The 56212-nt window shown below is 70.1% G+C and carries 53 protein-coding genes and 1 other RNA gene (2 of these 54 running past the window's edge); 29 read left to right on the plus strand and 25 right to left on the minus strand.

The features are described 5' to 3' along the window. Together ACFOWB_RS07435 and ACFOWB_RS07440 are read left to right on the plus strand one after the other, a co-directional pair. A protein-coding gene (locus ACFOWB_RS07435; protein ID WP_378146528.1) for a lytic transglycosylase domain-containing protein crosses the window boundary here: on the plus strand, window positions 1-529 show its 3' portion. Its footprint begins 635 nt before the window's first position; only the last 529 of its 1164 coding nucleotides appear in the window; its start codon lies off the left edge, out of view; it ends in the stop codon at window positions 527-529. Continuing rightward, window positions 526-1668 (plus strand): DUF2336 domain-containing protein, encoded by a 1143-nt coding sequence (locus ACFOWB_RS07440; protein ID WP_261403923.1) that lies wholly within the window; start codon window positions 526-528, stop codon window positions 1666-1668. Before ACFOWB_RS07435 ends, ACFOWB_RS07440 begins: the two co-directional genes overlap by 4 nt. Before the next feature lie 17 nt (window positions 1669-1685). Here the strand turns inward: ACFOWB_RS07440 and ACFOWB_RS07445 are convergent, their stop codons facing one another. From ACFOWB_RS07445 to ssuC, 10 genes are all read right to left on the minus strand, one after another. Beyond that, window positions 1686-2213 carry an Hpt domain-containing protein gene (locus tag ACFOWB_RS07445; RefSeq protein ID WP_261403922.1) on the minus strand — a complete coding sequence of 176 codons (528 nt, stop codon included), beginning with the start codon at window positions 2211-2213 and terminating at the stop codon, window positions 1686-1688. 13 nt (window positions 2214-2226) lie between these two features. Next, window positions 2227-2769 carry a response regulator gene (locus ACFOWB_RS07450; RefSeq protein WP_261403921.1) on the minus strand — a complete coding sequence of 181 codons (543 nt, stop codon included), beginning with the start codon at window positions 2767-2769 and terminating at the stop codon, window positions 2227-2229. Between the two features lie 67 nt (window positions 2770-2836). Continuing rightward, complete coding sequence (locus ACFOWB_RS07455; RefSeq protein ID WP_261403920.1) at window positions 2837-3616, minus strand: NAD kinase; 780 nt, start codon at window positions 3614-3616, stop codon at window positions 2837-2839. 108 nt (window positions 3617-3724) lie between these two features. Beyond that, complete coding sequence (locus ACFOWB_RS07460) at window positions 3725-4699, minus strand: MBL fold metallo-hydrolase (RefSeq protein WP_378146532.1); 975 nt, start codon at window positions 4697-4699, stop codon at window positions 3725-3727. Between the two features lie 142 nt (window positions 4700-4841). Continuing rightward, the gene (locus ACFOWB_RS07465; protein WP_378146534.1) at window positions 4842-6293 is read right to left on the minus strand and encodes an FAD/NAD(P)-binding protein; all 1452 of its coding nucleotides are present in this window, start codon (window positions 6291-6293) and stop codon (window positions 4842-4844) included. After that, window positions 6290-7465 carry an FMNH2-dependent alkanesulfonate monooxygenase gene (gene ssuD, locus ACFOWB_RS07470; RefSeq protein ID WP_378146536.1) on the minus strand — a complete coding sequence of 392 codons (1176 nt, stop codon included), beginning with the start codon at window positions 7463-7465 and terminating at the stop codon, window positions 6290-6292. Before ssuD ends, ACFOWB_RS07465 begins: the two co-directional genes overlap by 4 nt. Next, window positions 7462-8433 (minus strand): sulfonate ABC transporter substrate-binding protein, encoded by a 972-nt coding sequence (locus tag ACFOWB_RS07475; RefSeq protein WP_261403915.1) that lies wholly within the window; start codon window positions 8431-8433, stop codon window positions 7462-7464. Before ACFOWB_RS07475 ends, ssuD begins: the two co-directional genes overlap by 4 nt. A 40-nt stretch (window positions 8434-8473) precedes the next feature. Then, on the minus strand, window positions 8474-9019 hold the full coding sequence (locus ACFOWB_RS07480; RefSeq protein WP_378146539.1) for an NAD(P)H-dependent oxidoreductase: 546 nt from the start codon (window positions 9017-9019) through the stop codon (window positions 8474-8476). Then, the gene (locus tag ACFOWB_RS07485) at window positions 9016-9903 is read right to left on the minus strand and encodes an ATP-binding cassette domain-containing protein (RefSeq protein ID WP_378146541.1); all 888 of its coding nucleotides are present in this window, start codon (window positions 9901-9903) and stop codon (window positions 9016-9018) included. The genes ACFOWB_RS07480 and ACFOWB_RS07485 overlap by 4 nt, the downstream gene beginning before the upstream one ends. A 15-nt stretch (window positions 9904-9918) precedes the next feature. After that, window positions 9919-10686 carry an aliphatic sulfonate ABC transporter permease SsuC gene (ssuC, locus tag ACFOWB_RS07490; RefSeq protein WP_378146543.1) on the minus strand — a complete coding sequence of 256 codons (768 nt, stop codon included), beginning with the start codon at window positions 10684-10686 and terminating at the stop codon, window positions 9919-9921. A gap of 265 nt (window positions 10687-10951) precedes the next feature. Between ssuC and ACFOWB_RS07495 the strand changes: the two genes are divergently transcribed. From ACFOWB_RS07495 to ACFOWB_RS07505, 3 genes are all read left to right on the plus strand, one after another. Then, a complete protein-coding gene (locus ACFOWB_RS07495; RefSeq protein ID WP_261403912.1) occupies window positions 10952-12226 on the plus strand; it encodes an AmpG family muropeptide MFS transporter in 1275 nt (424 codons plus the stop codon). Window positions 12227-12302: 76 nt separating this feature from the next. Then, a complete protein-coding gene (locus tag ACFOWB_RS07500; protein ID WP_378146546.1) occupies window positions 12303-12545 on the plus strand; it encodes a hypothetical protein in 243 nt (80 codons plus the stop codon). Next, window positions 12542-12940: a hypothetical protein gene (locus ACFOWB_RS07505; protein ID WP_261403910.1), complete on the plus strand. Its 399-nt coding sequence runs from the start codon at window positions 12542-12544 to the stop codon at window positions 12938-12940. The genes ACFOWB_RS07500 and ACFOWB_RS07505 overlap by 4 nt, the downstream gene beginning before the upstream one ends. A 65-nt stretch (window positions 12941-13005) precedes the next feature. Here the strand turns inward: ACFOWB_RS07505 and ACFOWB_RS07510 are convergent, their stop codons facing one another. The 4 genes from ACFOWB_RS07510 to ACFOWB_RS07525 form a co-directional block, all read right to left on the minus strand. Next, a complete protein-coding gene (locus tag ACFOWB_RS07510) occupies window positions 13006-13380 on the minus strand; it encodes a DUF423 domain-containing protein (RefSeq protein WP_378146548.1) in 375 nt (124 codons plus the stop codon). 5 nt (window positions 13381-13385) lie between these two features. Beyond that, on the minus strand, window positions 13386-15206 hold the full coding sequence (locus ACFOWB_RS07515) for an aminopeptidase P family protein (protein WP_378146550.1): 1821 nt from the start codon (window positions 15204-15206) through the stop codon (window positions 13386-13388). A 161-nt stretch (window positions 15207-15367) separates the two neighbouring features. Continuing rightward, entirely contained in the window at window positions 15368-16252 is an 885-nt protein-coding gene (locus ACFOWB_RS07520; protein WP_378146552.1) for a 50S ribosomal protein L11 methyltransferase, read from the minus strand. Between the two features lie 106 nt (window positions 16253-16358). After that, the gene (locus ACFOWB_RS07525) at window positions 16359-17219 is read right to left on the minus strand and encodes an SHOCT domain-containing protein (RefSeq protein WP_378146554.1); all 861 of its coding nucleotides are present in this window, start codon (window positions 17217-17219) and stop codon (window positions 16359-16361) included. Between the two features lie 65 nt (window positions 17220-17284). Here ACFOWB_RS07525 and ACFOWB_RS07530 point away from each other — a divergent pair, with 65 nt between their 5' ends. Further along, a complete protein-coding gene (locus ACFOWB_RS07530; RefSeq protein WP_378146556.1) occupies window positions 17285-17587 on the plus strand; it encodes a hypothetical protein in 303 nt (100 codons plus the stop codon). Window positions 17588-17624: 37 nt separating this feature from the next. On the opposite strand, the gene ACFOWB_RS07535 is transcribed toward ACFOWB_RS07530, so the two are convergent. Then, window positions 17625-19994, minus strand: a complete 2370-nt coding sequence (locus ACFOWB_RS07535) for an ATP-dependent helicase (RefSeq protein ID WP_378146559.1) — start codon at window positions 19992-19994, stop codon at window positions 17625-17627. Window positions 19995-20207: 213 nt separating this feature from the next. Between ACFOWB_RS07535 and ACFOWB_RS07540 the strand changes: the two genes are divergently transcribed. After that, a complete protein-coding gene (locus tag ACFOWB_RS07540; protein ID WP_261403907.1) occupies window positions 20208-20603 on the plus strand; it encodes a DUF1236 domain-containing protein in 396 nt (131 codons plus the stop codon). An 80-nt stretch (window positions 20604-20683) separates the two neighbouring features. Here ACFOWB_RS07540 and ACFOWB_RS07545 read toward each other — a convergent pair whose 3' ends face one another. Further along, on the minus strand, window positions 20684-21160 hold the full coding sequence (locus ACFOWB_RS07545; RefSeq protein WP_261403906.1) for an acyl-CoA thioesterase: 477 nt from the start codon (window positions 21158-21160) through the stop codon (window positions 20684-20686). Window positions 21161-21214: 54 nt separating this feature from the next. Between ACFOWB_RS07545 and ACFOWB_RS07550 the strand changes: the two genes are divergently transcribed. Both ACFOWB_RS07550 and ACFOWB_RS07555 read left to right on the plus strand, forming a co-directional pair. After that, window positions 21215-22630 carry an FAD-binding oxidoreductase gene (locus ACFOWB_RS07550; RefSeq protein WP_261403905.1) on the plus strand — a complete coding sequence of 472 codons (1416 nt, stop codon included), beginning with the start codon at window positions 21215-21217 and terminating at the stop codon, window positions 22628-22630. A 103-nt stretch (window positions 22631-22733) separates the two neighbouring features. Beyond that, window positions 22734-26405, plus strand: coding sequence for an AsmA family protein (locus tag ACFOWB_RS07555; RefSeq protein ID WP_261403904.1), 3672 nt, complete (start codon window positions 22734-22736; stop codon window positions 26403-26405). A 135-nt stretch (window positions 26406-26540) separates the two neighbouring features. On the opposite strand, the gene ACFOWB_RS07560 is transcribed toward ACFOWB_RS07555, so the two are convergent. The 7 genes from ACFOWB_RS07560 to ssrA all read right to left on the minus strand — a co-directional run bounded on the left by ACFOWB_RS07560 (window position 26541) and on the right by ssrA (window position 31526). Further along, window positions 26541-26759 (minus strand): ribbon-helix-helix domain-containing protein, encoded by a 219-nt coding sequence (locus tag ACFOWB_RS07560; protein ID WP_261405626.1) that lies wholly within the window; start codon window positions 26757-26759, stop codon window positions 26541-26543. Window positions 26760-26896: 137 nt separating this feature from the next. Continuing rightward, window positions 26897-27091: a DUF4169 family protein gene (locus ACFOWB_RS07565; RefSeq protein ID WP_261403903.1), complete on the minus strand. Its 195-nt coding sequence runs from the start codon at window positions 27089-27091 to the stop codon at window positions 26897-26899. A gap of 70 nt (window positions 27092-27161) precedes the next feature. Beyond that, a complete protein-coding gene (gene fumC / locus ACFOWB_RS07570; protein ID WP_378146563.1) occupies window positions 27162-28553 on the minus strand; it encodes a class II fumarate hydratase in 1392 nt (463 codons plus the stop codon). Window positions 28554-28679: 126 nt separating this feature from the next. Beyond that, window positions 28680-29207 carry an SspB family protein gene (locus ACFOWB_RS07575; RefSeq protein ID WP_261403902.1) on the minus strand — a complete coding sequence of 176 codons (528 nt, stop codon included), beginning with the start codon at window positions 29205-29207 and terminating at the stop codon, window positions 28680-28682. 85 nt (window positions 29208-29292) lie between these two features. Continuing rightward, complete coding sequence (locus tag ACFOWB_RS07580; RefSeq protein WP_261403901.1) at window positions 29293-29682, minus strand: thioredoxin family protein; 390 nt, start codon at window positions 29680-29682, stop codon at window positions 29293-29295. A gap of 99 nt (window positions 29683-29781) precedes the next feature. Next, on the minus strand, window positions 29782-31023 hold the full coding sequence (locus ACFOWB_RS07585; RefSeq protein WP_378146566.1) for an MFS transporter: 1242 nt from the start codon (window positions 31021-31023) through the stop codon (window positions 29782-29784). A 135-nt stretch (window positions 31024-31158) separates the two neighbouring features. After that, window positions 31159-31526, minus strand: a transfer-messenger RNA (tmRNA) gene (ssrA, locus tag ACFOWB_RS07590). A 97-nt stretch (window positions 31527-31623) separates the two neighbouring features. On the opposite strand from ssrA, the gene ACFOWB_RS07595 reads away from it, so the two are divergent. From ACFOWB_RS07595 to ACFOWB_RS07675, 17 genes are all read left to right on the plus strand, one after another. Continuing rightward, window positions 31624-32415: a thymidylate synthase gene (locus ACFOWB_RS07595; protein ID WP_261403899.1), complete on the plus strand. Its 792-nt coding sequence runs from the start codon at window positions 31624-31626 to the stop codon at window positions 32413-32415. Further along, the gene (locus ACFOWB_RS07600; RefSeq protein WP_261403898.1) at window positions 32412-32927 is read left to right on the plus strand and encodes a GNAT family N-acetyltransferase; all 516 of its coding nucleotides are present in this window, start codon (window positions 32412-32414) and stop codon (window positions 32925-32927) included. Before ACFOWB_RS07595 ends, ACFOWB_RS07600 begins: the two co-directional genes overlap by 4 nt. Further along, entirely contained in the window at window positions 32927-33298 is a 372-nt protein-coding gene (locus tag ACFOWB_RS07605) for a hypothetical protein (protein WP_261403897.1), read from the plus strand. Before ACFOWB_RS07600 ends, ACFOWB_RS07605 begins: the two co-directional genes overlap by 1 nt. After that, window positions 33295-33813, plus strand: a complete 519-nt coding sequence (locus tag ACFOWB_RS07610) for a dihydrofolate reductase (protein WP_261403896.1) — start codon at window positions 33295-33297, stop codon at window positions 33811-33813. The genes ACFOWB_RS07605 and ACFOWB_RS07610 overlap by 4 nt, the downstream gene beginning before the upstream one ends. A gap of 168 nt (window positions 33814-33981) precedes the next feature. Beyond that, entirely contained in the window at window positions 33982-35235 is a 1254-nt protein-coding gene (gene hflK, locus ACFOWB_RS07615) for a protease modulator HflK (RefSeq protein ID WP_261403895.1), read from the plus strand. Window positions 35236-35247: 12 nt separating this feature from the next. Continuing rightward, window positions 35248-36162 (plus strand): protease modulator HflC, encoded by a 915-nt coding sequence (hflC, locus tag ACFOWB_RS07620; RefSeq protein ID WP_378146570.1) that lies wholly within the window; start codon window positions 35248-35250, stop codon window positions 36160-36162. Beyond that, the gene (locus ACFOWB_RS07625; RefSeq protein ID WP_378146572.1) at window positions 36162-36347 is read left to right on the plus strand and encodes a DUF2065 domain-containing protein; all 186 of its coding nucleotides are present in this window, start codon (window positions 36162-36164) and stop codon (window positions 36345-36347) included. The genes hflC and ACFOWB_RS07625 overlap by 1 nt, the downstream gene beginning before the upstream one ends. Window positions 36348-36498: 151 nt before the next feature. Continuing rightward, window positions 36499-36798, plus strand: coding sequence for an aldehyde dehydrogenase family protein (locus ACFOWB_RS07630; protein WP_378146574.1), 300 nt, complete (start codon window positions 36499-36501; stop codon window positions 36796-36798). Window positions 36799-36841: 43 nt separating this feature from the next. Next, complete coding sequence (gene rpiA, locus ACFOWB_RS07635) at window positions 36842-37573, plus strand: ribose-5-phosphate isomerase RpiA (protein ID WP_378146576.1); 732 nt, start codon at window positions 36842-36844, stop codon at window positions 37571-37573. Beyond that, complete coding sequence (locus ACFOWB_RS07640; RefSeq protein ID WP_261403893.1) at window positions 37570-38088, plus strand: DUF2059 domain-containing protein; 519 nt, start codon at window positions 37570-37572, stop codon at window positions 38086-38088. The genes rpiA and ACFOWB_RS07640 overlap by 4 nt, the downstream gene beginning before the upstream one ends. Before the next feature lie 22 nt (window positions 38089-38110). Beyond that, complete coding sequence (gene gor, locus ACFOWB_RS07645; RefSeq protein WP_378146579.1) at window positions 38111-39472, plus strand: glutathione-disulfide reductase; 1362 nt, start codon at window positions 38111-38113, stop codon at window positions 39470-39472. A gap of 28 nt (window positions 39473-39500) precedes the next feature. Next, window positions 39501-40388: a DUF6869 domain-containing protein gene (locus ACFOWB_RS07650; RefSeq protein WP_261403892.1), complete on the plus strand. Its 888-nt coding sequence runs from the start codon at window positions 39501-39503 to the stop codon at window positions 40386-40388. Next, window positions 40388-41848 (plus strand): MDR family MFS transporter, encoded by a 1461-nt coding sequence (locus ACFOWB_RS07655; RefSeq protein WP_378146582.1) that lies wholly within the window; start codon window positions 40388-40390, stop codon window positions 41846-41848. Before ACFOWB_RS07650 ends, ACFOWB_RS07655 begins: the two co-directional genes overlap by 1 nt. 125 nt (window positions 41849-41973) lie before the next feature. After that, window positions 41974-43359, plus strand: coding sequence for a class II 3-deoxy-7-phosphoheptulonate synthase (locus ACFOWB_RS07660; protein ID WP_261403890.1), 1386 nt, complete (start codon window positions 41974-41976; stop codon window positions 43357-43359). Between the two features lie 173 nt (window positions 43360-43532). Further along, window positions 43533-44780: a GGDEF domain-containing protein gene (locus ACFOWB_RS07665; protein ID WP_378146585.1), complete on the plus strand. Its 1248-nt coding sequence runs from the start codon at window positions 43533-43535 to the stop codon at window positions 44778-44780. Between the two features lie 45 nt (window positions 44781-44825). Then, window positions 44826-46502, plus strand: a complete 1677-nt coding sequence (locus tag ACFOWB_RS07670) for an NAD+ synthase (RefSeq protein WP_261403888.1) — start codon at window positions 44826-44828, stop codon at window positions 46500-46502. A gap of 144 nt (window positions 46503-46646) precedes the next feature. Next, window positions 46647-47987 (plus strand): glutamate--tRNA ligase, encoded by a 1341-nt coding sequence (locus ACFOWB_RS07675; RefSeq protein WP_261403887.1) that lies wholly within the window; start codon window positions 46647-46649, stop codon window positions 47985-47987. A 4-nt stretch (window positions 47988-47991) separates the two neighbouring features. Here ACFOWB_RS07675 and ACFOWB_RS07680 read toward each other — a convergent pair whose 3' ends face one another. Beyond that, a complete protein-coding gene (locus ACFOWB_RS07680) occupies window positions 47992-49254 on the minus strand; it encodes a TIGR03862 family flavoprotein (protein WP_261403886.1) in 1263 nt (420 codons plus the stop codon). Window positions 49255-49455: 201 nt separating this feature from the next. On the opposite strand from ACFOWB_RS07680, the gene ACFOWB_RS07685 reads away from it, so the two are divergent. Together ACFOWB_RS07685 and ACFOWB_RS07690 are read left to right on the plus strand one after the other, a co-directional pair. Beyond that, complete coding sequence (locus ACFOWB_RS07685) at window positions 49456-51603, plus strand: GGDEF/EAL domain-containing response regulator (protein ID WP_378146588.1); 2148 nt, start codon at window positions 49456-49458, stop codon at window positions 51601-51603. Next, window positions 51600-54170: a hybrid sensor histidine kinase/response regulator gene (locus ACFOWB_RS07690; RefSeq protein WP_378146590.1), complete on the plus strand. Its 2571-nt coding sequence runs from the start codon at window positions 51600-51602 to the stop codon at window positions 54168-54170. The genes ACFOWB_RS07685 and ACFOWB_RS07690 overlap by 4 nt, the downstream gene beginning before the upstream one ends. A gap of 60 nt (window positions 54171-54230) precedes the next feature. On the opposite strand, the gene ACFOWB_RS07695 is transcribed toward ACFOWB_RS07690, so the two are convergent. Further along, window positions 54231-55250 carry a crotonase/enoyl-CoA hydratase family protein gene (locus tag ACFOWB_RS07695; protein ID WP_315855132.1) on the minus strand — a complete coding sequence of 340 codons (1020 nt, stop codon included), beginning with the start codon at window positions 55248-55250 and terminating at the stop codon, window positions 54231-54233. A 547-nt stretch (window positions 55251-55797) separates the two neighbouring features. Between ACFOWB_RS07695 and ACFOWB_RS07700 the strand changes: the two genes are divergently transcribed. After that, window positions 55798-56212: the beginning of a phytanoyl-CoA dioxygenase family protein gene (locus ACFOWB_RS07700; protein WP_378146592.1), read on the plus strand. Its footprint extends 626 nt past the window's final position; 415 of the gene's 1041 nt are visible here — the first part of the coding sequence; the start codon lies at window positions 55798-55800; its stop codon lies beyond the right edge, outside the window.

A 56212-nucleotide genomic window follows, 5' to 3' on the forward strand; every position in this document is an offset into this window, starting at 1 on the left:
CGCAAAGACCACGCGGCCGATCCTCGCGCTGCAGGCTACGAACGAGGCCTCGGTCGCGCCCTACAATGGCGGGCGCGAGAACGACGGCCAGGCGTTCCATTCGCTGTTCAAGACCGGCCGGCGCACGCCCGTCGCGTCCTACGTCCAACAGGCCTGGGCCGGCTTCGGCTCGGCGGGCCTCGCCGCGGACGGCGCATCGGTGAAGGCCGCGGCGAGCGCGATGGGCTACGCCGCGGCTCCGACCGCCGCGGCCGCGACGCCGCGCGCCGAGGCCGCAGCGGCGGCCGTCGATCTCGCCGGCCGCGCCCGGGCCGCGAAGCCGCGCGCCGCAGCCACGATCACCCCGCGCGCCACGCCTGCCGCGTCCGGAGCTTCGATCACTCAGAGCACGGCCGTCCAGCCTGCGCCCGCCGCCGTCTCTGCGCTGGCGGGCCGCAAGGTCGAACCCGCCACCACCTTCCTCGGGATCCAACTGCCGTCCTGGCTGACCACGGGTTCCGCGTCGTCAACCGCGCGAGGCCGGCCGTGATCGTCGAGCGCTATCTCGATTGGGCGTCGTCCGCGCCTGCGCATATGCGCGCCGAAGCTGCGGGAGCGCTCGCGCGCTCCTATCTCCATGGCGAGCTCGACGCCCATGTGCGCGAAGAGGTCGAGGCGGCGCTGACGCTCGCGCTCGACGACGACCATGTGGCGGTGCGGGCCGCGCTCGCCGACGCGCTCGCCGCCTCTCCGGACGCGCCCCCCGCGCTCATTCTTTCGCTCGCCCAGGACGTGCCCGACGTCGCCGATCCGGTGCTGTCGCGCTCGCCGGTGCTGGGAGATCTCGAGCTCGTCGATCTCGTGGCCCTCGGGGGCTCGCGCGCGCAGCTCGCGATCTCGGGCCGCCGGCAGGTCTCCGGACCGCTCGCCGCGGCCATCGCCGAGGTCGGCGACGCGCGCGCCTGCGAGCGTCTCGCCTCCAACCGCGGCGCTCATCTCACCCGCGCGGCCGCCTCCCGGATCGCCGAGCGCCACGGCGCCGACGGCGCGACGCGCGACGCGCTGCTCACGCGCGAAGAGCTCGGTCCCGAGATCCGCCAGCGGCTGATGCGCTCGGTCGCCGAGGCGCTTTCGGCTTTCGTGTCGAGTCGCGGCTGGCTCGACGCCGGCCGCGCGCGCCGCGCCGCTGACGAGGCCTGCGAGCGCGGACTCGTCGTCATCGCCTCCGACGCGCCGGACCGCCGCGCCTTCGTGCTGCATCTCGCCGAGCGCGACCTGTTCTCGCCGAGCCTTGCGCTGAGGGCGCTCCTGAGCGGCGACCTTGCGCTGTTCGAGGCCGCGCTTTCCGCGCTTTCAGGGCAGGATCCGGTCCGCGTGGCGGGCTTCGTCCGCGACTTCGAGGGGCGCGGCTTCGAGGCGCTCTATCAGCGCGCGGGCTTCCCCCGCTCGGCGCTCGGCGCCTTCCGCGGCGCGCTCGCCGCGGCGCGCGAGGTCGGCTTCGCGGAGATGGGATCGGCCGCGCTTTCGCGCCGGATGGTGGAGCGGGCCCTGACCGCCTGCGAGGGCGCCGATCTCGACGTCTCGTCGCTGCGCGCCATGCTGCGCCGCCTCGCCGCCGAGGCCGCGCGCGAAGACGCCCGGCGCACGCTCGGCGAGCCCGCCCGGCGCGTCGCGGCGGCGGCGGCCTGACGGCTCCGGGAGAGCAGTCAGGCGTCGTTCGAAAGGCCCGGGATCGTCTGGCGCCGCAGTTCCGCAAGGCGGCGCACCAGCGCGACGCCGAGCGGATGGTCGCGGTCCCGCACGTCCTCGCGCACCATGGCGCGGACCGCTTCCACATGACGGTCGACCAGGCTCTGGGGCGAGGCTTCGGCCAGCCGCTCGATCATGGTGCAGAGCCCGTCCGCGACTTCGCCCGCGAGCGGAAAGCCGAGCGTGGCGGCCTGGCCGCGGATGTCGTGCGCGGCGCGATAGAGTTCTTCGAAGTCGCCCGTCGAATGCGTGATCGACGCCCGGCGGCGCGCGTCCTCGAGCGCGTTGATCTCCGAATCCATCCACTGGTCGAATTCGTTCTCGAGCAAGGTGAGCGCATGCTCGGCGCGGCGCACGGGATCGGCGAGCCGTTCGTCCGGATCGACGCGCTGCGCGACGCGCGCCTTCAGCCTGTTGGGCGGACGCAGGATGATGTGGTCCGCATAGGTCTCGGTCGGGACGTCGAGGGGCGGCTGGTCGGCCATCGGAGCCTCGCGATCACTGGTTCACGGTTTCGCGGATCCGGTCGACGCCCGAGTCGATCAGCACCGTCTCGTTGACGCGGCGTTCGGGTCCGCTGTAGGCGGCGGCGCCGCTGCGTCTGCGGTCCGGCCCGAAATAGTCCTTGGTGCGCACGAAGGCGCGCGGATGCAGCACGCAGTTCAGCACGCGCTGGTGCAGGGCCTTGGCGGAGATCGGCTTGCAGAGGAACTCGGTGACGCCGGCGTCTCTCGCGCGCAGCACGCGGCTCTTCTCGGAATGGCCGGTCAGCATGATGATCGGCACGTAGGGGTTCACCCCGCTTTCGGGGCGGCGGATCATCTGCACCAGCTCGATGCCGTCGAAAATCGGCATCGACCAGTCGACGATCAGGATGTCGGGCAGGTGGGAGGTGAAGAGCTCGAGGCCGGCCGCGCCGTCTTCGGCCTCATAGACCTCGCGCGCGCCGAAACCGTGCAGCAGCGTACGCACGATCCGACGCATATGGGCGTTGTCGTCGACGACCAGAATGCGAAGTTTCGTGAAATCGACGCGGATCATCTTGGGCTGCGCACACGCGAGGGCAGCTCATCATGACGAAACGTTGTTAACGCTCCGTTTCAGGTTGTCACCAGCCGAATTGCTCGGCGAGGATGCGCTCGTCGAGGCCGTGGCCGGGGTCGTGGAGCATCACGAGATCGGTCTTCCGGTCGAGCGCGATCTCGACGCGACGGATGTTGCGGAACTCGGTGTTGTCGGCCACCGCCGCCACCGGGCGCTTGTCGTCCTCGATCACGTCGATCGCGACCGCGGCGCGGTCCGGCAGCAGCGCGCCGCGCCAGCGGCGGGGCCGGAAGGGCGAGATCGGCGTCATGGCGAGCAGGGGGCTCGCGAGCGGCAGCAGGGGCCCGTGGGCCGACAGGTTGTAGGCCGTGGAGCCCGCAGGCGTCGCCACCAGCACGCCGTCGCAGATGAGCTCGGCCATGCGGGACTTGCCGTCGACCTCGATGCGGAACTTCGCCGCCTGGTAGCTCTGGCGCCAGAGCGCGACTTCGTTGATGGCCTTGGCGACGTGCACCCGGCCCTCGCGGTCGCGGGCGCGCATGGTCAGCGGATGGATAACCGTCCGTTCGGCGGCCGCGAGGCGCTCGACGAGGCCGTCCTCGATGTATTCGTTCATGAGGAAGCCGACCGAGCCGCGGTTCATGCCGTAGATCGGCATGCGCCGGCCCATGGTCTCGTGCAGCGTCTGCAGCATCATGCCGTCGCCGCCGAGCGCCACCACGACGTCGGCCTCGGCCTGCGGCGCGTCGCCGTAGCGGGCGACGAGCGCCTCGAGCGCGGCGCGGGCGTCGTCGGCGGCGCTCGCCACGAAGGCGATCCGCTCGTAGCGCTTGCGATCGTTCATGGCCGCCGTGACGTCGTCTTCCGAAGCCGCGAAAGGGGAGGGAGCGCGGCGAGAGCGCGCTTTATACGCAAAGCCGCGCGGGCGTCCATTGAACTTAGCGCGTCGTCGTTAAAGCGCGGGGTTCCACTGCTCGGGAACGAAGGCGAATTCGCGCACGCTGCGCTGCGCGATGTGGCCGACGGCGGGGAAAGGGAAGTGATAGCCGGACACGAGCAGCTTGTCGGTCGCCGCCATGTCGAGCATGCGGCGGCGCGTCTCCTCGGCCATTTCGGGATCCATGTCGAAGATCGCGTGCCAGCCGGGATTGCGCACGAACAGCGCCGGATGGTTGGTGACGTCGGACCAGACCAGAAGCTGCTCTTTCTCGGACGCGATCCGGAACGCCATGTGGCCAGGCGTGTGGCCGTAGGCCGGAATGGCGTAGATGCCCGGCGCGGGCTCGGTGTCGCCCTTGTAGCGGCGCACGTCCTTGGCCATCGGGTCGAACACCGCGCGCACGATCTTGAAGGCGTTGACGAGGCCCGCCGGCGCGCGGCTCATCGCGCCTTCGTCCATCCAGAAGTCCCATTCGGCCTCCGGGACCACGACCTCTGCGTTCGGGAAGGCGAGCGTCCCGTCCTTCAGGCGGATGCCGCCGATGTGGTCGGGGTGGAAATGGGAGATCAGCACGGTGTCGACCGCTTTCGGATCGACGCCCGCTGCGGCGAGATTCTCGTAGAGCTGGCCCGCGGTCGGGGCGAGGCGTCCGCCGGTGCCGGCGTCGATCAGCACGAGGCGGCTGCCGGTGTTGACCACGAGCGCCGTGAAGGTGATCGGCAGCGTCTCGGTCGGGATGAAGGCGTCTTCGAGGGCCTTTCGAACGTCCTCGAGCGGGGCGTTCTTCACGAAACCGGCGTCGAGGGGGCGGCGGGCGAGGCCGTCGGTCAGCGCCGTGACCTCGAACGAGCCGACCTTGTAGCGATAGACGCCCGGCGACTGGCGGCCGGCCGCGGGCGCGGCGGCGCGCGCGCCCGATCCCGCGACGGGGATCGTCACGGCGGCGCCGGCGGCGGTCAGCACGGTTCTGCGCGACATGATCGACATGTGGTCCCCTCCAGCGTGAGTGCAACTAGGTCAGGCGGGATCGGGCAGGCAACAGGCGAGCGGGCGGCCGGCGTCACTCTTGCGTGACGCCGGCCGGACTTGCGGTAACACACCGGAATGGAAAGAGGCGAGGCCTCGCGGTTCAGGCGACCGCGCGGACTTCGACCTGAAACGCGGCGTCGGCGGCGCGCAGGGTTTCGCAGGCGACGAACTCGGCGTGCCGCGCGACTTCGGGCAATCCCATGAGCTCTCCGAAGGTCGCCCGCGCCAGCGGACCGGCGATCCAGATCAGACCGGAGGGCGCGCCGTCCGGGCCGAGCGCGCGGCTCAGCTCGTCGGTCGCGACGCCGAGCCGCAGGCGGTCGGACGTCACCAGGCCGGCTGCCGCGAGGCGCCGCATGAGCGGATCGGCGTCGCAGATGCCGCGATGCGCCGGCCCCGTGGCGAGCGCGACGGCGTCGAAGGCGACGGTCTCGGTCGCGCCGCGCCGCCTCCGGATCGCGACCTCCAGCCCCTCGACGCCCGCGCGAGCCGAGACCGGCTCGCCGGCGAAGACCTCGAGCTGGCCCGACGCGCGCAGCCGCGCGATCGCCGCCTCGACCTGGGGCGCGACCCGGAAGCGGTGGACGTCCCAGAATGTGCGCAGCCGTCGCACGACCTTGCGGCGCTCGCTTTCCGGAAGCGCTGTCCAGAGGGCGCGGCCCTGGTTGCGGGCGGCGTCCAGGACGTGCTGCCACGGGATGTCCGAGGCCCCGGCGGCTTCGACGGTGCGGCGGATCCGAACCAGAAGCTCGAGCGCGGTTCTGGCGGGCTGGCGGTCGAAGGCGCCGAACTCGCCGGGTCGGTCGGCGTGGCCGCGCGACAGCAGGCCGCGCCGGGAGACCGCCACGATTGGGCCGCGATGGCCGCGGCGTTCGAGCGAGGCGACGATGTCGGCCATGGTGAGGCCGGTTCCCACGATCAGAAGGCGCGCGTCAGGCGAGAGGGCGTCGAGCGCGGCGCGGTCCTGGGTGTCGGGGATGAGCCGCGGATCGCCGAGGACGGCGTCGAAGGCCGCGGGAGCCGCGGGCGCGGGATGGGTGGCGGCCAGCACGACGAACGACGCCGCGACCGCCTCGCCGCCGGCGAGATGAACCACGCAGCCGCCGTCGGCGCTGCGGTCGACCGAGACGGCCCTGTCGCGACGGTGCTCGATCGCGCCTGCGAGCAAATAGGGCTCCATTGTCTCGGCCGCGTAGCGCCCGAAAACCTGACGGCGCGGAAAGGCGCGGCCGTCAGGCGTCACCGCCTCCGGATCCTCGACCAGCGCGCCGTCGGCCTTCAGCCACCGCTCGAAGTGGCAGGGATCGGACGGCACGAAGCTCATCCGGCTTGCGGGCACGTTGATGCGGTGCGCGGGGTCGGCCGTCGAATAGGCGACGCCGCCGCCGAGCGCCGATCGCGGCTCGACGACGACGATGCGGAAGCGTGCGGGCGCGCGGCGGGCGAGCTGGTGGGCGACGACCGCGCCGGTGAAGCCGCCGCCGATGACGACGACGGTCTGGCGGTCTCCCTCGCCCGGCGCGCCGGGAACGCAGCCCGCCCCGTCGCTCACGACTGGGAGACCCTCAGCGCCGGACGGGCGTCGTTGGCGATGGTCTCGCCGAACGGGCCCATGTTGACGCTGGTGGCCGCCGGCGCCGTCGTGGTCGAGAGCGGCAGCAGCGGGAACACCAGCTCGGCGAAGCGGTAGGCCTCCTCGAGATGCGGGTAGCCGGAGAGAATGAAGGTGTCGACGCCGGCCGCCATGTACTCCTTCATCCGCTCGGCCACGGTCTCCGGATCGCCGACGAGCGCGGTGCCCGCGCCGCCGCGCACGAGCCCGACGCCCGCCCACAGGTTCGGGCTGACCTCGAGCTTGTCGCGCCGGCCGCCATGGAGCGCGGCCATGCGCTGCTGGCCGACCGAATCCATGCGGGCGTAGACCTTCTGGGCGGCCGCGATGGTCTCGTCGTCGAGGTTCTCGATCAGCTTGTCGGCGGCGGCCCATGCCTCTTCGTTGGTCTCGCGGACGATGACGTGGAGGCGGATGCCGAACGACACCTCACGGCCCTCGCGCTTGGCGAGCGCGCGCACCGCCGCGAGCTTCTCGGCGACCTGCGCCGGCGGCTCGCCCCAGGTGAGGTACTTGTCGATGGTCTTGGCGGCGACTTCGGAGGCCGCGGGCGACGAGCCGCCGAAGTAGAGCGGCGGGCCCTTCGGGCTGGTCGGCGCGAACAGCAGGCGGCCGTCCTCGATGCGGATGTGGTCGCCCTTGTAGTTCACCGTCTCGCCGGCCAGCAGCGCCTTGTAGACCTCGAGGAACTCGCGGGTGACCGCGTAGCGCTCGTCGTGGTTGAGGAAGATGCCGTCGCCGGCGTTCTCGGCCGGATCGCCGCCCGTCACCACGTTGATGAGGAGGCGTCCGTTCGAGATCCGGTCGAGCGTCGCGGTCATGCGCGCCGCGACGGTCGGCGACTGGAGGCCGGGTCGCACGGCCACGAGATAGCGCAGCCGCTCGGTCAGCGGGGCGAGCGCGGAGGCCACCACCCAGCTGTCCTCGCAGGAGCGGCCGGTCGGCAGCAGCACGCCGAAATAGCCCAGGCGATCGGCCGCCTGGGCGACCTGTTCGAGATAGGGAAGGTCGACCGCCCGGCCGCCCTTGGTGGTGCCGAGATAGCGGCCGTCGCCATGGGTCGGCAGGAACCAGAGGACGTTGGCGGTTTCCGGGGGGGTGAACTCGGTCATTTCGCGACATCCGCGGTCTTGAGCTTCAGGACGGCGTCTTCGACGACGATGGGCTTGGGCAGGAGCTTCAGCTCGAGGAAGGTGTCGGCGATCCGCTGCTGGGCGGCCGCGACGTCCGGGGTGAGAGGCCGCACGCCGAGCCCGAGCCGCGATATCGCGACCGTCAGGAGCGGCGCCGGGATGCCGACGAGAGGAGAGAGCTCGGCCGCGGCGGCGTTCGGATCCTTGGCGACCCAGTCCTCCACCTTGCGGAGCTCGTCGAGAGCGATCTGCAGGACGTCTTCGTTGTCCTTGGCGTAGTCGCGCGATGTCAGGAAGAACTGGTGGTTCTCCACGATGCCCTCGCCGGTGGTCAGCACCCGCGCTCCGGCGGCCTCCGCGCCTGCGAAGAAGGGATCCCATACCGACCAGGCGTCCACCTTGCCGCTCTCGAAGGCCGCGCGGCCGTCGGCCGGCGCCAGGAACGAGATCTTGACGTCCGAATATGCGACGCCGCCCTTCTCGAGCGCCTTCACCAGCAGGTAGTGGGCGTTCGACCCCTTCGCGACGGCGATGTTCTTGCCCTTGAGATCGGCCAGCGTCTTGATCGGGCTGTCCTTCTGCACCAGGACCGCCTCGGCCTTGGGCGAGGGCGGATCGTTGGCCACGTAGGCCAGCTTGGCGCTCGCCGCCTGCGCGAAGATCGGAGGCGCTTCGCCGGTCGTTCCGAAGTCGACCGCGCCGGCGTTGACCGCCTCGAGCAGCGGCGGCCCGAACTGGAACTCGGCCCATTTCACCGTGACGCCGAGCGGCTTCAGCTTCTCCTCGAGCGTGCCCTTGCCCTTCAGCAGGATGAGCGTGCCGTATTTCTGGAAGCCGATGCGGATGGTGCGGTCGGCCGCTTGCGCGCTCGTCGCGCCGATGAGGGCCGCGGCGACGAACGCGGCGGAGGCGAGGCGCGAGACCCGCGTGAGGGTGGGGGAGGTCATCTGTTTCGTCTTGTCGGTTTGGGGACTGGGGGGTGTGGGGTCAGGCCGCGGCGGAGGAACGGACCGCGACGGCGCTCGAGGCTTCCCGGACAAGCGTCTCGATGCGCGCGCGCACCCGCTCGTCGGCGACATGGCCTTCGGCGCCGATGTCGCGGTCGACCACGAAAACGGCGGTGCCGAGCGTCAGCGCGTCGAAGGAGGCGAACAGCGGACGCATCTGGTGCTCGACCGCGAGCGCATGGCGGTCGCTGCCGCCCGTCGCGAGCAGCGCCACCGGCGCGCCGGTCAAGGCGCGGTAGTCGACGAGGTCGATCAGGTGCTTGAAGAAGCCGCTGTAAGAGCCCTTGTAGATTGGAGAACCGGCCACGATCAGGTCCGCCTTTTCGATCGCCGCCAGCGCGGTTTCGACCGGTTCGGCCGCAGGGCGCGAGAACGACCGGCCGAGCTCCGGGGCGAGTTCGGCGACGTCGACCAAGGTCACGGCGCCGCTCGTGCGCGCCGCGACGCGTCGCGCGACGTCCTCCACGAGAAGGCGGGTGCGGGACGGCTTTCCAAGGCTGCCCGCGATGGCGACGATCGAAGTCACGCGATCGCCCTCCGGGCCTCGGGCGCGTCCGGCGCCGCGACGCCCGGACGGTCGTCCGAGGGGCGGCCGCCGGCGTTGAACAGCTTGTCGAGAATGGTCTCCTCGAGGCGGCCGATCTCGGCGGACCCGCGGCGGCGGGGCCGGGGAAGGTCAACGGTGAGGTCGAGGTCGATGCGGCCGTCCTCGATCAGCACCACGCGGTCGGCGAGCGCGAGCGCTTCGGAGACGTCGTGGGTGACGAGGATCGCGGTGAAGCCCTGGTCGAGCCACATGTTCTCGATCAGCTCCTGCATCTCGATGCGGGTGAGCGCGTCGAGCGCCCCGAGCGGTTCGTCGAGCGCCAGCAACTGGGGACGCGAGACGAGCGCGCGGGCGAGCGCGACGCGCTGTCGCTGGCCGCCCGAGAGGACCGACGGCCAGTCGCCCCCACGATCGGCGAGGCCGACCTGCGCGAGCGCGGCCTGAGCGGCGGCGCGCGCAGCCGACTTCGGTTCGGACGACGGCAGGCCGACGCGGACATTGTCGATCACGCGCGCCCAGGGCAGCAGGCGCGGCTCCTGGAACATGATGCGGCCAAGGCCCGCGCGGCCGCCGCCGACCGTGACCGCGCCCTTGGTGGGCGTCTCGAGCCCGACGACGGTGCGAAGCAGCGTGCTCTTACCGCAGCCCGATCGTCCGACGATGGCGAGGAACTGGCCGGCCGGGACCGTGAGGTCGACGTTCTTCAGCACCTCTTTCGGGCCGAATGACTTCGAGAGGCCGCGCAGCGCGACCGAAGCGCCGGAGCCGGAGGTCTTGGCGCGGAGCGAGAGCTGCTCGGGCGCGCGTTCCGGAGCCTCGGAGCGGGCGAGGGCGAACGGGGCGGTGATGGCTTTGGCTGTCATGGAGGAGGGGCGCCTTCAGGCCGGGAGATAGGCGGGGTGCCAGGACAGCGTCGCCCGCTCGAGCGCCTTGGCGATCGAGTCCGCGAGTTTTCCGAGCAGCGCGTAGATGAGGATCGCGAACACCACGACGTCGACCATCATGAATTCGCGGGCGTTCATGGCCATGTAGCCGAGGCCCGAGGAGGCCGAGATCGTCTCGGCGACGATCAGCGTCAGCCACATGATGCCGAGCGCGTAGCGCAGCCCGACGAAGATCGAGGGCAGCGCGCCGGGCAGGATCACCTTGGTGAAGAGCGTCGCGTTCGACATGCCGTAGGCGCGGCCCATCTCGACGAGCTGGGCGTCGACGGTGCGCACGCCGTGCAGCGTGTTGAGATAGATCGGGAAGAACACGCCGAGCGCGACGAGGAAGATCTTCGCGGTCTCGTCGATGCCGAACCACAGGATCACGAGCGGGATCAGCGCGAGATGCGGCACCGTGCGGATCATCTGCAGGGTCGGGTCGACGAGCCGCTCCGAGAGCCGCGACAGGCCGTTGCCGAGGCCGAGCGCGAAACCGATGCCGCCGCCGATCAACAGGCCGACGCCCGCGCGCCAGGTCGAAATCCAGATGTTGGTCCAGAGTTCGCCCGACAGCGCGAGCTTCCAGCCCGCGGCCGCGATCTCGGTGGGCGCCGGCAGGACGCCCCCCGAGATCAGGCCCGCGCTCGACAGCGCCTGCCACGCGACGAGGATCCCGACCGGCAGGATGAAGGATTGCAGGGATCGGGCGTCGAACGACATGGCGTTCCTCGCTGTACTGGACTTCAGGGCGCGCAGACGCGCCCCCGGGAGGAGATGACCGTGACGCCGCCCGCATGCGGCGTCGCACCAATGTCCACACAATCCATAAAGCAAGTCAACAATGTTTCGATTGGGATGTGGAGGCTGGGACGCCAGATGGCGGGGCGCGCGCGCCGGCAGGCCCAGGGTGGCGGAGACGCCTCGAATCCGCCAAGAAGATCAGGCGCAAGACCGGTTCTGCGCGCCGCCTGAAAGAGGAACCCGGATGGTCGAAACGCCGCAGCCTGAAGCCGTCGCCGGTTCGTCCGCGCCGATCACCGTGCGCAGGCTCGCGAGCGGCGTGCTGGGCTATGCGTCCGGCCTGCCGCTGCTTCTGGTGCTCGGCACCTTCGCGTTCCGGCTGCGCGAGGCGGGCGTCAGCCTCGAGGCCATCGGCCTGCTGTCATGGGCGAGCATCGCCTACAGCCTCAAGTTCCTGATCGCGCCCTTCATGGACAGCTATTCGCTCGGGCCGCTCGGGCGCGCGCTCGGCCGGCGGCGCGCCTGGATCCTGCTCGCGCAGATCGGCGTCGCGTTCGGGCTCGTCGGCATGGCGATGGGCGATCCGGCCACGGGCCTGCCGCTGGTCGCGACCGCCTGCTTCCTGACCGCTGCGGCGTCAGCGACTCAGGACGCCGCGGTCGACGGCTGGCGCGTCGAGGTGGCGGGCGCGCAGGAGCAGGGACTGCTCGTCGCCGCCTACCAGCTCGGCTACCGGCTGGCGCTGCTGACGGCCGGCGCCGGCGCGCTCTACCTCGCGCAGGATTTCGGCTGGAACAGCTCCTACTGGGTGATGGCCGCGATCATGGTCGCGATCGCGCTGCTCACGGTCGCCTTCATTCCAAAGACCGCGCGCGATCTGGAGCCGAGCGAGCCGCGCGCGCCGGGCGAAGCGCTGCGGGCGCCGGTGAAGGACCTTCTGGGCCTCGTGGCCGCCACGCCGATCGCGGTGCTGCTGATGATCGGGCTCTACCGGATGCCCGACCAGCTCGCCAACGTCATGTCGTCGCCGCTCTACAAGGACCTCGGCTTCACCAACAAGGAGATCGCCAACGTCACCAAGGTGTTCGGCATCGTGCTGTCGATCGCCGGCGCGTTCCTCGGCGGCTGGATGCTGACGAAGATGCGGCTGAAGACGGTGCTGATCGTCGGCATCGTGGCGTCGGCCGCCACCAACCTGTTCTACGGCGCGTTGGCGCAGGTGGGGCATTCCATCGTCATGCTGACCGCCACGATCGGCTTCGACAACGTGGCTTCGTCGATCGCGGGCACGGCGCTCATCGCCTTCATGTCGAAGCTGGCGGCGTCGGAGTTTTCGGCCACCCGCTACGCGGTGCTGAGCTCGATCTATGCGCTGCCGGGCCATCTGCTCGCCGGCGGCTCGGGCTTCGTGGCCGTGCAGACAGGTTACCCGGTTTATTTCTTCCTGACGTTCCTGTCGGGCGCGCCGGCGCTGGTGCTCTGCCTGTTGCTGAGTGAGCCGAAGTCCAGCGAAACCTAGGCGTTCCCACGCGCTCCGGCGCCTTGTCAGGCGTTCGATCGCCGTGCCATTTTGGCGCCGTGGCGGCCGGAGGGGCATGGCGATGCGCATGATGGTTTTGGGCGGCTTGGTGCTCTCCTGCGTTCTGGCGCCAGCGCTGGCCGTCGATGCCGGAGAGGCGCAGGCCGCCAAGGAGGTGAAGGCCTTCGTCAAGCGGAAGAAGCCTTGCGGCTCCGCCGCCGACGTCTTTTTCTGCCTCAGGGTCGAACCCAAGGACGCCGAGAAGATCTCGCTTCCCACCTTTTCGGTTGATTTCCGGGAGCCGGCGCAGCTGTCGTGACCTGGAACGGGACGGTGTTCTGCGAGATCACAGACACCAACACCGCCGATCCGACCCTATCGACGACGCGGTCACAGTTCTACATGCATCTGGCGTTGAAAGACGACAACTCCGAGATCACGATCAACGAGGAAGGCGCCACCTCGCTCGACGTCTATCACCGAACCATGATGACGTACGCGGCCTCGAGCACCGACCGGACGCCGGCTTACCTCGCCGGAGACAAGAACTACCTTGTCCCGGTTTCGTTGACGCGCGTCTTCGACATCAAGAAGAAGTCGACGTCCAAATTCAGAACCTTCGTGCTCGGAGACTTCAGGATTTTCTCCGATTATGGTCCGAAATACTGCAACGTGAACGGCGGCGCGATGACCGTTCAGTTCACTCCGAACTGACCACGCGGCGGCCTGGCCGCATGGGGCCGAGCCGACGTCGCCCCGGCAACGCAAAGCGGAAGCCGTCAACCTCTCCGCAGCGCCCCCACCACCGCGCCGACCGTCACGCCGAGCCAGCTGACGATCAGAATCGTGCCGCCGGTCGGCGCCGCGACGGGCAGCGGGCTCGCGCCGTAGACGACGCGCACGATCAGGTCGCCGCAGAACAACAGCGTCCCGAGCGCGACGCCCCAGGCCGGAACGAGCAGCGGCAGGCCGATCCCGAACGCCCGCGCCGCGCCCGCGAGCCCGACGAGGACGGCCGCATGCAGCATCAAGAAGGTCGAGGCGGTCCCGAGGCGCGTGTCGCCGGATATGTGGGCGGCCACGGCCGCCGTGGCGACGCCAGCCGCGCCGTACAGACCGGCGACTGCGAGGAGGGCGAGGGGAGAGCGGGACATGGGCCTCACAGCGGCGCGCAGGCGGCTTCGAGCCAGGCCCGCGTTTCGGCGTCGACCAGCGGGCCGACCTTCGCGAGCGTCTCGGCGTGATAGGCGTCGAGCCAGGCGCGCTCGTCGGCGCTCAGCAGCGAGGGCTCGATCGCGCGACGGTCGATCGGCGCGAAGGTGATGGTCTCGAAGCCGCGCATCTCCCGGTCGCCGCCCGCGATCTTTCGGGCCTCCACCACGATCAGGTTCTCGGTGCGGATGCCGTAGTGGCCCTCGCGGTAATAGCCGGGCTCGTTCGAGAGGATCATGCCGGGCTCGAGCGCCACCGTCCCGAGCTTGGAGATCCGCTGCGGGCCTTCATGGACCGAGAGATATGACCCGACGCCGTGGCCCGTGCCGTGGTCGAAGTCGGTCCCGACGTCCCAGAGCGCCCGACGCGCGAAGGCGTCGATCTGCGCGCCCGACACGCCCTTCGGAAACGCCGCGGTCGCGATCGCGATGTGGCCCTTCAGCACGCGGGTGAAGCGGTCGCGCATCTCCGCGCTCGCCTCGCCGACGACGACCGTGCGGGTGACGTCGGTGGTGCCGTCCTCGTACTGCGCGCCGGAATCGATCAGGTAGAAACCGGAGGTCAGCTTTCGGTTGGTCGAGCGGGTGACGCGGTAGTGCGGCAGCGCGGCGTTGGGCCCCGCGGCCGAGATCGAATCGAACGAGATTTCCTTCAGGACCCCGGTCTCGCGCCGGAAGGTCTCGAGCGCTTCGGCTGCGCCGATCTCGTCGAGCGCGCCTTTCGGGGCCTCCTCGTCGACGAAGCGCAGGAAGCGGGCGAGCGCGGCGGCGTCGCGCAGATGCGCGGCGCGGGCGCCGGCAAGTTCGGTCGCGTTCTTGACCGCCTTCAACTTCGCGATCGGGTCCGCGCCGCGCTGGAGCTTCGCGCCAGACGCTTCGAGCGTGCGCGCGAAGGCGACCGCGGAGGCGGCCGCGTCGAGCCTCACGGTCGCTCCGCGCGCGCCGAGCGCCTTGAGCGCCGCGTCGAGGTCGCCGGGCTCGGAGATCTCGGCCGATCCCGCGAGCGCGTCGCGAACCGCGTTGGAGAGCTTGCGCGCGTCGAGGAAGACGCTTGGCCGCCCCATGGCCGGGATGATCGCAAATCCGAGAGGGAGCGGCGTGTGCGCGACGTCGCCGCCGCGGATGTTGAAGACCCATGCGAGGCAATGCGCGTCGGTGACGAGCAGCGCGTCGGCCTTCTGCGTCTTGAGCTCCGTCTGGACGCGGTCGAGCTTCGCCGCGGCGCTTTCGCCCGCCAGCGCCTCGCCGTGGAGCGTCACCGGCGCAAGCGGCGGGGCGGGGCGGTCGCTCCAGATCGTGTCCACCGGGTTCTGGTCGACCGCGGCCAACTCCACGCCGGCGGCCTTCGCGGCCCTTTCGAAACGCTCGAAGCCGTCGAGCGTGTGCAGCGTCGGGTCGTAGCCGATGCGCTGGCCGGGCTTGGCGTGCTCCCTCAGCCAGTCGGACGGCGGCTGGTCGGAGACGTTGACGGCGGTGAACGCCGCCGCGTCGACCTGCGCGCGGACCTGCACCGTATAGCGCCCGTCGACGAAGATCGCGGCGACGTCGGGAAGGACGCTCACGAAGCCGAACGAGCCGGTGAAGCCCGTGAGCCAAGCGAGCCGCTCGGCCGAGGGCGGCAGATATTCGTTCTGGTGCTCGTCGGCCCGCGGCAGCAGGAAGCCGTCGAGGCCCTGCCGCGCCAGTTCCGCCCGAAGCGCCTTGAGACGCGGCGCGCCCTGGCTCGGATCGGCGGTTTCGTCGAACGACTGGAAGCGGGCTTCAAACATGTTTCGCCGTCAGCTTGGATCAGTGAAGTGCGTGCTTCGAGACGCCGCGCCACGCGCGGCTCCTCAGCATGAGGGATGACGGCGCGCTCCAACGACCCTCATGCTGAGGAGCCTTGGCGGGAGCCAAGGCGTCTCGAAGCACGCAATTCGCCGCTCCAGTCCTACTTCTTTATTAGCACCAGCGTCGACCAGCCCTCGAGCTGGCGCGCCGAGACGAGGCTGAGGCCCTTCGCCAGATATGCGTCGCGCACCCGATCCTCTTCATGCGTCATCAGGCCAGACAGCACCACGACTCCGCCTTCGGCGAGATGCGCCGCGACGTCGCCGGAAAGCTCCACCAGCGGGCCCGCCAGAATGTTGGCGACGATGAGGTCGAACGGTCCGCGCTCGGCGAAGACCGGGTGATCGAAACCTTCGGCATGGATGGAGGCGACGAACGCGCCCGCGCCGTTCGCCTCGGCGTTCTCGCCGGCGATGCGGGCCGAGGTCTCGTCGATGTCGGTGGCGAGCACCGGCGCCTTCTGCGCGAGCGCCACTGCGATCGCGAGTACGCCGGTGCCCGAGCCGAGGTCGAGCACGCGCTCGAAGCGGCGCTCGGTCAGGAGTTCGTCGAGCGCCAGCAGGCAGCCGCGCGTCGTGCCGTGATGGCCGGTGCCGAAGGCGAGCGCGGCCTCGATCTCGATGCCGATGGCGTCGGCGGGGATCTTGTCGCGGTCATGGCTGCCATGGACCACGAAGCGCCCGGCCGGCACAGGCTTCAAGCCCTCGAGGCTCTTGGCCACCCAGTCCTTCTCGTCGATCGCGCCTTCTTCGACGCGCAGGCCGGCGCTTTCCGGCCCCAGCGCCTCGCGCAGCGCGCTTGCGAGCTCTGAGGCCTCCATCTCGGGCGAGCCGTAGACCTCGACGCTCCACGCGTCGGGCCCGGTCTCGAACGCCGCGATCGACACCTCGCCGAAGGGGAACGCCTCCTCCAGCACGTCGGCGACGCGTTTTGCGGTGGTTTCGTCGAGGCTGAGGCGGATGACGGGCGTTTGGGTCACGGGCATGTCCGGTAAGGCGCCGGGCGAGGCGTTCGCCTCGCCCTGGAGCCCGGACCCATAAACATCGCGCGGCGCGAAGGAAACAGCGAAGGCGGAGCCGCGCCTTGCGACGTCAGATGCGGGCGAGCAGTTCGGTCTTCTTGGCCGCGAACTCTTCGTCCGTCAGGAGCCCCTCGTCCTTCAGCCGGGCGAGCTTCCGGATCGTGTCGAAGGGATCGCCGCCCTCGATGCGGACGGGCGGCGGCGCGGACGGCTCGGCGGTCGCGCGGGCCGCGTCGGGCGCCGGTTCGCGCGTCGTCGACGCGGCAGCCGCAGTCTCGAGCGACGCTGTCGGGCGGTATGCGGCGCTCTGCTCGATGATCGGCTCCGCCGACGCCGACGCCGACGCCGACGCCGAAGACGGCCGGTCGTCCGGCGCGCGCAGCTCGGCGAAGGCCTCGATCCCGACCGATCCGCGGTCGGTCGAGAAACTCAAGGACGAGCCGCCGCCCTGCTGCTGCGACGCGCCGCCGATGCGATGGTCGCCGGTGTCATAGATCGTCACGCGGCCGTCGCGCTCCACCGCAAGCCGACGCGCCTCGGGGAAGACCGCGTAGCGCCCGCCGTTCTGGGCGCCGGTCGACGAGGCGCGGCCGAGCTCCTCGGGCCACCATTGGCCGAACCCGGCGGACGATTCGCCGGGCGCCGGGCGCCGCGCCACGATCGCGCCGCGCGCCATGGCTTCGGCGAGATCCTCCGCGAGGCCCGCGACGCGGCCCTTGAGGTGATGGTTGAACATGTCGCCGATCATCAGCATGCCGCCGCGCGACCACTGGCCCATGCCGCCCAGATCGGGATGATGGAACTGCGCCATGGAGCCGGCGCTCTGGTTGAGGGCGTCGGCCATCGCGCGGCCGGCCTCGTCCGAAAAGCCGTGCCGGCGCGCGATCTCGCCGATCGCGGTCGATCCCTCGTCCGTCCATTGCGCTTGCATGTTCCATCCTTCCGCTCGAGCAGCCCATATAAGGCCGGGCGGCGTCGAGAAGGAGGGCGTGGGGCATGGCCGAAGCGACAAGGATCGCGGTCGTCTTCGCTTTGCTTGCTTCGGCGGGCGACGCCTCGGCCGCCGAGCGGGAGGCGATCGTCGGTCGGGACGCCTATGCGTGCGCCAGCTGGGCGGCGTGGCGGGAGTACGGGCAGGCGTCGCTCGCTCCGAAAGGCGCGCGCGCGAGCAAGGCTTGCCCCATCCGGATCCGCGTGGGCCGCAAGGTGACGGTCGTGGAGGAGGACGCCGGCGAGGGCGCGTCCGAAATCCGCTACGGGAACAAGACCTGGTTCGTCGACAGCCAGCGGCTGGACTGACGCGGCCCGCGATCGCGGCCCCGCGTTCCGGCGCGCCCTACGCCGCCTTCACGAAGCTGTCGACCACGCGCTTCTGGCCGGCTTTGTCGAAGGCGACGGTGAGCTTGTTGCCGTCGACCTCCACCACCGTGCCGTTGCCGAACTTCTGGTGAAACACCCGCGCGCCCTGCGAAAAGCCCGCGGACTTCGCGGTCGACGCCGCCACGAGCTCGCCCTCGATCGTCATCGGCCCGCGGCTGCGCGCGCCGGGGCCGGCCGAGCCGCGGTCGAAGCCGCGCTCCTGCGCGCGCTTCCAGCCCGGCGTCTCGTAGGTCGAGGTGAAGGCGTCCGCCCGGTCGAAGCGGCTTGCGCCGTAGCTTCCGCCCATATGGCCGCCGCCGAAGGTCGCCGGCGCCTCGACGACGTCGACGGCCGTCTCCGGCAGCTCGTCGAGAAAGCGCGACGGGATCGAGGACTGCCACATGCCGTGGACGCGCCGGTTCGACGCGAACCAGATCTTGGCCCGGCGCTTGGCGCGCGTGACGCCGACATAAGCCAGGCGCCGCTCCTCCTCGAGCCCCGCGCGGCCGTTCTCGTCGAGCGAGCGCTGGTGCGGGAAGAGGCCTTCCTCCCAGCCGGGGAGGAAGACGGTGTCGAACTCCAGCCCCTTGGCGGCATGCAGCGTCATGATGGTGACGGCGTCCTCGCCGCGCGCGCCGTCGACGTCCATGACGAGGGAGACGTGCTCGAGGAAGCCGCGCAGGTTCTCGAACGGCTCCATCGAGCGCACGAGCTCCTTGAGGTTTTCGAGCCGACCCTGGGCTTCGGCCGAGCGGTCCTTGGACCACATGTCGGTGTAGCCGCTCTCCTCGAGGATCTTTTCGGCGAGCTCCACATGGGGCGTGCGGTCGAGCTCTCCGGACCAGCGGTCGAACGACAGCACGAGATCCTTCAGGGCGTTGCGGGCCTTGGCCGGCAGCGCGCCCTCGGCGACCAGCCGGCGCGAGGCTTCGGGAAGCGTCACCTCGTCGGCGCGGGCGCGCTCCACGATCTGCTTCACGCTCGCATCGCCGATGCCGCGCTTGGGCACGTTGACGATGCGCTCGAAGGCGAGCGCGTCGGCCGGGCTCGCCACGACGCGGATATAGGCCATGGCGTCGCGGATCTCGGCGCGCTCGTAGAAGCGCGGGCCGCCGACGACGCGATAGTTCAGGCCCAACGTGATGAAGCGCTCTTCGAACTCGCGCATCTGGAACGAGGCGCGCACGAGGATCGCCATGTCGTCGAGCTTGTGGCCTTTGGTCTGCAGCGCCTCGATCTCGTCGCCGATCTGGCGGGCCTCCTCGCCGGAGTCCCAGGCGCCCGCCACGCTCACTTTCTCGCCGAGCTCGGTCTGGGGGCGAAGCGTCTTGCCGAGCCGGCCCTCGTTTTTCGCGATGAGATGCGAGGCGGCGTTGAGGATGTGGCCGGTGGAGCGGTAGTTGCGCTCGAGCCGCACCACCTTCGCGCCCGGAAAATCCCGGTCGAATTTGAGGATGTTCTCCACTTCGGCGCCGCGCCAGCCATAGATCGACTGGTCGTCGTCGCCGACGCAGGCGAGGTTCTTGGAGCCCTGCGCGAGGAGCCGCAGCCAGAGATACTGCGCGACGTTGGTGTCCTGATACTCGTCGACCAGCATGTAGCGGAAGCGCCGGTGATACTGGCCGAGCACGTCGGCGTTTTCGCGGAAGATGCGGATCGGCTCCAGCAGCAAGTCGCCGAAATCGACCGCGTTCAGCTGTTTGAGGCGTGTCTGGTAGAGCCCGTAGAGCTCCGCGCCGCGGCCGTTGGCGTAGGCCTGCGCCTCGCCGACAGGCACATCCTTCGGCGACAGCGCGCGGTTCTTCCACCCGTCGATCGCAAACGCCAGCTGGCGCGCGGGCCAGCGCTTGTCGTCGATGTTTTCCGCCGCCAGCACCTGCTTCAGCAGGCGGATCTGGTCGTCGGTGTCGAGGATCGTGAAGCTCGGCTGGAGCCCTGCGAGCTCGGCGTGCCGGCGCAGCATCTTGGCGCCGATCGAGTGGAACGTGCCGAGCCACTCCATGCCCTCTGCGGCTCTGCCCAACAGGTCTCCCACCCGCGTGCGCATCTCGCGCGCCGCCTTGTTGGTGAAGGTGACGGCGAGGATCTCGAACGGCCGAGCCTTTCCGAGCGCGAGGATGTGGGCGATCCGCGTGGTCAGCACCCGCGTCTTGCCCGTTCCGGCGCCCGCCAGCACCAGCAGCGGGCCGTCGAGCGTCTCGACGGCTTCGCGCTGCTCCGGGTTCAGCCCCGCGAGATAGTCCGGCGCGTTCGCCGCCCGCATCGTCCCTTGGGCGCGCGCGGCGATGCCGCCCGGACGGAGCGCGGGCGCGGAAGGATCGTCGTAACGGGCGTTCGGGTCGGACAAGGAAAGACGGCTCCGGAATGCAAGGCGAGCAGGCCGCGACTCAGCGCGGCCCGCCGAGAACAAAATGGCGCCCCGGTGGCCCGATGGCGAGCCGCCGGGAGGTCATCGCGAAAGTCGGCGCACAGCTCGCTTTTGGTTACATGTCATTTCACGTGGAACGCTTTCTGTGGGCCGTCCGTTGTTGGGGCGGGCGGAACACAGGAGGACTTCATCATGCGCAATGGCATGATCGCGCTCGTCGCCGCTCTCGGCGTAGCCATTCCCACCGTCGCTTTCGCCGGGGACCGTGAAGCTGGCGGCGCCGCCGCGGGCGCGGCCACCGGAGCCGCCACGGGCGCCGTGGTCGGCGGACCTGTCGGCGCGGCTGTCGGCGCAGGCGTCGGCGGCGTCGTGGGCGCGGCCGCGACCCCGGACAAGCGGGTGCGCACCTACGTGACCGGCGCCGACCGCGCCTCCGTCACCTATGAGGGCGACGTCGTCGTCGGCCGTCGTCTGCCGGAGCGCGTCGAGGTCTACAGCGTGCCGGACAGCGACTACAGCTACACGGTCGTCAACGAGAAGCGGTACATCGTGAACAGCGACCGCGAGATCGTCGAAGTCGTCGAATAAGATTTGACGCATCGTCTGGTCTTCGAAGGCCCCGCGCATCCTCTGCGCGGGGCTTTTTCGTGTCGCGGCTCGCGGCGCCGTCACTTCCGCATCGCGACCCGGCGGCCGAGCCAGTCGAGACCGGCGGCGCCAGGAGCGTCGCGGGCCACCCGCGCCGTCAGCCGCTCGAACACGTCCTCCGGGAAGGGCGCGACCTTCCGCGACGCGACCGAGACCGACATCGTCACGCCTTCGGCGGTCGTGACCGTCTCGCCGTCGGAGCCGCGCACCAGCTCGACCGCCCAATGCGCCCGCTTGGCGTCGGCGGCGACGAAGCGCACCCGGCCGCGGATCTCCTCGCCCATCTTCATTTCGCGCAGGTAGCGCACATGCATCTCGGCCGCGAAGGTCGTCATGCCGCGCGCTTCGACGTAGTCTGGGCCCTTGAGTTCGCCGAAGGCGAGGTCGAGCGCCGTATCCGCCAGCACGAGATGGTAGGCCATGTTGACGTGGCCGTTGTGGTCGAGGAACCGGCTCTCGATCTCGAGCGGGGGCGACAGATAGGGCGCGTCGTTCAAACGGGGTCTCCGGAAGAGAGGCCAGGACGGGACGCCGGAGGTCTTGGCCCAATCATGCACGCCGCCGCAACCTCAGCCGCCGTCCGGGCGCCGGAATCCGACGTCGAGACGGCGATCGCCAGACTGTCGGAGCGCTTCGGGCCCCGGCTTTCGACCGGCGCCGCGATCCGCGAGCAGCACGCGAGCGTCGTCACCTGGATCGCCGCCGAGCCGCCGGACGCCGTCGCGTTTCCCCGCGACACCGAGGAGGTGGCGGAGATCGTGCGGATCTGCGCCGAGCATCGCGCGCCGATCATTCCGTTCGGGGCCGGCTCCTCGCTCGAAGGCCATGTGAACGCGCCGTTCGGCGGCGTCTCGATCTCGACCGCGCAGATGACCGAGATCGTCGCGGTCCATGCGGAAGACCTCGACGCCGTCGTCCAGCCGGGCGTCACCCGCAAAGCGCTAAACGCTCATCTTCGCGACGCCGGGCTGTTCTTCCCGATCGATCCCGGCGCCGACGCCTCGATCGGCGGCATGGCGGCGACCCGCGCCTCCGGCACCAACGCCGTGCGCTACGGCACGATGAAGGATGCGGTGCTTGGCCTCACCGTGGTCACGGCGTCCGGCGAGGTGATGCGGACCGGCGGGCGGGCCAAGAAGTCCTCGGCGGGCTATGATCTCACCCGGCTTTTCGTCGGTTCGGAAGGCACGCTCGGCGTCATCGCCGAGGTGACTCTGCGTCTCCACGGCTCGCCCGAGGCGGTCGCGGGCGGCGTCTGCCCGTTCCCGAATGTCCGCGCGGCCTGCGACGCCGCGATCCTGACGATCCAGACCGGCCTGCCGATCGCCCGAATCGAGCTTCTCGACGCCGCCATGGTCGCGGCCACCAACGCCTACTCCAGGCTTGCCTTGCCGGTCGCGCCGACGCTCTTCGTCGAATTCCACGGAACCGACGCGAGCGTCCACGAACAGTCCGAGCGTTTCGGCGAGATCGCGGCGGATCTTGGCGGCGGGCCGCTCGACTGGACGACGAAGGCCGAGGACAGGACGCGGCTCTGGACCGCCCGCCACGACGCCACTTGGGCGGCGGCGGCGCTGCGCTCCGGCGCCAAGCCCGTGCCGACCGACGTCTGCGTGCCGATCTCGCGGCTCGCCGACTGCGTCGAGGAGACGATCGAGGACATCGCGCGCTCCGGCCTCGTCGCGCCGATCGTCGGCCATGTGGGCGACGGCAATTTTCATGTCCTGCCGCTGGTGAAGCCCGAAGACGCCGGGGAGCGCGCGGCCTGCGCGGCCTTTATCTCGCGGCTCGTCGAGCGGGCGCTGCGCATGGGCGGCACCTCGACGGGCGAACACGGGATCGGGCAGGGCAAGATGGCCTATCTCGAAGCCGAGCACGGCGCCGCCGCCGTCGAGGCGATGCGGGCGCTGAAACGGGCGCTCGATCCATTCAACATCATGAATCCGGGCAAGATAGTCATTCCGTGAGTCCGGCCATCCCGTGTAATCATTTTCCCGTCGCACCCGGCCGCCGACCCGCCGCGGATGCGGCCGTTTCGCGAGCATCGGGTCGAAGCCGGACCAAGGCGCCTTGAACAATACGCTCACCGGGCTCGGGCTCGCTCTGGTGCTCGCGCTGGTCGCGGCGCTGATCGGGCCGTGGTTCGTCAACTGGACCGCCTATCGCGACGATTTCGCGAGACAGGCGAGCGCGCTCGTCGGCGCGCCGGTGACGGTGTCGGGCGCGGTCGACGCGCGGCTGCTGCCGACGCCCTATGTGCGGTTCCGCAACATTCATTCGGGCGCCGGCGCGACGCGGCTTGCGGTCGACGAGGTCGAGATCGAGCTCGCGATCGCCCCGTTGCTGCGCGGCGAGTTCAAGGCCGAGCGGGTGAAGCTCGTGCGGCCGAAGCTCGGCGTGGAGGCGACCGCGGACGGCGCCGTGCGCACCGCGTTCTCGGCGGGCCGCGCGGGCGCGGCGGAGCGGGTCTCGTTCGATCGCGCCGAGATCATCGACGGCGAGATCGCGCTCAAGGCCCCATGGGGCGCGTCGGCTCTGGGGGCGATTTCGGGCTTCGCCGAGGCGGGATCGCTCGCAGGCCCCTACAAGTTCGAAGGCTCGGCCGGCCCGCAGGAGCGCCGGATCGATCTGAGGCTCGCAACCGCCCGCGCGGACGCCTCCGGGGCGCTCCGGGTGAAGCTTTCGGCGAACGAGGCTGGACGACGCACGACCCTCGACGCCGACGGATTGCTGAAGCTCGCGGCGCGGCCAGGCTTCGAGGGGCGGGTCGCGATCACCCGCCCGGCTCGCCGTGACGCCCGCGACGGCGACGAGATCTGGAGCGCGAGCGGATCGACCAAACTCGAGGCCGGACGGCTGACCGTCGAGGCGCTCGATCTCGTCTACGGTCCCGAAGACCGCGCGGTCCGCATCGCCGGATCTGGCGCCGCTTCCCTCGCGAACGGACCGCGCATCGATCTTCGGCTCGAGTCGCGGCAGCTCGATTTTGACCGCTTGCTGGGCGATGGGCGCCCGCGCACGCCCGCGGGCGTTCTCGCCGAGATCGCCTCCCGGCTGCCCGGCGGATTCGCGCCGCCGGTGAACGGGTCTTTCTCGCTCGACGCGAGAGGCGTGGTGCTGGCCGGCGACGTCGTCCGGGACCTGCGGCTTGATCTCGAAGCCCAGAACGGCAAGTGGCGGGTGCGCCGCGGCGGCGCGACGCTGCCGGGCGAGGCGCGGACGGCTCTTTCGGGCGCGCTGGCCTTCGCCGGCGCCGAACCGGGCTTCGTCGGGCAGGCGGAGTTCGAGGCCGCGGACCTTTCTGCGTTCCGTCGATGGCTGGCCGGCGGGCGCGCCGACGGCGCGACGCCCGTGCGGCGCTTCGCCGTGAAAGGCGAGGTTTCGGCGCGGCCGGCCTCGGTGATCGTGGAGAAGGCCGAGATCGCGACCGACGGCGCGCGCTCGACGGGCCGGATCGCCTGGACCGGCGCGACCGAAAACGCCCGCGCGCAGCTTCAGGCGGCGCTCGTCTCCGACCGCCTCGACCTCGACGCGCTCGGCCTCGACCGGATGCTCGGGCAGGCGCTCGGAAACCGCGACATGGACGCCTTCGTCGCGCTCGACGCCAAGACGCTCGTGGTCTGGGGCCTCGCGCTGCGCGACGTCTCGGTCGACGGCTCGCTCGACCGGGACGGTCTCGACCTCAAGCGCTTCGAGGTCCGGGACGCGAGCGGCGCGCGCATGTCGGGGGCAGGGCGGCTCACGCCGGGCGCCGGCGGTCTCGAGGGCAGGCTGGGCTTCAAGGTCGCGGGTCCGTCGCTCACGCCGCTTCTGGCGATCGCGCGGGCGGGCGGGGTCGCGCCCGCAGCGGTCGAGGCGATCGAGACGCGCGCCGGCGCGATCGCGCCGGTCGATCTCCAGATCGATGTCGACGCGCGCGCCGGCGAACGCCGGATGACCGTCGCCGGCTCCGCGGCCGGAGGCCGGATCGACGCCCGGCTGTCCGCGCCCGAACTCTCGTTCGACGCGCCGACCGAGATCGACGTCAAGCTGGCCTCGCCGGACGGGCGACGGCTGGCGGCGCTCGCGGGATTTGGCGTCAGCCCGCTGGCTTCCGCCAAGGGCGGGGACGTGACGGTCCGCCTGTCCGGCGCGCCGGCGCGCGGCATGGCGGGCGAAGCGCGGTTCTCGGCCCTCGGCGCCGTCCTTGCGGCGCGCGGAAACGTGGCGGTCGCGCCGGTGGCCGGGCTTTCGGCGCAGGGCGAGGCGACCTTCGAGACCGGCGACCTCGCCGGTCTGGCCGCCGCCCTTGGCCGCGCGACGCCGCTGTCGGGCCCCGCCGCGACCATGAGGCTCGCGGCAAATGTCGGCCTCAGCGCCGACGGCCTGCGGCTCGACGAACTCAAGGGCGAGATCGGCGGCCGCGCGTTCAGCGGCCGGGCGAGCGCTCCGCTCGACCCGTCGAAACCGATGGAGGGGCGGCTCGCCTTCGAGGAGCTTCCGGTCCAGGCGCTCGCCGCGCTGGCGTTCTCGCCCGAGGCGTTCGGCGCATCCGGCGACGGCTCCGCCTGGCCGAATGCGTCATTCGGTCCCTCGCCCCTGAGCGGCCTTCTCGGCCGCTTCGAGGTGACCGCCGCGCGGATGCCTCTGGCGGGCCGCCAGGTCGCGTCCGACGTCGCGTTCGCGCTCGCGCTGAAGCGCGATGGCCTCGCCATGGAAGGGCTCGCGGCCACGCTCTATTCGGGTCGGCTCTCGGGCGCGGCCGGCGTGACGCGCTCGGAGCCCGAGGCGACGGCGAGCCTTGCTCTCGCGCTGTCGGGCGCAGCCGCCGAGACGCTCTTGGGCTTTGCGCCGGCGGCCTCGCCGCTCCTCGGGACGACGGATCTCAAGATCGAGGCGCAGGGGACCGGGCGGTCGCTGTCCTCGCTCGTCGGCGCGCTCACGGGCGCGGGACAGATCACGCTGTCGGACGGGCTTGTCCGAAGGCTCGACCCGGCGGCGATCGACCGCATCGAGCCGCAGATCGAGGCGGGCCTTGCGCTCGAGGCGCCGAAGGTCGCTGGGGCGCTCGCAAGGGAGTTCGGCGCGGCCGACCTTCGGATGAAGCGCGCCTCGGCGTCCTTCACGATGTCGGGCGGTGTCATGCGGTCGGGCGGCCTCGATGCGGAGGCCGACGGGGTCAGGCTCGGCGGCTCAGCGACGCTCGACCTGCGCCGGCTCGTCTTCGACGCAGATCTTTCGCTTCAGCCGGCCCGCCCGGAGGCGCCGCAGGTCTCCGTCGCCTTCAAGGGGCCGCTGGCGGCGCCGGTCCGCGTCGTCGAGGCGACGTCGTTCACCGGCTGGCTGTCGATCCGCGCGGTCGAGCGCGAGACCAGGCGCATCGAGGCGATGGAGGCGGACGCCCGCGAGCGCGCGCGGCTGGCGCGCGAGCGCCAGGAGGAAGAGCGCAAACGCGCCGAGGCCGAGAAGGCGCGGCTGGAAGCCGAACGCCGCAAGGCCGAGGCCGAAAGGAAGAAGCGCGAAGCCGAAACGCGGGCGCTGATCGAGTCTCTGCCGCGTCCGGCCGGAGCCGCGACGCAGGGCGCGATCGACGTCACGACGCCGCCTGCCGCCGCTCAGAACGCGCCTGTCGTCGCGCCGCCGGCCGGCGTGTTCGCGCCGCAGGGCCAGGCGAGCGCCGCCGAGCGCCACAAGACGCTGCCGGACGCGCCTCTCCCGGCCCCGCAATCCATCCTGCCGCCGGCGGCCGCGACCCCGCGCTGAGGCGCGTCGAATGGCGTTGACGTTCGATGGGGAAGATCAGAAGCGCTGATCTGGTCTGGCCGACGCAAAGCCTCCGGCGTTCCCACGCCAGAGGCGATGGGTCGGATTCCGAAGGCCTCTAAAAGGCCGCGTGGCTCACCGGGACTCCGAGCAGCGGCGGCGATAGTGGTCGAGCACGAAGAGCCGCACGGCTGAAGACAGGTTGCCGCCGCGACGGCTGGCGTCGATCTCGGCGACGAGGCCGCGCAGCGACACCGAGCGCTCGCGCGCGATGTCCTTCAGCGCATGCCAGAACGCGTCCTCGAGGCTGACGCTGGTCTTGTGGCCGGCCACGACCACGGAACGCTTCACGATGTCCGGGTTGAACTCCCGCGGCTCCGCCGCGGATTCCCCCGCGAGGATGCCCTGCACGACGATCCCCTCCGCTTGCCTCGAGCCAAGGGCGTCGACAAGGCCCGACTGGCCCAGGTCGATTGGCTTCGACGGTTCGTTCATTCGCTTCCGTCGCCCCCGGTTTCGCGGCGATGCCCCTCATGTCGACGAACCGATGCGTCGCGTTCGGCCTTTTCGGCCTCCCGCTCCTGCTTGCTTGCCCCGAACCGGGCGCGGTTGGCGGCGGCTTGCGCCTCCGCCTCTTCTCGCGCTCTGGTTTTGCGGGCTCGCCGCAAGTTCACGATTTCGCCCATCGACTTGTTTTATTACACTCGCCTTGAAAGCAAATCGAGCGCCACCGGATTACCGTCTTGCGCAAGGGGTTCAACCGGGGCGGATCATCGACTCCGGGCGAACGATGCGGTCGAAGTCTTCCGCCGACACAAAGCCAAGCTTGACGGCTTCCTCACGCAACGTCGTGCCGTTCTTGTGCGCGGTCTTCGCCACTTTGGTCGCGTTGTCGTAGCCGATCGTCGGGGCGAGCGCCGTGACGAGCATCAGCGAACGGCTCATCAGGTCGGCGATGCGGGTCTCGTCCGCCTCGATTCCCGCCACGCAATTGTCCGCGAAGCTGACCGCCGCGTCACCGAGAATCCTGATCGATTGCAGCATGTTGTAGCCAAGGACGGGCTTGTAGACGTTGAGCTCGAAGTGTCCCTGGCTGCCGGCGAACGAAATCGTCGCGTTGTTGCCGAACACCTGGGCGCACACCATCGTCAGCGCCTCGCACTGCGTCGGGTTCACCTTGCCGGGCATGATCGAGGAGCCGGGCTCGTTCTCGGGCAGCACGAGTTCGCCGAGGCCCGAGCGCGGCCCGGAGCCCAGCAGACGGATGTCGTTGGCGATCTTGAACAGGCCGGCGGCGAGCGCGTTCAGCGCTCCGTGGGCGAACACATAGGCGTCGTGGGCGGCGAGCGCCTCGAACTTGTTCGGCGCGGTGACGAAGGGCAGGCCCGTGATCTCGGCGACCTTCTCAGCGAATTTTTCCGCGAAGCCGACCTTGGCGTTGATGCCGGTGCCGACCGCCGTGCCGCCCTGGGCGAGCGGATAGAGATGCTTCAGCGTCTCGCGGATACGCTCCGCGCCGAGGCGAACCTGCGCGACGTAGCCCGAGAATTCCTGGCCGAGCGTCAGCGGGGTCGCGTCCTGCGTGTGGGTGCGGCCGATCTTGATGATGTGCTCGAACGCGCTCGCCTTGGCCTGGAGCGCGTCCTCGAGATGCTTCAGCTGCGGCAACAGGCGGCGCTCGATCTCCTCGGCCGCCGCGATGTGCATCGCGGTTGGGAAGGTGTCGTTGGACGACTGGCTCATATTGACGTGGTCGTTCGGGTGAACGGGCTTCTTCGAGCCCATCTCGCCGCCGAGCGCCTCGATGGCGCGGTTCGACACCACCTCGTTGGCGTTCATGTTCGACTGGGTGCCGGAGCCGGTTTGCCAGACGACGAGCGGGAAGTGATCGTCGAACTTGCCGTCGATGACCTCCTGGGCGGCGGCCGCGATGGCGTCGGCGAGCTTCCCGTCGATCGAGCCCTGCTCCTTGTTGGCGAGGGCGGCCGAGCGCTTGATGATCCCGAGCGCGCGGATCAGCGGCTTCGGCATCGTCTCGCCGCCGATCTTGAAGTTCTGCAGCGACCGCTGGGTCTGCGCGCCCCAATATTTGTCGGACGGCACCTCGAGCGGACCAAAACTGTCGGTTTCGGTGCGGGTCGCGGTCATCGGCGCTCTCTTCAGCTTGCGTGAAAGGGGCTTTCAGCCGCGCGCGTCGCGGCGCAGGCTCCCTAGCACGCTCCGGACGAGCGCGTCACTCGTCGCCCCCGGCGAACGTCGCCGCGGGGCCGACCGTCACTTCTTGCGGAATTTGTCGAGGCTGACGACTTCCGCGCCGCCGGCCGGCGGATGCGTCGTCTCGGGCTCCGGCTCGGCCGCGATCTCCGCGGCCGGCTCTTCGGCCTCGGCCGCCGGCTCTTCGGCGTCGAGAGCTTCGGCGTCCGGATGGTCGAACTTGAGGCCGAACTGCACCGAGGGGTCGAAGAAGCCGGTGATCGAGCGGAACGGCACCACAAGCTTTTCCGGCACGTTGCCGAACGACAGGCCGACCTCGAAGCCGTCGTCGTCGACCTCGAGGTCCCAGAACTGGTGCTGGAGCACGACCGTCATCTCGGCCGGATAGCGCTCGCGAAGGCGCTGCGACAGGCGCACGTCCGGATCGGTGGTGCGGAACGAGATGTAGAAATGATGCTCGCCCGGCACGCCCTCGCGCGACACCCGCATGAGCACGTCGCGCACGACGCTTCTCAGCGCGTTCTGCGTCAGCAGATCGTACCGGATGAAGTCCTGGGCCGGGGGGGCCGGAGGCGGCGTCGTCGTCATGCCCGCTACATAGGCGGATTCGGAGCGGCGAAAACATCGCGACCGCTCGTCGCGCGGCGGAGATTCTTTGAGCGCGCTTTGGCGGTCACAGCGCTTTCTCCATGAGCTCCTCGATCCAGCCCTCTTCGCGGTCGCCGACGGTGCGCGCGATTTCCTTGCCGCCACGGTAAACGATCAGGGTGCTCTGAAGCCGCGCATTGACGACGCGCAGCGACGCCTTGTCGGAGTCGAAGTCGACCTCGAACTGGCCGAAGTCCTTGAAGCGGGGTTCTGCGCGCAGCCTGGCGAGAATCGGCTTCTGGGCGCGGCAGATCGGGCACCAGGGCGCGGTGACGTGGACCACGAAGGGCCCGCCCGCGGCCAACGCCGCATCGAACGCGGCCTTGTCGAACGGCTTCGGCCCCTCCTGCGCGACGGCGGGGGCGACTGTCGCGATGGCGACCAGACAAGCGATGGCGAGGCGCCGCGTGATCACAAGGCCGGCTCCGGCGTGAGAGGCGTCACAGACACCAATACGCCCGAGAGAGGCGAAACGCTCCACGACGGAAGGCCAATGGCTCCCGGTTGCGACCGTTCAGGCGGCGGCGCGCTCCCGTCGATCGAGCGCGAGCGACGTCAGGAGCAGCGCGAGCCCGCCGAGCGCCAGCAGGAAGCCGACCCAGCCCGGGGCGGTCCAGCCGAAGCCCGCCGCGACCGCAAGGCCGCCGAGCCAGGCCCCGAGCGCGTTCGCGATGTTGAAGGCCGAATGGTTCAGCGTCGCCGCAAGCGTCTGGGCGTCGCCGGCGACGTCCATCAGGCGCGTCTGGAGCGCCGGCCCCATCGCGATGCAGCCGCCGATCAGGAACAGGTTCAGGGCCGCGGCGTACGCGTTGACGGAGGTGAAGACGAAGGCGCCGATCACCAGCGCGCTGTAGATCAGCACGCCCACCATCGTCGCCTTCAGCGCCTTGTCGGCGAGCCGGCCGCCCGCGATGTTCCCGGCGATCATGCCGCAGCCGAGGACGGCGAGCATGACGGGCGCTGCGGAGGCGGGCAGCCGGGTCACCTCGACGAGGGTCGGGACCACGTAGGAATAGACGGCGAAGATGCCGCCGAAGCCGACCGCCGCGACGCCGAGCGTCAGGAGCACCTGCGGCTTCTTCAGCGCGCCGAGCTCGCGCGCGGGGCTCGCGCCGGTCGGGGACACTTCCGGCGTCCAGGCGCGCACGAGCGCGATGGTGAGCGCGGCGAGCGCCGCCACCGAAATGAAGGTCGCGCGCCAGCCGAAGGTCTGGCCGAGCCACGTCGCGGCCGGCACCCCGACCACGTTGGCGATGCTCAGGCCCAGCAGCACGTTGGCGGCCGCCTGGCCGCGGCGCGACGGCTCGACCATTGAGGCCGCGAACAGCATGGCGACGCCGAAATAGGCCCCATGCGGAAGGCCGGCGACGAAACGCGCCGCGACGACCTGCCAATAGCCCTGGCCGAGCGCGCTCGCGACATTGCCGAGAAGGAAGAAGGCCATCAGTCCGATGAGCAACGCCCGCCGCGGCGCCCGCGCGAAGGCGACCGCGAACAGCGGCGCGCCGATCGTCACCCCGAGCGCGTAGGACGAGATCATGTGCCCGGCCTGCGGGATGGTCGAGCCGATGTCGGCCGCGACGTCCGGCAGCACGCCCATGGCCGCGAATTCGCCCGTGCCGATCGCAAGGCCGCCCACAGACAGCGCGAGCTGCCCGAGCGCCGCGCCGTGCGGCGCGACGACGCGGACGAGCTCTTCGCCGCGCTGATGGTCCGGCGCGTCGCAGGGGGGCAGGCAGTCGGCTGCGCTCGTCATGGGTTTTCGCTTTCGTGCCGGACCAGACAAGAGCGCGGAAGCTGGTCCGGACGGCGTCATGCTGCAACGCAGCGTGACGCATGGCGGCCATGCGGCTGGCGGGACGACGGAACGTTCGGAAGAGAGGGGAAGGGAAGTGGAGGTTTCTGTTGCCAGGTACCTCCGAACCCCGCCTGACGAATGCTAACCCATCAGGACTTTAAGCGTGGTCTTTCAAACCGCTCACGCGGCCTGAGCAACCGGAGCATAGTTGTCGTTGGCAACTATAAAAAAGCCCGATAACGGCGGAACAATACCGGGTGAAAGTTCGCCCTTTACGCCCCCGTCGATCCTGTTTCGCCCCCGCCGAAGCCCACGCCAGGCCAAGAGGCCCATGGGCTTCGGTGGAGGCGCCGGGTACTGCCCCCGGGTCCGAAGGGTTTATTGCGGCGGCCGTTTATCACCATAGCCGGGTATCCCCGGCGCTTCGGAATATAGGCGATCGGAGCCGGCGGCGGAAGGGGCGCGGCGATCGCCTGTTGACGGCGCCCCGGTCGATCTGGCTGCCCGGGGGCGGCCGGGAGTAAGGTGCGCCGTTCCTGACTTCCGAGGAGCGCCGCGATGCGTCCCTATCTCGATCTGCTCGCCCATATCCTCGATCACGGCGTCGCCAAGGACGACCGGACCGGCACCGGCACGCTCTCGCTCTTCGGCGCGCAGATGCGCTTCGACCTCACTCAAGGGTTTCCGCTCGTCACCACCAAGCGGCTCCATCTGAAGTCGATCGTCCATGAGCTGATCTGGTTCATCCGCGGCGACACCAATGTCGGCTATCTGCGCGACAACGGCGTCAGCATCTGGGACGAGTGGGCGGACGAGAACGGCGATCTCGGCCCGGTCTACGGCCGCCAGTGGCGCTCCTGGGCGGCGCCCGACGGACGGGTGATCGACCAGCTCGCCGAGGTGCTGGCCGAGATCAAGCGCAACCCGTCCTCGCGCCGCCTCATCGTCTCGGCCTGGAACCCGGCCGACATTCCGGACATGGCGCTCGCGCCCTGCCACTGCCTGTTCCAGTTCCACGTCGCCGACGGGCGGCTCTCCTGCCAGCTCTATCAGCGCTCGGCCGACATTTTTCTCGGCGTGCCGTTCAACATCGCGTCCTACGCGCTGCTGACGCACCTCGTGGCGCGCGACGCGGGGCTCGGGGTCGGCGACTTCGTGCACTCCTTCGGCGACGTGCATCTGTACCTCAACCACGTCGAGCAGGCCCGCGAGCAGCTCTCGCGCGAGCCGCGCCCGCTGCCGAGCCTCAGGCTCTCCGGGCCGCGCTCACTGTTCGACGTGTCGTATGAGGACATCGCCTTCGAGAACTACGACCCGCACCCGGCCATCAAGGCGCCGGTGGCGGTGTGAGCCTCGTCGTCCGGCAGGCGCTCCCCGAGGATGGGGAGCTCATTTGGAGCTTGGTGCGCGAGCTCGCGGACTACGAGAAGCTCGCTCACGAAGCCGTGGCGACGCCTTGGGATTTCGCTTCCGCGCTCGGGGGCCCACATCCGCGCGTGTTCGGCGAGATCGCCGAGATCGACGACGAGCCGGCCGGCTTTTCGCTCTCGTTCTACACCTTCTCGACCTTCGTCGGCCGCCACGGGATCCATCTCGAGGATCTCTACGTCCGGCCGGCCTTCCGCCGCCGCGGCGTGGCGAAGGCGCTGCTCGCCTCGCTGGCGCGGCGTTGCGCGAAAGAGAAGCTCGGACGGCTCGAATGGTCGGTGCTGAAATGGAACGCTCCCGCGATCGCGTTCTATGAGAGCCTTGGAGCCGTAGCGATGGACGGCTGGACGGTGTATCGCACGAGCGGGGACGCGCTCGCGCGACTCGCGGAAGATCGCGCTGGGCGGCGCGACGGGGACGAGGACGTAACGTGATGAAATTTAGGACGATTGCGGCGCTCGCCGTCGCGGGCGCGGCGATGTGGTCGGGGGCGGCCGCCGCGCAGAGCACGCCGCAGGTCTACACCGAGACCGAGCAGGCGCTGCGCGCCAAGCTGAAGTCGGCCTATGCGGGCAAGCCCGCGCGCTTCGGCTTCGAGAACTTCCGCCGCCGCACCGACGGCAAGCAGGAGGCCGTCTGCGGCCAGGCCACCATCTATATCGGCCGCGACAAGCCGAGCCTGGTGCGCTTCGTCTATCGCTACAAGCAGGGCGACGCCGCGATCGAGACGCTCGGCGCCGACGAGACCCGCACCGTGCAGGCGCTGTGGAACCCGCTGTGCCTGCGGGGACGGCCGATCGAGTGAGCGCTCCGATCGTCCTCGTCGCGGCCGTCGCCTCCAACGGCGTCATCGGCCGCGACAACGGCCTGCCGTGGCGGCTGTCGAGCGACCTCAAGCGGTTCAAGGAGGTGACGATCGGGAAGCCCCTGATCGTCGGCCGCAAGAACCATGAGGCGATCGGCCGGCCGCTGCCGGGACGCGAGACCATCGTGCTGACGCGCGACCGGGCCTTCAAGGAGACCGGCGTCCACGTGGCCCATGACCTGGCCGACGCGCTCGGCCTCGCCGAGGCGATCGCCGAGGAGATGGGCGCAAGCGAGATCATCTGCGCGGGCGGCGGCGAGATCTACGAGCTCTTCATGCCCAAGGCCTCGCGCATGCGCCTCACCGAGGTCGAGGCCGAGGTCGACGGCGACGTGTTCTTCCCGAAATACGACCCCGCGCGCTGGCGCGAGACGTTCCGGGAGGAGCATCAGCCAGGCCCGAAAGACGACCACGCCTTCACGTTCCGCGACCTCGTGCGGGTGCGCAGCGAGTGACGCGCTGAAGGCCTCGTGATCGCCGCGCGCGTGAATTGCGGTTGACGGTTCTGTTACGGCGCCGCACGAGCGTCGCCCACGCCGTGCGCGTTGAACGTGTTGCACGGCGGCAATATATGCGGCGCCGCGGATCGACGGCGGATCGGCCGGCGCGCAGAAGGAGAGCAGATGCCCTGGAGCAACCAAAGCGGCGGCGGCGGCCCGTGGGGCAACAAGCCGGGCGGCCCGTGGGGTCAGGGCCCGCAGAGGCCCTCGGGCGGCGGAGGGGGCAACGGCCCGCAGCCGCCGGACATCGACGAGGTTCTGCGCCGGGCCCAGGAACGGCTTCGCGGCGTGTTTCCGGGCGGCGGCGGAAGCGCCAAGGGCGTGTTCGCCCTGGTGGCGGTCGCGGCGATCGCCTGGGGCCTGTCGGGCTTCTACCGAGTCGAGCCGGACGAGGAAGGCATCGTGCTGCGCTTCGGCGAATTCGTCCGCACGACCCAGTCGGGCCTCAACTACCATCTGCCCTATCCGATCGAGACGGTCGTGACTCCCAAGGTCACCACGCAGAACTCCATCGAGGTCGGCATGCGCTCCTCCGTCGGCGGCCAGCGCAGCGTGTCGAGCCGCGAAGTCCCGCAGGAAAGCCTGATGCTGACCGGCGACGGCAACATCGTCGACGTCAATTTCTCGGTCGTGTGGGTCATCAAGCCGGCCGACGGCGCCGCGAACCGCCCGAGCGGGGCGGCCAACTACCTGTTCAAGCTTCAGAACCCGGAAGGCACCATCAAGGCGGTCGCCGAAAGCGCCATGCGTGAGGTCGTGGGGCGCTCCAAGCTGTCGCAGATCCTGACGGAAGGCACGCCGGAGACCGACGTCACTCCGCCGACCGCCGCGCCCGGCGCGCCGCCGGTCGAGCCTGTCCAGCCCAAGGAGGACGTGCAGTCCGCCGCGGTCACCGCCGCGGCCGTGCGCGACCTCATGCAGAAGACGCTGGACAGCTACGAGTCCGGCATCGACATCGCGCAGGTGCAGCTCCAGAAGATCGCGCCTCCGGGCGAGGTCATCGCGGCGTTCCGAGAGGTGCAGGTGGCGCAGGCCGACCGCATCCGCGCCACCAACGACGCCCAGGCCTACGCCAACCGCGTGGTGCCCGAGGCGCGAGGCAGGTCGACCCAGACCATCCAGGCGGCCGAGGGCATCAAGGCGACCTCCATCGCCGACGCGCAGGGCCAGGCCTCGCGCTTCAGCCAGGTGGTGGCCGAGTACAAGAAGGCTCCGGACGTGACCCGCGAGCGCCTGTTCCTCGAGACGATGGAGCGGGTGTTCGGCGGCGTCGACAAGGTCATCATCGACCAGAAGGCCGCGGGGCAGGGCGTCGTCCCTTACCTGCCGCTTGACCAGCAGCCCGTCGCGCCGCGCGCGGCGCGGTCGATCCCGTAAGGAGCGCGCGAGATGAACAAGTCCATCTTCGGCGCCGCTTTCGCGGTGATCGCCTTCCTGGTCGCCGTCGCCGGCTACAGCGCCCTCTATCAGGTCAGCGAGACCGAGCAGGTCATCGTGCTGCGCCTCGGCCAGCCGGTCGCCACCGTCACCGAGCCCGGTCTTCACGCCAAGGTTCCGTTCATCGAGAGCGTGACGCGCATCGACAAGCGCGTGCTCGACCTTGATTTGCCGGAGCGTGAAGCGACCGCCAACGACAGCCAGCGCCTCGTGGTCGACGCCTTCTCGCGGTACAAGATCACCAACGCACTGCGTTTCCGTCAGGCCGTCGGCACGATCGAGCAGGCCAACACGCGCCTGACCAACGTGCTGACCGACGCGCTGCTCGAGGCGATCCGCTCCAACAGCTTCGAGCAGATCGTCCGGGACCGCCGCGACCAGATCATGGCGCGCATCCGCGACCAGGCGAACCGCGAGGCCGACCGCTTCGGGCTCCAGATCGTCGACGTCCGCATCCGTCGCGCCGATCTTCCCGAGCAGAACTCCAAGGCCGTGTTCGACCGCATGTCGTCCGAACGCGCCCAGGAAGCCGCCCAGATCCGCGCTCGCGGCGCCGAGACGGCGCAGGGCATGCGCGCTCGCGCCGACCGCGAGGCGCAGGTCATCGTCGCCGAAGCGAACCGCGACGCCGAGATCCTGCGCGGCCAGGGCGAAGCCGAGAAGACCCGCATCCTCGCCGAGTCCTTCGGCGCCGATCCGGACTTCTTCGCCTTCTTCCGCTCGATGCAGGCCTACGAAACCTCGTTGAAGACCGGCACGCGTCTGGTGCTCGCGCCCGACAGCCCGTTCTTCAAGTACTTCGAGCAGCCCACCGGCGCCGCGCCGCGCGCCGCCGCGCCGCAGCCCGGGCAGACGCCCGCGCCCTGATGAGCGACCTGTTCGCCGCGCTCGGACTGTTGCTCGCGATCGAGGGTCTCCTCTTCGCGGGCTTTCCGGGCGCGGCGCGACGGGCGAGCGAAAACATCGTGGCGACGCCCGAAAACGCGCTTCGCGTGATCGGGGTGGTGTCGGCGGCGATCGGCGTCGCGATCGTCTGGCTGGTGCGGGGCTAGGATCCGCCGGGTCCCGGCGCGGCCTCGCCTTTACATCGCTTCGTTTCTTTCCGGCGTCTCGCTTGCGGGAGGTCCGCCGCCGCGCGCCGGGTGGCGTCCCGCGCGGGCGCCGTGCTAGACCGCGCCTTCCTCACGGCGGAGCCCAACTCCGATGCACGGACCGACGCAGCCCGCGCCGATCATCCGTTTCGAGACCCAGGACGAGGTCTTGGCGAACGTCGACGCCGACGATTTCGGCCTCGCCGCGTCCGTCCATGCGCGCGGCGTGGGACGGACATTCCGGGTCGCTAAGGCCCTTGAATATGGCGGGGTCGGCATCAACTCAGGCATGATTTCGACCGAGCTGGCGCCTTTTGGGGGCGTCAAGGAAAGCGGTCATGGCCGCGAAGGAACGCCGCGGGGAGTCGACGAATTCGTCGATGTGAAATACCTGCTGGTCGCGGGACTTTGAAAACATCGCCAGCGATCCCTTCGCGCTGAAAGGACGGGACGTCTTGAGCACTGACGACTTCAAACGCGCGGCCGCCGAGGCCGCGCTCGCCTATGTCGAGCCGGGCATGAAGCTCGGCCTCGGCACGGGCTCGACCGCGGCGCATCTCGTCGAGCTGCTCGGCGAGCGGGTCGCGCAAGGGTTCGACGTGGTCGGCGTGCCGACCTCCGAGGCGACGCGCGAGCTCGCCGAGCGTCACGGCGTGCCGCTGACGACGCTGAAGGACACGCCCGAACTCGATCTCACCATCGACGGCGCCGACGAGATCGACCCGGAGCTTCGCCTCATCAAGGGCGGCGGCGCGGCGCTGCTGCGCGAGAAGATCGTGGCCTTCGCTTCGAAGCGCATGATCGTCATCGCGGACAAGACCAAATGCGTGCCCCATCTCGGCGCGTTTCCGCTGCCGATCGAGGTGGTGCCCTTCGGCAAGGAGTCGACGCGCCGCGCCATCGCGCGGCTCGCCCAGGAGCTCGGCGGCTCCGGCGAGGTCGGCATCCGCCGCGCTGAGGACGAGTGCCCGGTCGTGACCGACAGCGGCCACATCATCGTCGACGCCCATTTCGGCCGCATCGACGATCCCCGTCAGGTCTCCGACGCGCTCAACCGGATCCCGGGCGTGGTCGAGCACGGACTGTTCATCGGGCTCGCGAGCCTCGCCATCGTCGCCGGCCCCGACGGCGTCATCACGCTCGAGCCGGGCCAGGGCCTCGTCGAGCAGCCAAGGAAGATCGCATGAACGCGACGCTCCGCGCCGGCCTTGCGGCCGCCACCCTCTTCGCCGCCTTCGCGTTCTCCCCCGCCTTCGCGCAGGCGCCCGCCGGGGACGCCGCGCCGTCCGCCGAGCAGGTCAAGGCCGCCCGCGAGGTCATCGACGTCTCTGGCGCCGCCGACAGCATCAAAGACATCGTCCCGATCTTCCTCGACGAGGCCAAGAACACGCTGACCCGCACGCGTCCCGAGATCGCCAAGGATCTCGGCGAGGTCCTCAAGATCGTCGAGCCCGAGTTCCTCCAGCGCAAGGAGGACCTCATGAACGACATCGCGACGGTCTACGCCCAGCGCTTCTCCGCGCAGGAGCTTACCGAGATCAAGACGTTCTACACCTCGGAGACCGGCAAGAAGCTGGTGCAGAACCTGCCGGGCGTCCTGCAGGCGAGCTATGAGCGCACGCAGGTCTGGAGCCAGCGGATGAGCACCGACATCATCGCGCGCCTTCGCCAGGAGATGAAGAAGCGCGGCGTCGACATCTGACGCCAGGCGGGTCCGGGTCCACATGAGCCAGTACGACGTCGATCTCTTCGTCATCGGCGCGGGGTCGGGCGGCGTGCGCGCCGCGCGCATCGCCTCGGGCTACGGCGCGCGCGTGGCGGTCGCGGAGGAATACCGCATCGGCGGCACCTGCGTGATCCGCGGCTGCGTGCCCAAGAAGCTGCTGGTCTACGCCAGCCGCTTCCCGGACGGCTTCGAGGATTCGGCCGGCTTCGGCTGGTCGTTCCCGGCCGAGCCGACCTTCTCCTGGGCCGCCTTGATCGCCGCCAAGGACAAGGAGATCGCGCGGCTTTCCGGGCTCTACGAGCAGAACCTCGCCAAGGCCGGCGTCGCGATCCATCGCCAGCGCGCGGTCGTCGCGGGGCCGAACGCGGTGCGGCTCGCGGACGGGACCGAGATTACGGCCGAGCGCATCCTGGTCGCCGCCGGCGGCGGGCCGACGGTCGGGGATTTCCCGGGCGCCGAGCTCGCGATTTCGTCCAACGAGGCGTTCGATCTCGCTGAGCTGCCGGAGAAAATCGTGATCGCGGGCGGCGGCTACATCGCCATCGAGTTCGCCGGCGTCTTCGCCGGCCTCGGCTCGCAGGTCACGCTGGTCCATCGCGGCGAGAAGTTGCTGCGCGGCTTCGACGAGGATCTGCGCGACGAGGTGAAGGCGGGGCTGGAAAAGCGCGGCGTCATCGTCAGGCTCAACGAACGGATCGCTTCGATCGCGGCGGGCGAGGGCGGCTCGAAGCGCGTGTCGCTCGCCTCCGGCGAGACGCTCGACGCAGATCAGGCGATGCTCGCCATCGGCCGCGCGCCGCATGTCGGCGGCCTCGGGCTCGAGGCCGCCGGCGTGAGGCTCAATGAGAAGGGCGCGGTCGAGGTCGACGCATTCTCGCAGACTTCGGCGCCGTCGATCTATGCGGTGGGCGACGTCACCGACCGCATGAACCTCACCCCCGTCGCCATCCGCGAGGGCCACGCCTTCGCCGACACGGTCTATGGCGGGCGGCCGACGACGGTCGACCTTTCGAACGTCCCGACAGCGGTGTTCGCGACGCCCGAGCTTGGGACCGTGGGGCTGACCGAGGCGGAGGCCCGCGAGAAGGGCGAGGTCGACATCTACAAGACGCGGTTCCGCTCCATGAAGGCGACGCTGTCGGGCCGCGACGAGAAGGTGCTGATGAAGCTCGTGGTCGACGCCGCGACGACCAAGGTGCTCGGCGTCCACATCGTCGGCGAGGACGCGGCCGAGATGATCCAGGTCGCCGGGATCGCGGTGAAGATGGGCGCGACCAAGGCCGACTTCGACGCGACCGTCGCGCTGCATCCGAGCGCGGCCGAGGAGCTCGTCACGCTGAGGCAGAAGTGGACGGGGTGATGGCCTTGCCGCGTCGCAGGGGAGCGTCGTGACCTCGGGGGACGACGACCCCCTGTTCAAGAGCGCTTGGATCGCGGCCACCGAGCCTGTTCCCCGCCACCCGCTCGCCCCGCGCGGCGAGCGATACGCTGCGATGGACGTTCCCGAACTCGCCGCGCAGTGGCGGCGCATCCAGCATTTCGGCCTGCGGGAACGGATTCCGGACGTCTTCGAGGCGGAGCAGTATTTCGATCATCTGCCGCATGAGGAGCCGCGTCGCGCGTTGGCGCTCGTGCTCGAGGTGCTTCGCGCGGAGACCGACCGAAGCGTCAGGATGCAGCTCAACGACCGGCTGATGACGGCGCTGGTCCACCGCCACGGCGACGCTCTGGTCGACGAGATCGAGGCCGCGGCCGGCGAAAGCGCCGATTTCCGATGGCTGCTCGGCGGCGTCTGCTTTTGGGCGGAAGGCCGGACGAGGGCGCGGCTCGAGGCGATCGCGGACGCCGCGGCTTGGGACGCCGATCACGATGAGGCGCGCCGGCCTGCCGTTCCGATCGACTTCAGAAACCTCACGATCGACGAGCTCGCGCGGGTCTGGATCGAGCAGAAGAGCAAGCCCGCCAAGGACTGCGACGACAACTGGTACGCGCTGATGGACCACGAGCACGATCTCGCGGCCGGCGACCCCGAAAAGCTCGTCGATCTTGCGCTGGCGGTCCTCAAGATCGAGTCCGATCCGAACGTCCTCGGCCTCTTCGCCGCGGGACCGCTCGAAAACGCCGTCGGCCACGCGACGATCGACCGGATGGAGCGGGAGGCGGCCGACAATCCCGCCTTCGTCGCGATGCTCGGCGGCATGTACTATTTCAGCGAGCCCGACGACATCAAGGCGCGGCTCGACGCCATCTTCGAGCGGGCGGGGAGGGGCGCCTGATGGACCGCCAGACGGCGGCCGCCCCGGCTCCGCTCACCGAGACGCGCAAGAAACAGATCATCGTCGGCGTGCTGACCGCGATGCTGCTCGCCGCGCTCGACCAGACCATCGTCGCGCCGGCCATCGTGCCGATCGGGCGCTCGCTCGGCTCGGTCGAGTATCTCCCCTGGATCGTCTCGGCCTATCTCGTCACCGCGACCGCCGTGACGCCGCTCTACGGCAAGCTCGCCGACATCCACGGGCGCCGGCCGATCATCTTCGTGTCGGTGACGATCTTTCTCGCGGGCTCGGTGCTGTGCGCGCTCGCGCCCTCGATGCTCTGGCTCGTCGCCGGCCGCGCGATCCAGGGGCTCGGCGGCGGCGGGCTGATCGCGCTCGCCCAGACCGTGATGGGCGACCTCGTGCCGCCGAAGCAGCGGGCGAAATACGCGGCCCAGATCTCCGCCGTCTGGGCGACCGCGAGCGTCGCCGGGCCGCTGGTCGGCGGCGTCTTCGCCCAGCACCTTCACTGGTCGCTCGTGTTCTGGATCAACCTGCCGATCGGCCTGGTCGCGCTCTGGATGATGAACGGCCCGCTGAAGGACCTGCCGTTCCACCCGCGGCCGCACCGGCTCGACGTGCCGGGCGCGATCCTCGTGGTCGCCGCCACCTCGCTTGCGATGCTCGCGCTCTCGCTCGGCCGCCAGAGCGGCGAATGGGCGGCGCCCGACGTGCTCGGCCTCGCGGGCGCCGCGCTCGTCGCCGCGGCGCTGTTCGCGTGGCGGGTGAAGACCTTCGCGGAGCCGCTGATCCCCATCAAGGTTCTGAAGAACAAGGTGATCGCGCGCGGCGCGCTTGCGGTCGCCTGCGGCGCGGGCGGCTTCATCGGGCTGACGACGATCATCCCGGTCTTCCTGCAGACGCGGAACGGCGTCGGGCCGGATCTCGCGGCCGTCGGCCTCATTCTGATGGGGGCGGGCGCCGTGATCGGGGCCGCGCTCACCGGGCGCGCGGTGCCGAAGCTGAAGCGCTACCGCACGCCCTCGCTCTGCGGCTTCGCGCTCTCGATCGCGGCGCTTGCGGGGCTTGCGCTCAGCGTCGAGCACGGCTCCTTCCTCGTCTCGCTCGCGCTGCTGTTCCTCTACGGGCTCGGCATCGGCCCGATCTTTCCGGTCGGGACGGTGAGCGTGCAGAACGCCGTCGCCCAGCACGATCTCGGGGCCGCCACCGGACTTCTGGCCTTCCTGCGCTCCATGGGGGCAGCCTTCGGCGTCGCGATCCTGGGCGCCATCGTGCTCGGCGCAGGGCTCGGGCCCGAGGGGGGCGAGCACGGTCCTGCGGTCGTCGAGCCCGGCACGTTCAGGCTTGCGTTCCTGGCGGCCATTTTAGGAACGGCGGCGGCGCTTATATCTCTGTGGCGGATGCCCGAGCGTCCGCTTCGGGACACGATCGAGCCGCGACCCTCCGAAGGTCCCGGCTGAGACGGTTGGCGTCGTGGCGCCCTTGGTGCTAGAGGGTCCGCCGAACGAGCGGCCGCGAGGCCGGGCGGCGCCTTGTCGTTTCCCGAAAAGAAGGGCTCGGCGCGAAGGTCAGTTGGAGCGAAGTCATGTCGGAGCGTTGGAGCCCGTCGAGCTGGAGAAACCTGCCGATCGAGCAGTCGCCGGTCTATCCGGACCTGACCGCGCTCAAGGCCGCCGAGGACCAGCTCGCCTCGTTTCCGCCGCTCGTCTTCGCGGGCGAGGCCCGCAAGCTGAAGCGCAAGCTCGCAGCGGTCGCGAACGGCGAGGCCTTCCTGCTGCAGGGCGGCGACTGCGCCGAGAGCTTCGCCGAGCATTCGGCCGACAACATCCGCGACTTCTTCCGCGTCTTCCTGCAGATGGCGGTGGTGCTGACCTATGCGGCCGCGTCCCCGGTCGTGAAGGTCGGCCGCATCGCGGGCCAGTTCGCCAAGCCCCGCTCGTCCCCGACCGAGACGATCGGCGGCGTCGAGCTGCCGATCTATCGCGGCGACATCATCAACGGGTCCGAGGGCACGCCCGAGTCGCGCATCCCCGATCCGCGCCGCCAGCTCGAGGCCTACCGCCAGTCGGCCGCGACCATGAACCTGCTGCGCGCGTTCGCCACCGGCGGCTACGCCAATCTCGACTTCGTGCATCAGTGGATGCTCGGCTTCGTGAAGGAGAGCCCGCAGTCCGGCCGCTACCAGGAGGTCGCCGACCGGATCGCGGAGGCGCTCGACTTCATGCGCGCCTGCGGCATCAACCCGGAGTCGAGCCCGGAGCTGCGCCAGACCGATTTCTTCACCAGCCACGAGGCGCTGCTGCTCGGCTACGAGCAGGCGCTGACCCGCGTCGACTCGACCACCGGCGACTGGTACGCGACGTCGGGCCACATGATCTGGATCGGCGACCGCACCCGCCAGCTCGACCACGCCCATGTCGAGTTCTGCCGCGGCGTGAAGAACCCGATCGGCCTGAAGTGCGGCCCCTCGCTCAAGCCCGACGAGCTGATGAAGCTCATCGACGCGCTCGACCCCGAGAACGAGGCCGGTCGCCTCACGCTCATCATGCGCTTCGGGGCCGACAAGGCGTTCGACCACATGCCGGGCCTCGTCCGCGCGGTGAAGAATGGCGGCCGCAAGGTCGTGCTCGCCTGCGACCCGATGCACGGCAACACGATCAAGTCCTCGTCGGGCTACAAGACGCGCCCCTTCGAGCGGATCCTGCAGGAGGTCGAGGCCTTCTTCGAGGTCTGCCGCACGGAAGGCGTCCATGCCGGCGGCGTCCATGTCGAGATGACGGGCAAGAACGTCACCGAATGCACCGGCGGCGCGCGCGCGATCTCTGACGCGGACCTGCAGGACCGCTACCACACCTTCTGCGACCCGCGCCTCAACGCCGAGCAGGCGATCGAGCTCGCTTTCCTGGTGGCCGAGGAGCTCAAGAAGGAGCGCGCCGCGCGCGGTCCCCGGCAGGTCGTCGCCGCCGAGTGAGCGGTTGGCCGCGCGAACGGAACATGGCGGCGCGCACGCGCCGTCATGCCGGCCGCGGAAACGAACGCCAATTAAATCAAATGCTTGACGAGACTTCACCTTCCTGAAGCTTTTTCGGGCGAGGCTCGCTCTGCGCGAACTTCGAGACGACGCTTTTCGGCATGGTGGAATCTTTGTCAGACGACGCAGGGCAGGCCTTCTCGACCGACCGCCTGCTCCAGCACCCCGCGATGGCCGCGACCCTCATCGCGTTGTCCAAGGTGCGCACCCGCGACCTCGTCCTGCCGCCGCAGATCCACGACGCCTATCTCGAGCACACGCGGCACACCCGCACCAAGATCAACGCCGGCTGGATGCTCTGGGCGGCGGCGCTCAACATCTTGTGCTGCGCGCTCGCGTTCTTCATCGTGCCGCCGGGCGCGCTCGAGCAGGTCGTGGTCGCGCGCATCGCGATCAGCCTTGTGCTCGCTCTGGGGGCGGGCGCGATCTTTCTCGCGCGGCGCTCGGACGTCGAGGGGCTGCTGACGATCGCGGTCTGCCTCGCGGTCGTCGCGCTCGCCGGCTTCATGGCCGAGCAGGCCCGCCAGCATTTCGCCGAGCGCTACGTCGTCCACGCCATCTTCATGTGCGGCACCGCGATCGTGATCTCGCGGATCGCCTGGCGCGACACGGTCGCGCTCACAACCTCCGTGATGACGGCGCTGGCGATCCTGATGGCGACGTCCCCGACCGCCGACCTGTCGATCGCCGAAAAGCTCCAGATGGCGGCGTTCTTCGGCGTCGGGCTGATCGGTCTCGCGCTCGCCAAGCGCGCGATGAACAAGCTCCAGTACCGCGTCTTCGTGCTCGGCCTCGTCGATCGGCTGAAGATGGCCGAGATCGAGGAGATGAACGGGCGCCTGCACGCGATCGCGCGCACCGACGCGCTCACCGCCGTCTCCAACCGACGCGGCTTCGACGAGGCCTACGCCGCGCTTCAGGGCCGGCCGGAGCGCGGTCAGTGCGCGGTGCTCATGATGGACATCGATCACTTCAAGGGCCTCAACGACACCCGCGGCCACGCCGCGGGCGACGAGTGCCTGCGCGCGGTCGCGGGCGTCATCAGCGGCGAGCTGCGCCACAGCCGCGACCTGCTCGCCCGCTTCGGCGGCGAGGAGTTCGTCGCGATCCTGCCCGAGGTCGACGGCCAGCAGGCGCTCTCGATCGCCGAGCGCATCCGCGCCGCCGTCGAGGCGAGGGGCGTCGCGAACCCCGCGGCGCCGGGCGGAGTGCTGACGCTGAGCGTCGGCGTCGCGGTGTCGCCGCCGGCCGCCATCGAGCGTCTGGTCGCGCGCGCCGACGCCGCTCTCTACGAGGCGAAGTCCGGCGGCCGCAACGCGGTTCGGCTCGCCGCGCCGCCCGCGGCCCTTCGCGTCGCCTGACGCATCGCGATTGCCGCTTTTCCGCGGGCGCGCTAGACGAGCCGCATGGCTCCGACACCCCCCGCCGACACGCTCCGCATCGCGCTCGCGCAGGCGAACCCGACCGTCGGCGACGTGTCGGGAAATCTCGCGCGCGCCCGGCGCATGCGCGCCGAGGCCGCGGGGCAGGGCGCGGACCTGATCGTGTTCCCGGAACTCTTCCTCGCCGGCTATCCGCCCGAGGATCTCGTGGTGAAGCCCGCCTTCCAGGACGCCTGCCGCGACGCTTGCGCCGCGCTCGCCGCCGACACCGCCGACGGCGGGCCGGACGTGCTGATCGGCCTGCCATGGCGCGAGGGCGACCGGCTCACCAATGCGGTCGCGCATTTGTCCGGCGGCGCCATCGTGACCGTGCGCCACAAGGTCGACCTGCCGAACTACGGCGTGTTCGACGAAAAGCGCGTGTTCGACGCCGGCCCTCTGCCGGGACCGGTGGTGGTGCGCGGCGTGCGCCTCGGCGTGCCGATCTGCGAGGACATATGGACCGACGAGGTCGTCGAGTGTCTCGCCGAGACCGGCGCCGAGCTGCTGCTCGTCCCGAACGGTTCGCCCTATTGGCGCAAGAAGGCCGAGGTCCGCCTCAACGTCGTCGCCGCGCGCGTGGTCGAGAGCGGGCTGCCGCTCGTCTATCTCAATCAGGTCGGCGGGCAGGACGAGCTCGTCTTCGACGGCGCCTCCTTCGGCCTCAACGCCGACCGCAGCCTCGCCTTCCAGATGCGCGGCTTCGTCGAGGAGGTGGCGACCGTCGCCTACACGCGGGGGGCTGGCGGCTGGACCTGCGTCGAGGGGCCGATGGCGGCGCTCGAGGAGGACGAGCGCGCCGACTACCGCGCCTGCGTGCTGGGCCTTCGCGACTATGTGGCGAAGAACGGTTTTCCGGGCGTGGTGCTGGGGCTTTCGGGCGGCGTCGACTCGGCGCTCGCGGCCGCCATGGCCGTGGACGCGCTGGGCGCCGAAAAGGTCCACTGCGTGATGCTGCCCTACCGCTACACGTCGGACGAGAGCCTCAAGGACGCCAAGGACTGCGCGGCCGCGCTCGGCGTGCGCTACGACATCCTGCCGATCGCGCCGGCGGTCGAGGGCCTCGAGGCCGTGCTGGCCGAGACCTTCGCGGGCCGGGAGCGCGACGTGACGGAGGAGAACCTCCAGAGCCGCGCGCGCGGCACGCTGTTGATGTCGATCTCCAACAAGTTCGGGCCGATGGTCGTCACCACCGGCAACAAGTCCGAGATGTCGGTCGGCTACGCCACGCTCTACGGCGACATGAACGGCGGCTTCAACCCGCTGAAGGATCTCTACAAGACGGAAGTCTTCCGGCTCTGCCGCCTGCGCGACCGCTGGAAGCCCGACGACGCGCTGGGGCCCGACGGCGAGGTGATCCCGCAGAACATCATCGACAAGCCGCCGACCGCGGAGCTGCGCGAGAACCAGAAGGACGCCGACAGCCTGCCGCCTTATGACGAGCTCGACGCGATCCTCGACGGCCTCGTGGAGGAGGACGCGCGCGTCGCCGACCTCGTGGCGAGGGGCCATGACGAAGCGACGGTGAAGAAGATCGAGCGGCTGCTGTATCTGGCCGAATACAAGCGCCGGCAGTCCGCGCCCGGCGTGAAGGTCACCCGCCGCAACTTCGGCCGCGACCGCCGCTACCCGATCGTGAACAGGTTTCGTGATGGCGGGTGAGGGAAAGGAACTGCGTGCTTCGAGACGCGGCCTGATGGCCGCTCCTCAGCATGAGGACCGCTTGAGTTCGCCTGGATCCTCAGTTCTCCCTCATGCTGAGGAGGCCCGCAGGGCCGTCTCGAAGCACGCAGTCGGCTTCCGCTCATGACCACTTTCCGCTTCGCCCCGTCCCCCACCGGGCGGCTTCATCTCGGCAACGCCCGCACGCTGCTGCTGAACGCGCTGATGGCGAAGAAGACCGGAGGCCGCTTCGTGCTGCGCATCGACGACACCGACGTCGAGCGCTCGCGCGAGGAGTATGTCGAAGCCATCCGCGAGGATCTCGCCTGGCTCGGCCTGACGCCCGCGCTCGAAGTGCGGCAGTCCGAACGCGCGACGCTCTACGAGCAGGCCTTCGCCAAGCTCGGCGACCGGGTCTATCCGGCCTATGAGACGGAGGAGGAGCTCGACCGCGCCCGCCGTCTGGCGCGCGCCTCGGGACGGCCGCCGATCTACGACCGCTCGGCCCTGAAGCTCACGCCCGAAAAGCGCGCCGCCTTCGAGGCCGAGGGGCGGTGCCCGCACTGGCGGTTTCGCCTCACCGGCGGCCGCGTCGCCTGGGACGACGGCGTGCGCGGCGCGCAGGAGATCGATCTCTCGAGCCTCTCCGACCCGGTGATCCGCCGCGACGACGGCACGTTCCTCTACGTGTTCACGAGCGTCGTCGACGACGCGGCGCTCGGGATCACCGACATCGTCCGCGGCGAGGACCATGTGGCCAATTCCGCCGTGCAGCTCGACCTGTTCGCGGCGCTGGCCGCGTCGGCGCCCCGGCTCGCCCACCACAACCTGCTGACGACCGCGGACGGGGCGGGGCTTTCCAAGCGCAGCGGCGCGCTCTCGCTCGGGACGTTGCGGGAGGAGGGGATCGAGCCGCTCGCGGTCGCGGCCTACGCCACGCTGATCGGCTCAGCCGAGGCGGTGCGGCCGGTCGGCGATCTCGACGAGCTCGCAGGGTTGATCGATCTGTCGCGTCTGTCCCGCGCGCCCGCGCGGATCGATCCCGAAGAGCTTGCGGCGCTGTCGGCGAAGACTGCGCATGCGCTGCCGTTCGAGATCGTCGCTCCGCGTCTCGCAGCGCTTGGCGTCGGCGGGGGCGCGGCGTTCTGGGAGACGGTCCGCGGCAATCTGCGGACCGTCGCGGAAGCTGCGGACTGGTGGCGGATCGCGACCGATGACGCGTTCTCGTCTCCTGCGGCGGCCGAAGACGACCGGCCGCTCCTCGTCGAGGCGGCGCGGCTGCTGCCGGACGAGCCGTGGGACGAGACCACGTGGAAATCCTGGACCGCGGCGCTCGGAGCCGCCGCCGGCCGGAAGGGTCGCGGGCTGTTCCTTCCGTTGCGCCTGGCGCTGACCGGCGAGCCGGGCGGGCCGGAGCTCGCGCGGCTGCTGCCCTTCGTCGGCCGCGCCCGCGCGCTCGCGCGCCTCGAGGCTGCGGCGGGCTGACGTCTCAGTCCGCGTCCTGTCGCCGGGCGAGCGCCCATCGCGCCGCCGCGTCGCCCGCCGCGAACCCGGTGGCGAAGCAGGCCTGGAGCAGATAGCCGCCGGTCGGCGCCTCCCAGTCCAGCATCTCGCCGGCGACAAACAGGCCGGGCCGGGCGCGCGACATGAAGGACGCGTCGAGCCCGTCGAAGCCGACCCCGCCCGCCGTCGAGATCGCGCGGTCGATCGGTTTCGGCGCGCGGAACCGCAGCGTCGTCGCCTTGATGGCGTGGGCGAGCGCTTCCGGATCGGATCGCGGCGGGCCGGCTTCGCGCAGCAGCGCGATCGCGACCTGCGAAAGGCCCACGGCCTTTGCGAGATGCGTCGAGAGCGAGCGCTTGCCGCGAGGTTGGGCGAGTTTGCGCGCCAGCGCGGCGGCGTCGAGGTCGGGGCGGAGGTCGAGCGCCGCCTCCACCCCCTCATCCGCCGCGCCGCGCGCGATCGCGTCCCTCAGCCGGGCCGAGAGCGCGTAGATCATTCCGCCCTCGAGGCCGTCCGCCGCCGCCACCGCCTCGCCGCGGACCGTCACGCCCTCGAAAGTCAGCGCGGCGCGCTTGATCGGCGCTCCGGCGAAACGGCCCGCGAAAGCCGGAGACCAATCGACGATAAAGCCGCAATTTGCAGGCCTTAGCGGGGAGACCGGCAGGCCGGCGCGTCCGAGCTCCTCGGCCCACGTCCCATCGGAGCCGAGCCGCGGCCAGCTCGCGCCGCCGAGCGCCAGCACCACCGCGTCGCCCGCCGCCTCGCGCGCGCCCTCCGCCGTCTCGAAGCGCGCCGCGCCGGCCTCGGAAAATCCCGTCCAGAGATGGCGCGGATGGATCCGCACCCCCTGTCGGGCGAGGCGCCCGAGCCAGGCGCGCAGCAGCGGGGAGGCCTTGAAAACGCTCGGAAAAACGCGCCCGCTGGTGCCGACGAAGGTGTCGACCCCGAGCTCCGAGCTCCAGGCGCGCAGCGCCTCCGGCGGGAAGGCGCGGATCGCCGCGCCAAGCGCCTCCCCGGCTGCGCCATAGCGACAGAGAAAGCCCTCAAGCGGTTCGGAATGCGTAAGATTCAGCCCGCCGCGGCCTGCGAGCAGGAACTTGCGGGCGGGCGAGGCCATGCGCTCGAAGACGTCGACCGCGCATCCGGCCGCCGCCGCGCGTTCAGCCGCGGCGAGGCCCGCGGGCCCTGCGCCGACGATGACCACTTTTGGTTGAGCGGCCGCTGGGGCTAATCTTATCGCGTCAGACATGCGCTGCTGAATAATAAGCTTTTAGACGATTGAAACCTTAAATCAGACTCACGTCTCGCCATTCTCCGGGATTTTCGTTTCCTTAAGCCGCGCTTGCTACACCTTCGGGAAAGGATCGGGCCAGTCGCGGCCGGTCGAAAGAGCGCCTTTGTTTCGCACGTCATCGGACTGCCGCGACGAACCGAAGTTCCGTGAGAGCACATGGCGCTCATCTGCATTCTCGACGATCGAGTCACCAACCGGAACATTTTCGCGCGGCTCGCGGCCACGATCGAACCGGACGTGGACGTGCGCGCTTTCGGCAATCCGCTCGAGGCGCTCGCCTGGATGGCGGACAACACGCCCGATCTCGTCGTCACAGACTTCAAGATGCCGGACATCGACGGCGCGGAGTTCACGCGCCGGTTCCGCCAGCTCGCCGGCTGCGACGACGTCCCGGTGGTGGTGCTCACGGTCTATGAGGAGAGGTCCTTCCGCCTGAGCGCGCTCGAGGCCGGCGCGACCGACTTCCTTCAGAGCCCCGTCGACCACCACGAGTTCCTCACCCGCGCCCGCAACCTCCTCAAGATGCGCCGCCAGCAGCTCTTGATCGCGAGCCGGGCGATGACGCTGGAGCACGAACTGAGGACCAGCGAGCAGTCGCGCGCCCAGGCGCTGCGCGACTCGACGGAGCGCCTCGCCCAGGTGATCGACACCGTGCCCGCGATGATCAGCGCGGCCGACCGGCAGGGGCGCTGCATCTTCGTCAACGCGCATCAGGCCGCGGTCAAGGGCGTCGAGGCCGCTGACCTTCTCGGGCGCACCGCCGTCGATCTCTTCGGCGAGGAGCAGGGCGTCCGCAGCGCCGCGCTCGACCGCCTGATCTGCGAGAGCGGCACGGGTCTTCCGAGCTTCGAGGAGGAGATCACGGGCCTCGACGGCGAGACCCGCTACGTGCTCACCACCAAGGCGCCGCTGCGCGACGCGAACGGCGAGATCGTCGCGGTGCTCACCACCTCGCTCGACATCACCGACCGCCGCCGCGCCGAGCGGCATCTGCGCCACCTCGCCCATCACGACACGCTGACAGACCTGCCGAACCGCGCGCTGCTGCACGAGCGCGTGCGCCACGAGATCGCCCAGGCGCGGCGTTCTGACCGCAAGTTCGCGCTGCATCTGTTCGACCTCGATCGCTTCAAGGGCATCAACGACGTCCTTGGCCATCATTTCGGCGACCGCCTGCTGCGCGCCGTCGCCGACCGTCTTCGCGCGACCGTGCGCGAGAGCGACACGGTGGCGCGCCTCGGCGGCGACGAGTTCGCGATCCTGCAGTCGAACGTCGCGACCCCCGAGGACACGGCCGAGCTCGCGCGTCGCATCCGCGAGGCGCTTTCGGCGCCCTTCCGCTTCGACGGCGAGGAGGTGCTGACCTCGGCCTCGATCGGCATCGCGATCTTCCCGGACAACGGCTTCGACGTCGACGACCTGCTGAAGAACGCGGACCTTGCGATGTATCGGGCCAAGGCCGACGGCCGCGACGGCTTCCGCGCCTTCGCCGCCGACATGGACACCAACGCCCGCGCGATCACGGTGCTCGAGAGCGATCTGCGCCGGGCGCTGTCGCGCAACGAGTTCGAGCTGCATTACCAGCCGCAGGTCGCGCTTTCGACCGGCCAGATCGTCGGCGCCGAGGCGCTCATCCGCTGGCGGCGCGAGAACGGCGACCTCGTCTCTCCGGGCGAGTTCCTGCCGCGCGCGGAAGAGAACGGCCTCATCGTGCCGATCAACAACTGGGTGCTGCGCGAGGCCTGCCAGCAGGCCGCCGCCTGGAGCTCGGAAGGCCTTCCGCGCCTGCGCGTCGCCGTCAATCTGTCGGGGATGCAGTTCATCAAGACCGACGTCGAGGCGCTCGTGCTCGAAGCTCTCGAAGAAAGCGGGCTCGCGCCCGATCGCCTGGAGCTCGAGCTGACCGAGACGATCCTGCTCCAGGACACCGGCGCGGTCGTGCGCCAGCTCGAGGCGCTGCGGGCCCGCGGCATCACCTTCTCGATCGACGATTTCGGCACGGGCTATTCGTCGCTCGCCTATGTGAAGCACTTCCCAGTCGATCGCCTCAAGATCGACAAGAGCTTCATCGCCAACCTCAAGAACGACGCCAACGACGCCGCGATCGTGCGCGCGATCGTCAGCCTCGGGCACAGCCTCGATCTCGACGTCATCGCCGAGGGCGTCGAGACCGCCGCGCAGGTCGCGCATCTGCGCTCGGAAGGTTGCGACGAGGTCCAGGGCTTCTATTTCGGGCGCCCGATGCGCTCGGACATGTTCGTCGATCTCGTTCGCCGCGAGATGCTGCTGGTGCGCTCCGCATGAACCGTGAAACGCTCGGGCGCATCGCGCGCCTCGACGACGTCCGCCGGACGCTTTCGAACCGGCCGGACGGCGAGCACGAGATCGTGCTCAACCGGTTGACGATCTCGACGCTGCTGCTGCTCTACCTCATCGGCGCGGCCGCCTATGACGGCGCGCCGCTCGGCGCAGCCTTCACCACGGCGCTGGTGTTCGCGGTCGGCGGCTGGATGTTCTTCGCCCACATGATGCTCCGCCCGGGCGTCTCCCGCTGGCGGCGCTCGCTCGCGATGGTGTTCGACCTCACGGCGCTCTCGGTCGGCATGCATCTCGGCGGAGAGGTCACGGCGATCCTCTACCCCGCCTATCTCTGGATCATCTTCGGCAACGGCTTCCGCTTCGGCATCCCCGCGCTGCTCGCGGGGTCTGCGATCGGCATCGCGGGCTTCTCCGCCATGGTGGCCTCGACGCCCTATTGGCTCGAGCACATCCGTCTCTCCTACGGCCTGCTGCTCGGCCTGCTGGCGTTGCCGGCCTACGCCGCTACGCTCATCAAGAAGCTCGAGCGCGCCCGCATCGCGGCCGAAGAGGCGAGCCGCGCCAAGAGCCTGTTCCTCGCCAGCGTCAGCCACGAGCTGCGGACCCCGCTCAACGCCGTCATCGGCATGACCGACCTGCTCGACCAGACCGAGCTCGACGCCGAGCAGCGCGACATGGCGCGAACCGCCGGCGCCTCCGGCCGTTCGCTGCTCGGCCTGATCGACGACCTCCTGAACTTCAGCCGCCTTGAAGCCGGCAAGATGCCGATCAACCTCGTCGACTTCGACCTCGCCGAAGCGCTTGCGACCGTGCGCGGCATGCTGACGGCGCAGGCGCGCGAAAAGAGGCTGAGGCTGGCGCTTCACGTGACGCCGCGCACGCCTTTGATGCTGCGCGGCGACGCGCGCCATGTGCGGGACGTGCTGGTCAACCTCATCGGCAACGCGGTGAAGTTCACCGAAGCCGGCGGCGTCGCGATCTGCGTCGATCGCGTCGGCGGCACGGCGGCCGCGCCGCGGCTGCGCTTCGAGGTGGCGGACACCGGCATCGGCATCGCGCCCGAAGCCCGCGCCCGCATCTTCGAGAGCTTCACCCAGGCCGACGAGACCATCATCAACAGCCATGGCGGAACCGGTCTCGGGCTTGCGATCTGCCGCCAGCTCGTCGAGCTCCATGGGGGACGCATCGGGGTCGACAGCGAGCAGGGCGTCGGAAGCACCTTCTGGTTCGAGCTCGATCTCGAATCGGCGGCGACGGCTCCGGCCCGGCCCGCAGGCGACGTTCATGTCGTGGCGCTCGCAGCCGACGAGGAGCGCGCCGAGGCGCTGGCGGGCCGCCTCCTCGCGCTCGGCTATGCGGCCGAGGCGGCTTTCGACCTCCGCGGCGCGCTGCGGCTGCTCGCGAGCGATCCGGCAGGCGCCGGGCGCCGGGCCGTCGCGATCGACGCGCGCGGCGGGCGCGCGTCCGGCGAGGACATCGCTTTCGCGCTGCGCGCCGCCGACGACAGCGGCGCCGTCGAGATCGCGCTGATCGATCCGAACGCCCCCGAGGGGCTGCCGGAGCCGGAGATCCGCCATGCGGTGGCGGCCTGCGCGGCCGATCCTGACGATATGGCGCTCGCCGCGATGATGAAGATCGCGAGCGTCGGCGCGGTCGGCCGCGCGGCGGCGGTGGCGAAGGCCGCGCCCGCCGGGGAGGTGGGTCGCCGCCTGTCGATCCTCGTCGCCGAGGACAACCGCACCAACCAGAAGGTCATCACCAAGATCCTGGAGCGGGCCGGCCACGAGGTCTCGATCGCGGCGAACGGCGAGCTCGCGCTTGACGCGCTCACCGAGCGCGCCTTCGACCTCGTGCTGATGGACGTCAACATGCCGGCGCTCGACGGGGTCGAGTGCACCAAGCTCTACCGCTTCGCCTCGATCGGGAAGCCGCGCGTTCCGATCGTCGCGCTCACGGCCGACGCCACCCCGGAGGCGCGCGAGCGTTGCCTCGAGGCCGGCATGGACGCCTGCCTGACGAAGCCGATCGAGCCCGAGAGGCTGCTCGGTCTGATCGCCGAGATGTGCGGGGCCGGCGGCGCCGGCGAGGCGGTGGCGGCGGCGGAGAAGGCGGCGGTCGAGGCGGGCGTGGTCGACGACGAGATCGTAGCCAACATCGCCCGGCACCCGAACTATCGCCCGGCCACGCGCGCGGTCGTCGACCGCAACACGATCGCCGAGCTCGAAACGCTTGGCGGGGAGGACTTCGTGGCCGACCTCGTGGACGAGTTCATCGGCGACGCCGCCTCCGTGCTGCGCAGCCTGCATGAAGCGGTCGACGGACGCGAAGCCTCGACGTTCCGCGAGCAGGCCCATGCGCTTCGCAGCGGCGCGGCCAATATCGGCGCGCGCGGCATGTACGAGATCTGCCTGTCCTACCGCAACGCCGACGCCCACGACCTCGCCATCAACGGCGCGGAGCACATGCGTCGGCTGGAGAGCGAATTCGACCGCGTGCGCAAGACCTTGCGCCAGCGTTTTCCGGAACGCTCGGAAGGCCCCAAAAGGGCGTGAGGCGCCGGGACCGCGAGATCCCGACGCCTCGCTGAGGCCCGGCAGGGCTCAATCGGTCGTTCAGAGAGCGCCGGCGGCGCGGCGCACGTCGTCGCTCATCACGGAGCTCGCGATCAGGCGCTTGTCCTGCGCGGAGGTCAGGCGCTCCATCTTGCGCAGGTCCTGCTCCTCGAGGTTCAGCGCGGCGTCGACCCAGATCTCGGTGATGTCGAGCAGCTCCTGATAAGGGATCGGAGCGGCGCGGCGGCCGGCGCGGAACAGCGCCGAAAGCCCGTTGTGGCGGCGCTGGTTGCGGGTCAGCAGCCGATGGGTCTCGGCGACGCCCTGGCCCGGCTCGGCGAGCACCTGCACGAGGCCGAGGGCGTGGAGCTCTTCGGCCGTGTAGAGCTTGCCGCTTGCGATGAAGCGCTCGGCCTGGGCCCCGCCGAGGCGGCGCGCCAGAAGGCTGTAGGCGCCCATTCCGGGGAAGAGGTTGAAGAGGATCTCGGGCAGGCCGAACTTCGAGCCGCGCTCGGCCACGATGACGTCGCAGGACAGCGCCGCCTCAAAGCCCCCGCCAAGCGCGTCGCCCTGGACGAGCGCCACGGTGATCACCGGCTTGTCGAAGGCGATCTGGTTCTCGTGCAGCACGTCGATGCAGGCGCGAGCGTAGGTGGCGAGGCCCTCCCGGTCGCGGTTGCGGATCCAGCCTGCGAAGAGGCCGAGGTCGCCGCCGAGATTGTAGATGCCCGGAAGGCGCGAGGCGAACACTGCGTGCTTGATCGGCGCCGGCGCGTCCGCGGAAGCGGTGTCGAAGGCTTCGCGGATCAGCCGCTGGTGGGCCGAGAGATCCCGCAGCAGGCCGGGCGTGAAGCTCGGCGCGCCGATCGGGTTCATCCAGCACCACGACGTCTCGAGCGCGGCGTCGTGTTCGATCTCGATCTCGGCGTAGGTCTCGAGCGCGAGCCGCTCTCCCGCCGTGGTCTCGGCGTCGGCTTCCGCGCGCCGAGCCGGCGGCGCGAAGGCCGCCTGCAGACGCCGCCTCGCCTCGCTGAGCCGCATGAAAGGCGTCGCCTCCGGCATCGTCATCGTAATCGACATGCGACCGCTCCGATCGGAGCCGCCACCCGCCGCTCCGGTTGGAAATAAGAATTAATTGTTTGTTTACCATTGGCAAGTGGACGATTTTTGCCGGTAAGAAACGGCCTCGACGTTAACTCTGATTTGTCGAGGAAATAGATTCTGGCGCGCCAGGGAGAGTTTGTCTCAAACTGAGATGTGCCAGTTTATTGTAGTTAATTTTTTTATGGACTGAGAAAAAGACCTGAAAAGATTCGGGCGCGTTGCGTCGATCTGGCTAAGCCCTTGATTGCACTATTGTCTAAGGCGCGTGGTTCATTCAGCCTAAGAGCGCTCAGTCTTGCCGGCCGAGATCTCCCGGCTCGAAATGATCGACCCGCTGTCTTTCTCGGCCGTCGAGGCGGTGTGCAGATACGTAGTCAGGCCCTCAGGTGCGACCGTCCGTCACATTCTCGTCAGCGGTTCTGACAAGGCGTGGACGCGGGCCGCGACACGGGCGACGTGGCGCGCTAGTGGTGGCGCAAAGGGCGGCGCGCTCGGATGCGCCTGCCGAAAGGGAGCCGCCAAGATGACGACAGCGTTGCGCTGGTTGCTGGCCCCGGTCTGGGCCGCGCAGATCTTCACGGGCGCCAAGTCGTTCTGCGACAATCGCATTCTTGGCGACGTCAGGCTCAATGAGCGCGGGCTCCATGTCTGGCGCGTGCGGCTCGCGAATCGCATGGCGGAGGCGCGCCGCGCCAAGCTCGCCTCACGGCTTTCGCCCGAGGACCGGGCGGAGTTCGCCGCGAACGGCTTTATTCTGAAGCGCAACTTCCTGCCCGAAGATCAGTTTCGCGCGCTCGTCGACGAGATCGGCCGCACAGAAGCCCCGGTCCGCGAGATGAAGCAGGGCGACGCCATCACCCGCCGGATCGCGCTCGATCCGCAAATCCTGAAGAAGATGCCGGCGACCGACAAAGCGGTGAACGGCGACGCCTTCCAGA

Source organism: Chenggangzhangella methanolivorans, assembly GCF_042648545.1.
Taxonomy (GTDB): domain Bacteria; phylum Pseudomonadota; class Alphaproteobacteria; order Rhizobiales; family Methylopilaceae; genus Methylopila; species Methylopila methanolivorans.

Bases quoted from the DNA above. Each gene is read 5' to 3' on its own strand.
- ssuC (WP_378146543.1), bottom strand. From the start codon at position 10,686: ATGTCGTTCGACGCCCGATCCCTGCAATCCTTCATCCTGCCGGTCGGG.
- ACFOWB_RS07485 (WP_378146541.1), bottom strand. From the start codon at position 9,903: ATGACAGCCAAAGCCATCACCGCCCCGTTCGCCCTCGCCCGCTCCGAG.
- ACFOWB_RS07660 (WP_261403890.1), top strand. From the start codon at position 41,974: ATGTCGGAGCGTTGGAGCCCGTCGAGCTGGAGAAACCTGCCGATCGAG.
- ACFOWB_RS07640 (WP_261403893.1), top strand. From the start codon at position 37,570: ATGAACGCGACGCTCCGCGCCGGCCTTGCGGCCGCCACCCTCTTCGCC.
- ACFOWB_RS07530 (WP_378146556.1), top strand. From the start codon at position 17,285: ATGGCCGAAGCGACAAGGATCGCGGTCGTCTTCGCTTTGCTTGCTTCG.
- fumC (WP_378146563.1), bottom strand. From the start codon at position 28,553: ATGACCGCGACCCGCACCGAAACCGACAGTTTTGGTCCGCTCGAGGTG.
- ACFOWB_RS07510 (WP_378146548.1), bottom strand. From the start codon at position 13,380: ATGTCCCGCTCTCCCCTCGCCCTCCTCGCAGTCGCCGGTCTGTACGGC.
- ACFOWB_RS07575 (WP_261403902.1), bottom strand. From the start codon at position 29,207: ATGACGACGACGCCGCCTCCGGCCCCCCCGGCCCAGGACTTCATCCGG.
- ACFOWB_RS07690 (WP_378146590.1), top strand. From the start codon at position 51,600: ATGAACCGTGAAACGCTCGGGCGCATCGCGCGCCTCGACGACGTCCGC.
- ACFOWB_RS07540 (WP_261403907.1), top strand. From the start codon at position 20,208: ATGCGCAATGGCATGATCGCGCTCGTCGCCGCTCTCGGCGTAGCCATT.
- ACFOWB_RS07565 (WP_261403903.1), bottom strand. From the start codon at position 27,091: ATGGGCGAAATCGTGAACTTGCGGCGAGCCCGCAAAACCAGAGCGCGA.
- hflC (WP_378146570.1), top strand. From the start codon at position 35,248: ATGAACAAGTCCATCTTCGGCGCCGCTTTCGCGGTGATCGCCTTCCTG.
- ACFOWB_RS07625 (WP_378146572.1), top strand. From the start codon at position 36,162: ATGAGCGACCTGTTCGCCGCGCTCGGACTGTTGCTCGCGATCGAGGGT.
- ACFOWB_RS07500 (WP_378146546.1), top strand. From the start codon at position 12,303: ATGGCGATGCGCATGATGGTTTTGGGCGGCTTGGTGCTCTCCTGCGTT.
- ACFOWB_RS07525 (WP_378146554.1), bottom strand. From the start codon at position 17,219: ATGCAAGCGCAATGGACGGACGAGGGATCGACCGCGATCGGCGAGATC.
- ssuD (WP_378146536.1), bottom strand. From the start codon at position 7,465: ATGACCGAGTTCACCCCCCCGGAAACCGCCAACGTCCTCTGGTTCCTG.
- ACFOWB_RS07685 (WP_378146588.1), top strand. From the start codon at position 49,456: ATGGCGCTCATCTGCATTCTCGACGATCGAGTCACCAACCGGAACATT.
- ACFOWB_RS07495 (WP_261403912.1), top strand. From the start codon at position 10,952: ATGGTCGAAACGCCGCAGCCTGAAGCCGTCGCCGGTTCGTCCGCGCCG.
- ACFOWB_RS07680 (WP_261403886.1), bottom strand. From the start codon at position 49,254: ATGTCTGACGCGATAAGATTAGCCCCAGCGGCCGCTCAACCAAAAGTG.
- ACFOWB_RS07585 (WP_378146566.1), bottom strand. From the start codon at position 31,023: ATGACGAGCGCAGCCGACTGCCTGCCCCCCTGCGACGCGCCGGACCAT.
- ACFOWB_RS07675 (WP_261403887.1), top strand. From the start codon at position 46,647: ATGACCACTTTCCGCTTCGCCCCGTCCCCCACCGGGCGGCTTCATCTC.
- ACFOWB_RS07695 (WP_315855132.1), bottom strand. From the start codon at position 55,250: ATGTCGATTACGATGACGATGCCGGAGGCGACGCCTTTCATGCGGCTC.
- ACFOWB_RS07455 (WP_261403920.1), bottom strand. From the start codon at position 3,616: ATGAACGATCGCAAGCGCTACGAGCGGATCGCCTTCGTGGCGAGCGCC.
- ACFOWB_RS07450 (WP_261403921.1), bottom strand. From the start codon at position 2,769: ATGATCCGCGTCGATTTCACGAAACTTCGCATTCTGGTCGTCGACGAC.
- ACFOWB_RS07670 (WP_261403888.1), top strand. From the start codon at position 44,826: ATGGCTCCGACACCCCCCGCCGACACGCTCCGCATCGCGCTCGCGCAG.
- ACFOWB_RS07550 (WP_261403905.1), top strand. From the start codon at position 21,215: ATGCACGCCGCCGCAACCTCAGCCGCCGTCCGGGCGCCGGAATCCGAC.
- hflK (WP_261403895.1), top strand. From the start codon at position 33,982: ATGCCCTGGAGCAACCAAAGCGGCGGCGGCGGCCCGTGGGGCAACAAG.
- ACFOWB_RS07595 (WP_261403899.1), top strand. From the start codon at position 31,624: ATGCGTCCCTATCTCGATCTGCTCGCCCATATCCTCGATCACGGCGTC.
- ACFOWB_RS07655 (WP_378146582.1), top strand. From the start codon at position 40,388: ATGGACCGCCAGACGGCGGCCGCCCCGGCTCCGCTCACCGAGACGCGC.
- ACFOWB_RS07515 (WP_378146550.1), bottom strand. From the start codon at position 15,206: ATGTTTGAAGCCCGCTTCCAGTCGTTCGACGAAACCGCCGATCCGAGC.
- ACFOWB_RS07630 (WP_378146574.1), top strand. From the start codon at position 36,499: ATGCACGGACCGACGCAGCCCGCGCCGATCATCCGTTTCGAGACCCAG.
- ACFOWB_RS07605 (WP_261403897.1), top strand. From the start codon at position 32,927: ATGAAATTTAGGACGATTGCGGCGCTCGCCGTCGCGGGCGCGGCGATG.
- gor (WP_378146579.1), top strand. From the start codon at position 38,111: ATGAGCCAGTACGACGTCGATCTCTTCGTCATCGGCGCGGGGTCGGGC.
- ACFOWB_RS07520 (WP_378146552.1), bottom strand. From the start codon at position 16,252: ATGCCCGTGACCCAAACGCCCGTCATCCGCCTCAGCCTCGACGAAACC.
- ACFOWB_RS07445 (WP_261403922.1), bottom strand. From the start codon at position 2,213: ATGGCCGACCAGCCGCCCCTCGACGTCCCGACCGAGACCTATGCGGAC.
- ACFOWB_RS07475 (WP_261403915.1), bottom strand. From the start codon at position 8,433: ATGACCTCCCCCACCCTCACGCGGGTCTCGCGCCTCGCCTCCGCCGCG.
- ACFOWB_RS07460 (WP_378146532.1), bottom strand. From the start codon at position 4,699: ATGTCGATCATGTCGCGCAGAACCGTGCTGACCGCCGCCGGCGCCGCC.